The following is a 56,966-nucleotide window of genomic DNA, read 5'->3' on the forward strand; positions in this document are numbered from 1 at the left end:
ATTTCCTGTCGTGGCTGCAGACAATCTCCATAGTGTTCGGAAGGTTGCTACTTATTTCCCTCACGGTTTGCAGCAGGCGCTGGGACGGTTCGTCGCTTGGCGCAAGTTCTCGCACAAGAGCCGGCGAACCGGGTACGACGAGCAAGCTGGCACTGGCTTTATTCACCCCGCCAACCATAGTGAGGTTTTCTCGAAGTTGAAACCTTGGCTCATGGCGCATGATTGCGGACGACGCGCTAAAGTTATGGGGACGAGATGCCGTCGATTATGTATCTAGGCGCCGTGACGCGCGGCATAGTTTTTGCGAAAGGACTGCTTCATGACTTCCTCGACTCCAAAGCCACAGCCTGCATCTGGACGCCCGAACCCCGCGGCGATGCCAAAGCAAACACCAAAGCCTGGTCCACGTCCGGGTGTAGCGCAGTCTATTGCTTCGCAACGGGTTGTGCCGTTGACACATGCACAGGGATCATCCACGAATACAGACCCATCGAAGTTCGGTCGCGTTGATGCTGAGGGCAACGTCTTTGTTACTCGCGACGGCGTCGAGCGTCAGATCACGTCCTGGCAGGCGGGCACCCCCGAGGAAGGGCTCCGCCACTACGGGCAGCGTTTCGACGACCTCATTGTTGAGACCGAGGTATTGGAAGCACGCCTCACCGCGCACCCGGAAGACGCGCACGCTCTGCAACGCAGCGTGCTCGAACTGAAAGACTCCCTGAACGATGTCGCTGCAATTGGAGACTTCGCGGCACTCGAAGCACGCCTGGCAGAGCTGCTGCGCAAGACTGAGGTCGCTGAGCACGAAGCCAAGGAGCTCAAGGAAGCTCGACGTGCGGACGCCATCGCCAAGAAAGAGACCCTGGCTGCCGAGGCTGAGCAGATTGCGGAATCCTCGACTGACTGGAAAGCTGCTGGCGATCGGATTCGAGCGATCCTTGAGGAGTGGAAGACGATTCGCGGTATTGACCGCAAAACCGACGACGAGCTCTGGAAGCGCTACTCCCGCGCACGCGACGCATTCAACCGGCGCCGCGGTGCTCACTTCGCAGAGCTCGACAGGAACCGGGCGACAGCACGCAAGGTGAAGGAAGATATCGTCACCCGAGCACAGGCGATCCAGGATTCGACGGATTGGAACGAAACCGCCCGTGCCTACCGCTCTCTGATGGATGAGTGGAAGGCAGCCGGACGCGCCCCCCGCGGTATCGACGACGAGCTCTGGACACAGTTTAGGGCAGCCCAGGATCACTTTTTCGCTGCGCGTAACGCTGTCAACGCTGAGCGAGACCGCGAATTTGAAGCGAATGCTGCGGCCAAGGACGCACTCATCGAAGAGTTCGATGCACTTATTACCCCAGAAAAGGGTCTGGGTGCTGCGCGTGCAAAGTTGCGTGAGCTGCAGGAAAAGTGGGACGAAATCGGTTTTGTCCCACGCAACCAAGTACGCACGTATGAGGAGAAGATTGCTCGGCTCGAGCAGCGCGTCGCTGACGCAGAAGAGTCGCGGTGGCGTAAGGCCGACCCTGAGGCTCAAGCGAGGGTCAATCAGTTCCGGGAAAAGGCCAATCACTTCCTGCAGCAGGCCCAGGAGGCTAAAACTGCGGGGCATGCGTCCAAGGCTGCAAAGCTTCGCGAGCAAGCCGAGCAATGGCAAGAATTTGCCGCTGTAGCTGCGAAAGCCGTCGACGGGCAGTAGTGCTGTACCCATTGATTGTAGGGACTGCGGACCCATCACACCCCGCAGTCGCTGCCTACGCATTCTCAGTGACGCTTGCGATCCAAGACATTACTGGGGAGCCAAACTCTGGGGTGAGCGCGGCTCATCTTGCAAAGCGTTTGGAGGACTCAGAGGAGTCATTGGCGTTACTGTTCGCCCTGTGTAGTAAGACGGCGCCACGCTCTTTAGGCGCGTTCGGCTACCCGGTACTTACCGAAGACGACGTGTACGACGTCGAGGGCTGGGTACTGGTCTCGCTACCTTTACTTGAAGACGTTGATGTTCTGGAGGCGAACGTCACCGTCGATGCGTCTATTGCCCCACTTCCCGGGGAAGAGCCGCCCGCGCATGTGTGGCAAAGCGCCCTCGAACTCATCGATGCTCTCTCCGCAATGTTGTCCCGCCCTATCCGGCAGATCTGGGTTACGGAGGCCCCAGGCGCACCAGAACATCCGTTTCTTCGCGCCGCCGACTACTCTCCAGCACACTGCGAGTTCCAAGCAACAATCGATGCGGAGTCCATCCCCGGCCCGGAAGAGGAGACTGCGTGCGAGATCGTCAAAGACATGAACTTTGACCAAGCGGATTTACCGCACTTCTTAGCTACTCTCCGAGAGTCAGCAGCGAAGTACCCCCGTGGCTCTCTGCTGCTCGAGCCTGTTCAGTGGTCTCCTACTCGGTTGCGGGACGCGGCTGCACGGCTCAAGGATCGTGGCGGTTCTCAGATAACAGCAGTCCCGCGGGATGCCTCCGGAACGCCAGTTGGGCTCGCGGAAGTGGCGAAGTTCGACAACGATGCCGATTCGGTTGCGGAAGTCGGGCTGGTCTACGTCCGCGAAGACAATCGCGGAATCGGGCTCGGAGAACACGCGTTGGCCTCTGTGCTCTCGGCAGGGTGCTGCGTTTGGCCAGAAATAAAACAATTCTACGTTTCCTACCCCGTGCCGGAGCCGGGAAAGCACCATCTGCTTGCTCGCTATTCCCCAACTGTTATTAGCCAGGCGACGGCGTGGCAAAAAGGCGCACCCCACCGCGACCGCTAATTGCTTTGGTTATGCCGCTTGACGGCATTTGCTCGTCGGTCGTCGATGAGCAATGGATTGGTTTCCTGCATATGGTGCGTTCGAGTCGCAGTTAATTGTGCATTCGCGATATCGTTGTCGATTTCGCTAGGTTGATTCTTGAGGTGTTCAGGATCCACCGTAGTTTTGCGCACGAACAACGGAATGTAGGCCAACACGACCACGAGGACCGCCGCTACTTCGAGGTAAAACGCAGGGCCATGGGAGAAATGCTCCGCAACGCCAGTACTTGATTTGCGCAGCCATACCGCCAGGAGGGAGCTTACAAGGCCCACAGTTGAAATCATCCAAGCAACTGTCGCCATACCGAACCGGCGTGTAGCAACAACAAGTGATGTGCAGACGCCGACGCCTAGCAACCCTAGCCAAACAAAGACGTATTCCGTGACTTTTGTGTCCGCATTACGCGCGCCTTCACCGATGGTGAGCACCTGCCACGCTGCTACATCACCAACGAACGGTAAGAACAACGCGATGAGCCACACAGCACTGGCAATCCCAAGTATCCAGCGGGCGGGCCCAAGTTCCATTTTCATTGATGTGTCCCTTCCAGTCGTTGCGTACTTCATGCCTCAGGAGTTGAACAGCAGCCGGTACTGCTTACGTGAGTCACTGGGACGACATCTGGGCGGGCAAAGGTCGGAATGCCGAGCCCAACTCCAACTGGCGCGGTCGTCGGTACTTCTCCCGCTGCAGCGTGGTCGCCAGCAATTGTCCGCCTGTGCGAGAGCACACCAGAGTCCGCGATGAGGAAATACGACTTCGCTTCTGTCACTCGTACCGTAACAATGTCACCTGGCCGAATCTGTGAGCGTCCTTGCTCGTTTACTGCAAAGTGCACAAGCCGTCCGTCACGCGCACGCCCAGACATTCTGTGTGTCGTTTCGTGCTTTCGCCCTTCATCCTGCTGCACAAGGAGCTCCTGCTCCGTCCCGATGAGCTTTTCGTTCTCCTCGAGACTGATGCGCTCTTGCAGTGCGAGTAGACGCTCGAAGCGTTCCTGCACCACTGCCTTTGGGATTTGGTTCTCCATCTCAGCAGCCGGAGTTCCAGGGCGCGGCGAGTACTGGAAAGTGTAGGCGGAGGTGAATCGAGCTTTCTCTACGACATCAAGTGTCGCCTGGAAGTCCTCCTCGGTTTCCCCGGGGAATCCGACGATGATGTCCGTAGTGATCGACGCCTCGGGGAGCTTTTCACGCACCTCGTCCAAGATGCTCAAAAACTTCTTAGAGCGGTAAGAGCGCCGCATATCCTTGAGCACCTTGTCGGAACCTGACTGCAGAGGCATGTGCAGCTGCGGGCAGACGTTTGGGGTTTCGGCCATCGCATCAATAACATCGGAGGTGAATTCCGCTGGGTGCGGAGAGGTGAAACGAACCCGCTCAAGGCCGTCGATGTCGCCACACGCGCGAAGCAGTTTCGAAAACGCGGACCGGTCGCGTTCCATCTCCTCGTCCACAAAATGGACCCCGTAGCTGTTCACATTTTGTCCAAGCAGTGTTACTTCAAGCACTCCTTGATCTACGAGCGCCTGTACCTCTGCGAGAATGTCGCCGGGTCGGCGATCGACTTCTTTGCCGCGCAAGCTCGGAACGATGCAAAAAGTACAGGTGTTGTTGCAGCCCACCGATACTGAGACCCATCCGGCGTAGCTACTTTCACGCTTCGCAGGCAAAACGGAAGGAAACACTTCGAGTGCTTCCGCGATTTCTACCTGCGCTTCACCTTGCACTCGAGCTCGTTCTAGGAGCACCGGCAGTGACCCCATGTTGTGCGTCCCAAACACTGCGTCTACCCACGGCGCTTTCTCGATGACGTGGTCTTTGTCTTTCTGCGCGAGACACCCGCCGACAGCGATTTGAAGGTCAGGCTGACTTTCTTTCACTTTCTTCAGGTGCCCAAGCGTCCCGTATAAACGCTTGTCTGCGTTTTCCCGCACAGCGCAGGTGTTGAAAACGATAAGGTCAGGGTCTTGTCCGTCCTCTACTGCTACATACCCCGAGTCTTCCAGCAGACCAGACAACCGTTCCGAATCATGGACGTTCATTTGGCATCCAAAGGTTCGCACTTCATATGTCCTTGGTACAGCCATCTGGTTCACCTTTCTTGGTTGGTTACTCGAGCCTATGCAGGCACGGCTGAACATTCTAGCCATTGCGAACTACCCTGCCCAAACGCTTCAGATCGGGTTCTACGCCCCATCTTCAAGCGAATCTATCCTCGTATCTAGAGCCTTCCTAGCGATCTGCATGCACATGCCTTGTGGAAAACCGCGACGCGCCAGCACACCAACAACCCTGCGCAACGCACGGGTGTACTCCGTGTGCCCCACTGGTGGTGTCTTCACTTCCCGGGCCTTCTTTTCGGCCAGCGCTTCCGCAACCGCAAATTGGTCGTCGTCACTTATTTGCGCGAGTGCGCTGCAACGATCGGCTTCAGAGACGCCTTTTTCCTTGAGCTCACGGTCAAGGAAACTCCTTGACTTCCCCCTGCGGCGAGCACGTTGACGAACCCACTCGTGGGCAAAGCTCCGGTCGTCAATAAGCGCGGATGCCCGCAAGGACGCAACGACCTCATCAACGAGCGGTGCTGGAAACTCCGCTTGAAGCAGACGCTGTCGGAGTTCATGTTCAGACCGCGCCCTCTGGTCGAGCAGCTTCAACGCACGCCGACGAACTGGGGCGAGAGCTTCTTCTCTGTCATAGTCAAAGAGCTCACTATGACCCCCGTTGGATTCCCATTCGGCGAGCGCATGTTGCAGGCATCGAATCTTGTCTGGGTCTGGCGCTACCACGTATTACTTCGCCTTCGCAGCCTCGTCCGCATCATCGAAGTCGATGTTTGGCACCATATCCACAGGTTCATCAGTCAAGGCATCATCCTCGGCAGCAAACTCGCCAACCCCCAAGGCACGGAAAATTTTCTGCTCGATTTCGTCTGCAAGATCAGGGTTTTCCTTCAGAAAGTTTCGCGCCTTTTCCTTCCCCTGCCCCAGCTGGTCGCCTTCGTACGTGAACCAAGACCCGGACTTCTTCACAAAACCGTTTTCAACGCCCATGTCGATGATGGAAGACTCCCGCGAAATGCCTTCGCCGTACATGATGTCGAACTCAGCGATCTTGAACGGCGGCGACACTTTGTTCTTTACGACCTTGAGGCGGGTCCGGTTGCCGATGGAGTCCTGGCCATCCTTGAGTGTTTGGATGCGTCGGACGTCGCAACGCACTGAAGAGTAAAATTTCAGCGCCTTACCACCTGTGGTGGTCTCAGGCGAGCCAAACATGACGCCGATTTTCTCACGCAGCTGGTTAATGAAAATTGCCGTCGTACCAGAGTTGTACAGTGCTCCAGTCATCTTGCGAAGTGCTTGTGACATCAAACGTGCTTGGAGGCCAACGTGGGAGTCTCCCATCTCACCCTCGATCTCAGCCTTCGGAGTAAGCGCCGCGACGGAGTCGATAACAATAATGTCAATAGCACCAGAGCGAACCAGCATGTCCGCGATCTCAAGCGCCTGCTCCCCTGTGTCCGGCTGAGAGACTAAAAGGTTGTCGGTATCTACGCCCAGCTTCCGCGCATAATCAGGGTCAAGGGCGTGCTCGGCATCGATAAAGGCGGCAATGCCGCCGGAGCGCTGCGCGGAAGCGATCGCATGCAGCGCAACTGTTGTCTTGCCCGAAGACTCTGGGCCATAAATTTCGACGACGCGCCCACGAGGCCAACCGCCAATCCCTAGAGCGACGTCGATGGCAGTATTACCGGATGAGATAGATTGAATTGGCGGCCTATTTTCGTCACCAAGCCGCATTACGGCGCCTTTGCCGTAATCCTTCTCGATCATCGCGAGTGCGGCATCCAACGCGTTTTGGCGATCTTTCGCAGCTGATGCGGCCTTCTTCTTTGCAGCCATCTACATGTTCTCCTTAATGCTCATTCTTCTTGGGTCTGGCAACGAACCAGTTACCTGGTCCGCCGCCTCCACACATGTTTAGACTCGCCTTCGAGGGGTACGGTTCCCGATGACTTCTAAAACTGAGACTGACTATAGGGCAGTGTTTGGACACCACCAGAGTGTACACGCATACATGTTCGAATTGAAAGCGACAAACGCTTCTAACAACTAGAAGCCCGGACGGTCCACTCCAAGCCGTCGCCCTTCCGGAACGTCGAAGGCGTCGCATAGCTCCTCCCAGGCCTGGCGTAAATCGCCACCGTTTTCGATCACCTCGGCCGCAGTACATCCTTGACGCGGCAAAAGCTGCGTCTCTATGATCCACGACGCCCGCTCGGCTCCAAATTCGTCTTTCACGAGCTGGTGAAACTCCGTTAATCGCATGGCCTTTAATATACGCGCGAAAAATCACTACGATTCCATAGCGAACTGAACACCGTTCAAGTACTATTCTCGCTATGTTAACAAGCCGTTCTCAATCAAAGGTTGAAGCCCAGGACCTCGCATACATTGCGGTATTCACAGCAGTAATCATCGTCCTTGGGTTTGTCTCTATTCCAGTCGGCGCTGCGGGCGTACCTATCGTAATGCAGAACGCCGCATGCATCCTCGCCGCACTTGTGCTTGGGCCAAAACGCGGTACATACACGGTACTGCTCTTTCTCCTTATCGGCCTAGCACTCCCTGTACTCGCGGGTGGACGCACTGTTGTCTATGCCCTCGGTAGCCCTACAGTTGGCTACCTGTTCGGCTACATCGCAAGCGCCCTTGTCGCAGGTCTCATCGCATACCGCGTATCGAGCAAGAACTCCTTTCTAGCCTACGCCCTCCTTGTCTTGGCTGGATTTGTTGGACTCTTCCTCCAGTATTTCTTTGGCGTGTTCGGCTTGATGGCCCGCGCAAACATGACCTTCGGCGCAGCCTGGGCTGCACAGTTGCCCTTTGTTATCCCGGACGCTGCAAAGATCCTCGTGATTGTGTTCATTGCCTTCGCGGTCCGCGCCGCTCTCCCCTCACTTCGTCGTTCATAGACGGGACAGTTTCCATGCCGCAGATCAGTTTCAACGGCGTGAGCGTCGTTCGAAATGACAACACGCTGCTCCAGCCTTTTTCTTTATCGTTGCAGGAGCAGCGTATTGGCATCATTGGAGCGAACGGCTCGGGAAAGTCAACGCTCGTTCGCCTCATCAATGGACTCGAAGACCCGAGTACTGGCGAAGTATTTTATGACGGTATTCCCTTAGCCACGCGTAGCTCTGAGGTTCGGCGCCGCGTCGGGTTCGTGTTCTCCGATGCGGAAAGCCAAATTGTGATGCCACAAGTCCATGACGATGTCGCGTTCTCTTTGAAGAAGTTCAAGCTCTCGAAGGCCGAGAAAGAACAACGCGTCAACGACGTTTTGAAGCGATTCAAGCTACTGCGCAAGGCAGAACAATCTCCTCACACGCTTTCGGGCGGCGAGAAGCAGCTGCTGGCGTTAGCTGCTGTCCTCGTTACCGAGCCGACAACCATCATTGCCGACGAACCGACAACGCTACTCGACCTACGAAATCGCCGGCGCATTATCGCAGAGCTTAATTCGCTTGAGCAGCAAACGATCGTGGTCACACACGACCTAGATCTTCTCGCCGGCTTCGATCGGGTGATCTGCGTCAACAATGGTGTCATCGCGCACGACAGCACCCCAGAGGACACCATTGCGTTCTACACAAAGTTGATGGAGCAGACTAGTGAAGATTGATTCACTCCCCCTGGGCGTGTATGTACCTGGGGACAGCCTAATTCACCGGGTAAGCCCAAAGATCAAGTTCGTACTACTCTTCCTCTATATCGTTTTGGCAACCAACCGGGGGCGTACGTTTCCAATCGCGCTTACGCTCTTGAGCGTCGTGCTTGTGCTCTACTTCGTCGCGAGAATCCCCGCTGGGATCGTTGCACGCCAACTAGTACCAATCTTCCCCCTACTCGCAATGCTCGGTGCGTTCCTCATTTGGCAAAATGGCTTGCAGCTCGCTGGCATCACACTTGTCACATTGTTCGCCACGATTCTCGGGGCAAATCTTCTCACACTCACAACCACCGTTGAGGCGTTGCTCGTCTCGCTCGAGGAGAGCTTCAAACCGCTCGCACGATTCGGTGTTCCGGCTGAGAAAGTCAGTCTTGCTATCGCCCTGACGCTTCGTCTGATCCCCCTAATTTTGCAAACTGCGCAAGAGGTTCTCGACGCCCGCAAGGCCCGCGGCTTAGGGTTTTCCCCGCTCGCATTCGGCGTGCCTTTGGTCGTGCGTTGCATCCGAAGGGCTGAAAACATCGGCGATGCGCTTGTTGCTCGTGGAGCCCTCGACTAGGTCTCAACTCAGCTCCCCCCTGCGAAGGCTCAGACGCCAAAAAGGAAAACTCCAGGTTCTCCGTAAAGGAACCTGGAGTACACGTATGGAGGATCTAGGCTTCGCCGCGCAGCTCGCGCATACGGCGCGCTACTGCGTCTTCACTCGCCTGTGGTGCACCAGTCTTGCTCTGCTCAATCGACTGCTGTTCCTTGCCGGAGGTCAATTCTCCAGACATCTCAGCGCGAATCTGCTCAAGGCGACTGTGGCCTGCCATCTGGATGCCGGCCTGTTCTACCTCTGCCATGCGGCCCTGAATCGAGTTCTCGGCAAGCTCAGCGGCGCCCAAAGCGTTCGCATAGCGGCGCTCGATCTTGTCACGAACCTGGTCCAGATTCGGAGCGGAACTCGTCATCGAGTTCATGGAGCGCATGGTCTCAGAGACCTTCTCTTGCATCTTGGCCTGCTCAAGCTGCGAAAGCAGCTTTGAGCGTTCGGCAACCTGTTGCTGAAGATGTGCGGCATTACGCTCGACGGCTTGTTTTGCCTGTGCTGCCTGCTGGAGCGCCTGATCGTGCAGCGCCTTTGTGTCTTCAACGCCCTGCTCTGCGGTGACAAGCTGTGCTGCAAACGCCTCAGCAGCGTTCTCATACTCGGTTGCCTTTTGCGTGTCACCGTTTGAACGGGACTTGTCTGCTAATTGGAGTGCCTGGCGGGCGTTCGCTTGAAGTTTTTCAACGTCTTCCAGTCGACGGTTCAGCTGCATTTCGAGCTGACGCTGATTGCCGATAACCGCAGCCGCCTGCTGCGAAAGCGCTTGGTGTTGGCGCTGGGCCTCAGAAATCGCTTGCTCAATCTGGATCTTTGGATCAGCATTCTCCTCAATCTTGTTGTCGAAGAGTGCCATCAGGTAATTCCAGAATTTTGAAAATGGGTTTGCCATAATGTTGCGTTTTACCTTTCGCTGAGCATTGAAATTGGCCGTATTCACGGCCAAACTGGTTCGTATTCTAGCTGTTGCAACGTCGCTACGCTACGGGTGAACTACCTCAGCCGCGGCAAATTCGTCGTTGATCGACTGCAGCGAAAGGTTCGCAACAGCTTCAAGCACAACTTCCGAAACCGTAGTGTCGAGCGCCTCACATATTGATGCGAGCAGCTCGGAGGAGACTTCCTTTCGCCCGCGTTCCAGCTCAGAAAGATACCCGGAAGAGACACGAGCCTGAGCAGCAAGAGATCGCAACGTCACGCCCTTGTCCGCGCGGAACGCACGGAGCGACATTCCAAGGGCTTCACGCAACAGTGGTTCTTTCTGGCGCGTTCGGGGCTCCTGGAATGGAAAACCGACCTCATCCTGTGCATCGAACGAGGACTCAAGCGGCGTATCGATTAGAAGTGTCGTAGTCATCACTAGCTATAACTCCCATCTACATCGTTTTGTTCCCGCAGTGCCCTGAGTAGGGCTCGAAGCGCGGCTTCAACAGCCCATACCCGCACTTCGTTGCGTTCACCGTGCAGCAGGTTTCGGGGTTGGGTCGAGCCTGGGACGGAGCCGCGCACAAGTGGGGCGTCAGTAAGTATGTCTCCAGCGAGTGTCGCTGAACACCCGTTCTTGCAGGCGAGGCCTATCCATACTTCACCAACTGGGTGTCCGTCCTGTTCACTGGGTCCTGCCACCCCGGTAAGCGAAATACCCCAATCAGCGTTGAGCTTACGCCTGGCGGCCTTCGCCATCTCCTGTGCTGTAATCGGTGACACAGGGCCATAGTCGTCGATTACCGCCTGGGGAACGCCCGCCAACGCCACTTTGCAATCGGTTGCGTATGTCACCATCGCACCGCGCAACGTGGCGGAAGCGCCGGGGACCCCTGCAAGCGTGGCACTGGCCAAACCCGCGGTCAAAGATTCGCAGAGTCCGACGGTTTCGCCTCTTGCAGTAAGTTCAGCTATCGCTTCAGCTGCGGTGTCGCCCATTAGCTGTTCACCTTGCGCGCATCGAGCAGGTACTGAACACCGGTTACTACTGTCACGACGACCGCCAACACCATGACGACGTATGAGGGCACATCCATCCAAGACGGCAGCGGGCAAAGATACAGCGCCACGCCGACGGTCTGCAGGACCGTCTTCACCTTGCCGCCCTTAGATGCTGGCACCACCTGGTCATTGCGGAGCATCCACATACGCCACACTGTGATTCCCAGTTCGCGCACCACGATGACAACGGTCATCCACACGGGGAGATTCGACGCCACGTTGAGCACGACGAGCGCGGTGATCATCAGGGCTTTATCCGCGATTGGGTCTGCGATCTTGCCGAAGTCCGTGATCAAGTTGTACGTGCGGGCGATGGTCCCATCTAACTTATCTGTGACCATTAGGGCGACGAACACACCGAACGCTGCACCCCACCGCTGGTCGAGCGCCAGCCACGCGAAGACAGGGATAAAGATAATGCGCAACGACGTTAAGACGTTGGGTACGTTCCAGTTCGATGGTTTTTCAGTCACGCCTTCTACCCTACCTATCCCGAGCTTTCCTTTAGACTGCGTGTTATGAAATATTTTGCTTTTCATTACACATATTCAGATGATACGGAACTCGTGGACACCACCCGGCCCGCGCACCGCGAGTTCATCTCAAAGCAGCTAGAGCTCGGTGGGATCGTCGGCTCTGGCCCGCTTCTCGACGCCGGCAAGGCCCTCATCATCGTCCAACTACCGGATACTGCGGACGTCGCAGAAGCCGTGTCTGTGATGAACCAGGACCCCTACTGGCAAGAAAACGCGCTGCTTAGCCGAGAGGTCCACGAGTGGAACCCGGTTTCCCGGGTCTTCCCCTAGATTCAAATAGGTCTACTTCTTCCCGCGCTGGACGCGAAGGTGGTCCGTTTCGCGGGAGCCGGTAGCCGTATGGTCGCCCTTGCCGGATGTCGCAGGGTCATCGATCCACTCGATGTGGTGGCCCTGGTTGTCGACCTTGCGACGGTTCCCGTGGTCGTCGTAGTCGATGTGCCAGCTTGGCCCATTCGGGTCGCGGCGACCGGCCTTGATATCTGCCCGGTCCTTCACCATGGAGCACAGTACGGTAATGACTAGTACCGCAACGATGAAGCCCAGGGAAGCAACGGTGCCTACCTCTGGGACGTTTACGTTGTCGCCCCCGTTGATAAACGGCAGGTTGTTTTCATGAAGAGCGTGGAGCAACAGCTTGACACCGATGAAGCCGAGGATGATGCCAAGGCCGTAAGGCAGGTACACGACGCGATCAAGCAAGCCGGAGAGCAAGAAGAACATCTGGCGCAGACCCATGAGCGCAAACGCGTTCGCGGTAAACACAATGTATGCCTCAAAGGTGATGCCGTAGATTGCTGGAATCGAGTCGAAGGCGAACATCACGTCAATGAAGCCGATAGAAAGCAGCGCGACGAACAGCGGTGTAGCCGCGGATTTGCCTTCCTTCGTCTTCGACCACAGTTTGTCACCGTGGTAGGAGCTCGTGACCGGAACGACCTTGCGCAGCGCCTTAACAACCGCCATGTCGTTCGGGTCGTCCTCAGGTGCGTCCGTTGCTTCGTCGTACACGAGTTTCACAGCGGTGTAGATCAAGAACGCCGCGAAGAGATAGAAGACATCGCTCCAAGCTTCAATGATCGCCGCGCCAAGCAGAATGAACACCAAGCGACATACCAGCGCGATGACGATGCCCAGGAGCAACACCTTTTGCTGGTATCGCCTCGGAATCTTAAACGCGCCCATAATCAGCGCGAACACAAACAAATTGTCCACAGATAGCGCCAGCTCAGTGATGTAGCCGGTGAAGAACTGGACGCCGTGTTCGCCGTCCCACTCCCACCAAATCACTCCGCCGCAGATCGCGGCCATCGTCATGTAGAACAGCGTCCAAAAACCCGATTCTTTGATGGTTGGCTCATGGGCTTGGCGGACGTGGGTGAGAAAGTCAAAGGCAAAAAAGCCCAGAATGATTGCTGCTGTCAGCAGCCAAATCCATAAGGGAACACTCAACGTGGTTACCTCCGGTCGTTGCATAGGACAAAGAAAGACCGGAGGTCTCCCCCACCGCGAGGTCGCTACAGCGCGGCTGCCTCAACCGGGATACGCATGTTCCGTGTTGACGATTCGAGGCACTTGCGGGGTACTCCCCTCCAATGCGAATGCCAGGCTACACCATCAGGAGGACCTCTACCAGTTACACGGCACCGCCGGTTGGGTTATAAGTTGCGTTCACGGTTTTCACGTCCCCCTCGTCGGAAGGGGTGTCGTCGTCAAGCTGTGCGTCGGCGTCTTTCGGGGCTTCGGCGGGGTCGGCCCCCTTGAGCATCCAGAGGATCGTTTCAAGTTCCTCCGGTTTCACAAGCACTTCTCTGGCCTTTGATCCTTCCGACGGTCCGACGATGCCACGCGACTCCATCAGGTCCATGAGACGACCAGCCTTAGCAAACCCGATGCGCAGCTTACGCTGCAGCATCGACGTCGAACCAAGCTGTGCCGTGACAACGAGTTCGACAGCCTCGAGCAAGTCGTCAAGGTCCTTGCCGATGTCGTCGTCGATGACCTTTTTCTCGGATTCTTTTTCTTCCGTGACGCCTTCGACGTACTGGGGTTCGTCCTGGCTCTTGGCTGCGTCGACAACAGCTTGGATCTCGGCGTCGGAGACGAACGCTCCCTGCATTCGCTGCGGCTTGCCCGCTCCCTGTGGGATGAAGAGCCCGTCGCCCATGCCGATGAGCTTCTCCGCGCCACCTTGATCGAGGATGACCCGCGAGTCGGTAAGCGAGGACGTCGCAAACGCGAGCCTGGACGGCACGTTCGTCTTGATCAGGCCCGTGACGACGTCCACAGAAGGCCGCTGCGTCGCCAGGACAAGATGGATGCCGGCAGCGCGGGCCTTCTGCGTGATGCGCACGATCGAGTCTTCGATTTCTTTCGGCGCGGTCATCATCAGGTCCGCGAGCTCATCAACCACGCAGACGATAAACGGATACGGGCGCATCTCACGCTGCGAGCCCGCGGGGGCGGTGATCTCACCACTCTTGACCTTCTTGTTGAAGTCCTTGATGTGGCGCACGCGAGCGGTTTTCATGTCCATGTACCGCTGCTCCATCTCCTCCACGAGCCACTGCAGCGCCGCCGACGCCTTCTTCGGCTGTGTAATGATCGGCGTGATGAGGTGCGGGATGCCCTCGTACGGAGTGAGCTCGACCATCTTCGGGTCGATGAGGATGAGGCGGACCTCCTCAGGCGTTGCGCGCGTCAACAAGGAGACAAGCATCGAGTTCACGAACGCCGACTTACCGGAACCCGTCGAACCTGCAACCAAAAGGTGTGGCATCTTCTGCACTGACGAGGCAATGAAGTCGCCCTCGATGTCCTTGCCAAGTCCGATGAGCATCGGATCGTCGTCCGCAGCTACATTCGGTGCCTCGAGCACGTCGCGCAGGCGAACCATTTCTCTATCCTGGTTCGGCACCTCGATGCCCACGGCGGACTTGCCGGGAATGGGCGTCAACAAGCGAACATTGTCTGTAGCGACCGCATAGGCAAGGTTGGACTGCAAGTTCGTAATCTTGGACACCTTGACGCCAGGCCCAAGCTCGACTTCGTAGCGGGTCACGGTCGGACCACGAGAGAAACCTGTCACCATGGCGTTGACGTTGAATTCCTCAAAGACCTCCGTGATCGCTTCGATCATGCGGTCGTTCGCTTCGGTACGTGTCTTGGGCGCTTGCCCAGCGAGCAGTAAGTCCGTGGTTGGAACAACGTAGGTGGAGTTCCGGTCTATCCGCTTAGCGTGCCCTTCCCGCGGAGCCTGACGCGAAGCAACGCTCGGATCCTTCCCCGAGCGTGCCACTACTGCTTGACGAACGGCCTCACGCGACTGATCAACTGCATCCCGCTCAGGTTGGCTCTCCTCGTGCGTCGGCCGTGGCAGAATCTTTGTTTCCTCACCCTGCGGGGATGTACGTTTCGACGCCTGCTTCGGCTCTGGGCGCTCAATCACCGTAGTGGCGGAATCGTCATCCTGCGTGGTGAAATCGGAGCCGAAGTCAAAGACCTCTGTCTCTGGCTCCGTCTCGGACGATGCAAAGGTGGATTTTGCCTCTGCCGGGTAATTGGCCAGCGGTGTGGAGGCTTTCCGGAGTTTGTCAGAAAATGAAGAGAACCCAGAGGCCTTTGGCTTCTTGGCTCGAGGTTGAGGCGTTACGCCAGCACGCGATGCTCGCGCGCCCGGTTCGATTCGCGGGCGCCTCGATGCCGCACTGCGCCGCCCATCCGCAATCGCGTCGATGTCTCTACCAGCATCACTGTAAGGGTCTGCGTCGTCGTCAGGTTCGGGACGGTGAAAAACGGAACCGAGCCACGCAGTAAAGAAGTCATACGCTTCGCGCACGGTGATACCGGTGGTTCGAAGCGCACCGTACACGATGACAAGCCCCAACAGCGGTACTGCAACATAGGAGGAAAACCCCGCTGCCAGCAGGCCACCCGTGAAAGTGCCTACCATTCCCCCAGCAATTTTTCGTGATTCCCAATCGGACGGGTTGCCCGCGAAGACATGAATCATGCCCAACATTGCTACGCCGATTATTAACAGGCCCGATGCCACTCTGGCACGCACATCAGGTTCTGCTTTCACGTTCAGCATCAGCGCGATTGCAACGCAGACGAGAATGACTGGCAGCAGAAGCGCCCCGGCACCAATTGCCCAGTGTACCCCTTGCGCAATGACGTTTCCTACCGGACCGGCAATGTCCATCCATACCGAGGCGCCCAGGATGGCAGCCAATCCAATCAAGACCAGACCGTAGGCATCAACATTGCCAGCGGAAAACGCTAGCGCACGACGGGACTTCGGGTGACGCTCTTCGCGTTGTGGGGCCCCGTCGGAGGGGCCGTCGTCAAAGAACTCGAAATTATCGTCTTCGTCCTCGTAATCGCTTGATGCAGGCACGCTGTCCAATCTCTCCTTACGGCGTGGTCGAAGTTTAGTAAGCAACGAACCAGCACTGCGAAAAGCACTGCCGATCGAACTTCCGACGACCCGTGTCGCGGAGCCTACCCGTTCATCGGCGGTCTCTGCCGCGACCATTGACGAAGTTGGCGGATGCGTAATCGATGCAGGGGCACCGTATCGGCTCGTCGTTGAACGTGCACGGTCCCGCGGGCCTGTCGACGCTCGCGTACTTCGTGGCGCTGGTTTTCTGGCAGACATGTGCTACACACTAGTACCTCACGCACCATTATTACCATCCGCCACTCTGAAACCAGAGAGACTGTCGCGGGTCGCAAAATCAAGCGCTACAACTTGATATCCATCCCTGAAAGCGCCTCGACCGCACCGGTGACTTTTACCTTCACTGCCCTACGACCAGCTGCCCACAGCAAGAGTTCACCTGGCTCGCCGTACACACGCACGACGTTATCGCCCTGCTCCGAGACACCAACGCGTTCGCCAATAACGACCGGAGGGAGATCAGGTGGGGTCAGAATCACAGGCACCGAAACCTTCTTCAACGTGGCTGAACCGAACCGCTTCGCAAGCCTCAACAGTTCCCGGTTGATAACTTTGCTGAACTGTCGAGGCTCTATCACACCGTCACCGCGCCGAACGTCTTCATGATGGATGAAGTGCTCCGCGGTATTGAGCGTTTGATCGCTCGGCATAAACAGAGTCGGCGGGCCGACAGCCCACATGCGAACAAGATCTTCATACGACCACGAAGCTAGGCGCGCCTCCTCCGCCTCTAAGAATCGTTTCGCTCGGCGCACAAATATCCCGATGGCAGCCAGTGGCTTTCGTTCACGGATAAAGAGGTGCGTCGCCAAGTCACGGGTGGTCCAGCCTTCACACAATGTTGGCGCATCAGGACCTACTTCTAGAAGCAGCTCAGCTAATCGATTTCGTTCAGTCTGCGCAAATGACATGGGCCCCAGCATAGTGCTAGGGCCCATCGTTGCGCTTAGAAATGCGTCAAGCGTTAGAGAGATTCTCGTGTTGCTTGAACGTCCGCATCATCTGCCGGTCCGATATCCGCTGCGGTTGGTACCACAGTCGGCAGGATAACTGGCTCACGCTTGTACTTTTGCTCAATCGTGCGCGAGAGCTGGCGGCGAAGCTGCTGCACCATACGATACGGGTCGTTCTCCCCTTCTGCGGCCAAGTCGCCCATGATCTCCTGCACGCGCTCAACAACCTTCTTGTTGAAGTCGCGGTCGTCTTCGGAGAAGCCAGTCGTGGATACACGCGGCACCTCGATGAGGCTACTCGTACGATCGTCAATGACGCAGGTAACAGAGACGACGCCACCAGAGGCAAGCGAGCTGCGGTCCGCAAGCACGTCTGGATCCACGTCGCCCATGGTTTCACCATCGACGTACAGCTGGCCGACCTGGTACTGGCCGACAACCTTGATCTTGCCCTTCGTCATGTCCACCACGACGCCGTTTTGTGCCAACGCGGTGTTCTCCGGCTTGACGCCAGTTGCGATTGCAAGTTCCTTGTTGGCGCGCATGTGGCGCCACTCACCGTGCACCGGCATCGCGCACGTCGGACGAGCAGCGTTGTACAGGAACAGCAACTCGCCGGCGTACCCGTGTCCTGATGCGTGGACGTGCGCCTCAGCATTCGTAACTACCGTAACGCCAATTTGCGCGAGGTTGTTGATGGTCGCGAACACTGCTTCCTCATTGCCTGGAATGAGGGAGGAGGACAGAATGATCATGTCACCGTCGCGGATCGTAATCTGGCGGTGTTCACGGCGAGACATACGCGAAAGAGCTGCCATCGGCTCGCCCTGGGTTCCCGTTGTGATCAGCAGGACCTTGTGCGGCGCCATCTTGGCGGCGTCTTCGATCGGAATGATCGTGTTCTTCGGAGCCTTGAGCAGACTCATCTTTTCTGCGATCTCCATGTTCCTCAACATGGAGCGACCGTTGAATGCGACCTTACGGCCATTCGCCACAGCCGCATTGACTGCCATCTGAACACGAGCAACGTTCGAGGCGAACGAAGCAATCACGACGCGCTGCTTTGCCTGGCTCACCAGGCGGGTCAGCGTCTCCTCGATGCCGGCCTCGGATGCGGAAATCCCCGGCACCGTCGCGTTCGTGGAGTCACACATGAACAAGTCGACGCCCTCGTCGCCGTAGCGCGACAGAGCCGGCAGGTCTGTCGGCATACCGTCGTACGGGGTTTGGTCGACCTTCACATCGCCGGTCATCACAACGTGACCGGCGCCCGTCTTAATGGACAAGCCGAGGCACTGCGGGATGGAGTGGTTCACATGCCAGAAGCGCACGTGGAACGGCCCCAAATTCACCGAGGAGTCTTTGTTTACCTCATGCAACTTCGGGCGCTGGCGGTGTTCCTTTGTCTTCGCCGCGATGAGTGCGTTGGTGAAACGGGAGGAATAGATCGGAATATCCGGACGCAGTTTCAGTAACCACGGGATAGCACCGATGTGGTCCTCGTGACCGTGGGTGACCACCAAGGCCTCAATCTTGTCGAGCTTCTTCTCAATCGGACCGAAATCTGGAAGCACAAGGTCAACGCCCGGTTCGCCAGAGTTCGGGAACAGCACTCCACAGTCAACGATCAGCAACCGGCCGTTGTACTCGAAGACCGTCATGTTGCGGCCGATTTCGGAAATACCACCCAAGGCGTAAATCCGCAGCGTACCGTTCGGGGCTTTCGGCGGTGCCGGGAGGCGCTTCGTCAAGTCAGCGCCCTGCATCGACTTCACAGGGTTACGACGGCCACCGCCGTTGTTACCGCGCCCACGGCCGCGACGACGGCTCCGGCCGTTACCATTCCCGTTCGAGTTGCGTGACTTGTTGTCACGCTGTGACTTCTCAGAGCCCTTCTCTTCTTCGTTACGTGCGGTACCTGCAGCCTGCTTCGGTGCCTGAAACACCGGCTTTTGTTCAGTGGCCTCAGGTGGCCCTGCTTTACGCGTCACTTTGCGTGAGCGTGTACGGGGTTCGTTCATACTTAAAGGACTCCAGCCTTCTTCAAATCTTCTCTAAGAACCTCGACCTGCTCGGGGGTCGCTCCGACCACCGGCAGGCGGGGTTCGCCTACTTCAATGCCCTGCAGACGCAGAGCTGCCTTTGCAAATGTCGTGCCACCGAGTATCGCTTGCTGACGCGCGAGCACGTCGATGACGTTGGCGTTAATTTTCCGTGCACGGACGAGGTCGCCTTCCTCAAAGCTTGTGACGAGTTCACGCAGTGCTTGCGGTGCCGCGTGGCCCACGACCGAGATCACTCCCGTCGCGCCCATAGCCAGCCACGGCAGGTTCAACGGATCGTCGCCCGAATACCATGCCAGACCTGTTGAATGGATCAACGGTGCTGCTGCAAAGAAGTCGCCTTTCGCGTCCTTCATCGCGACAACGGTTGGCAATTCCGCCAACTTGGCAATCGTGTCCGAAGCCATCGGAATCGCAGACCTGCCTGGAATATCGTAGAGGCAGATCGGCAGCGGAGTTGCAGACGCAATCTCTTGGAAGTGCGCATACACGCCGTCTTGTGACGGCTTCGAGTAATACGGGGTAACGACCAAGAGGCCGTCTGCTCCTGCCTCTGCGGCGTCCTTCGCCAACGAGACAGACTTACGGGTGTCGTTCGTGCCCACTCCGGCGATCAGCTTGGCTCTATCGCCAACCTCTTCTCGCACAGCCTGCAGCAACGCGACCTTCTCTTCACTGGTTGTCGTTGGCGATTCACCCGTCGTGCCAGCAAGCACGAGGGCGTCAATACCATTGTCGACAAGGTGGGCAGCTAATGCTCGTCCTGCCTTAACATCTAGTTCGCCGTGCTTATCGAACGGCGTGACCATTGCGACGCAGACTGTGCCGAAAATGTCAGCACCGATACTAGCTTTCATAGAAGTGCCCATGCCAAAAGAGCGTACCCGTTTTGCTGGCTAATTGTAACTCCCGCGCTACTTTTCGTAGGGGGTTGTTGCCTTCTTCGTTCCGTCGGGCAGCTCCGAGATGACAAAGTCTTCGAAGAGAATGGGGGCCCGTTCACTCAATAGCTCTAAACATCTCACGGCCACCGCACGCAATTCTGACCCGCTATGCTCCCCCGCTCTACTAACGATGAAGCTCCTCCAGGCTCTGAGATTGCCGCTAACGACTAGTCGTGTTTCTCGAGCTGCCGGTGCGAGTGCTAGCGCAGCTTCCCACACTCTCTGTTTTCGGAGTAAAGCGTTCTTCTCACCCGCCAAGCTTAATTCGACTGCATTACGAAGTTCGTCGTATACAAACGCTGTGTCTTCAATGGCGTGTTCGAAAAATCGCTGAAGCTGCTCGTCGCGTTGAATGACGTCCGGTACGACGACGCCCTTTTGCTCGTCGGGCATGGCGTACCGCGAAAGCTCGCTGATTGAAAAGTCGCGGTGCCGCAATATCTCGTGTCCTGTAGCCACCGAGATGCCCTGTATATAAAGGGTTACGCTGGCGTGCTCAAGCAACGCAAGGTTGCCGGTATCGATGACATGGTGGAGAAACGCATCAGTTGTTGCTGTGCTCGAGTCATTGTCAGCAAACGAGTCGTAACACGCTCTGCCTGCGAATTCGACGACGGCATCAGCTGACGTAGCTTCCGCTGATGGCCGCCATCCCAGCTCGGCTGGCGGCTCAAATGACGATGCTGCGACGAGCTGGATGTTGAGTTGCCGCTGCGGCTGCATTGGCTACAGCCCGAGGAACTTGTCGAGGCCAATCGTCAGACCAGGGTGGTCCTTGACGTTTCGTACGCCAAGCAGCACACCAGGCACGAACGACTCACGCCCGTAAGAGTCTTGGCGAATGGTCAACGACTGGTCAACGGTACCGAAGATAACCTCCTCGTGGGCAACCATTCCTGTCATGCGTACGGCATGCACCCGCACTCCGTCGATATCCGTGCCTCGTGCCCCGTCGAGCTCCTGTGTGGTCGCATCCGGGCATTGCTCCATCCCCGCAGCTTTTCGGGCCTCTGCAATTCCCTGTGCCGTTTTGACGGCAGTGCCCGAGGGCGCATCCAACTTGTTCGGGTGGTGGTATTCAACGACCTCCGCGGACTCGAAGAACTTCGCGGCCTGACGGGCGAAGGACATCGTCAACACGGCCGAGATGGCGAAGTTAGGTGCGATGAGAACGCCAGTGCCCTGCGCTGCGGCGCACCAAGTGCGGACCTGGTCGTAGCGGTCGTCGTCAAACCCTGTTGTGCCGACGACGCAGTGAATGCCATGCTTAATGCAGAACTCGAGATTGTTCATCACAGAATCTGGCGTGGTGAAGTCGACGATGACCTCAGCGCCGGCATCCAGCAGCGTATCTAAGCTGTCATCCTTATCGATTTCAGCTACGAGCTCAAGGTCATCCGCCGCGCGAACACCTGCAACAACCGCAGTGCCGACACGACCATGTGCTCCCAAGACCCCGACTTTGATGGACATACTTATTCCTCACTTCTGTATATATGCGATGTGTCCGTGCTACTGGTGCCACTGTAGCGCGCCGCCGGGGTGTGGTGGTTCGGTACACTCGAAAAGCATGAAGAGAAGCTTGTTCGTCCCTGGTGTCCTCACCGTCGCTGCCCTGCTCACTGCGTGTGGTACAGGTGCTGAAGTGGCGGAACCGTCCATCGCCACTGCCTCGCCTGAAAGGGTTGCCGCGACCAAAACACAGGCCGCGTCTCCTTCAGCATCAGCATTGTCAGCTGCTGCAGCACCATCGAACCCTGCCGCGCCAAGCACCTTCGCACCGCCTGAAGGCGCCCCTGAACTCACACTCGAGGATGTCCGGGTTGGTAGCCACGAGGCCTACGACCGCGTCGTCTTCGAATTCTCGGGCAACGGGTTGCCTGGCTACCGGATTCAGTACAGCGAACAGGCACTGCAGCAAGCCTCTGGGCACGAGCTCGCAGTTGCAGGCAACGCTATCTTGGAGGTACTCGTCGAAGGGACCCCGATGGACCGGCTTCCGAGCAACCCCGAGCTCGTCCCCGCCGGTCCGTATCAGCTCGCGACGGGCAACATCGCCGGGATCACGAACGGTGGAACCTTCGAGAATCAATCGCAGTTCTTTATCGGGCTGGACCAGCAGCGCCCGTTCGAAGTCACAGTGATGGACAGCCCCACCCGTCTAGTTATCGACGTCCACCGCTAGCTCGATAAGCGAATGGCCAGGGCAAAAGCCCTGGCCATTACTCTTTGTGAACTAACTCCTAGTCCTGCTCAACTGGAACAAGGGAAATCTTGCCGCGGTTATCGATGTCGCGGATTTCGACCTCGATCTTGTCGCCAACGTTAACAACGTCCTCGACCTTTTCGATGCGCTTGTTGCCACCCAGGTTGGAGATGTGGATCAGGCCGTCGGTGCCCGGAACAATCGAAACAAACGCTCCGAACGCGACAGTCTTGACCACGGTGCCCAAGTAGTGCTCGCCTACCTTCGGCAGCTGTGGGTTAGCGATTGCGTTAATCTTCTCGATTGCCGCATCCGCCGCCGCACCACTGGTCGCCGAAACGTAGATGGTGCCGTCCTCCTCGATCGAGATGTCCGCACCGGTCTCCTCGGTAATCGAGTTGATCATCTTGCCCTTCGGACCAATGACCTCACCAATCTTAGAGACTGGCACCTTGACCGTGGTGATCTTCGGCGCCAACGAGCTCATGTCATCCGGGGTATCGATGACCTCTGCCATCGTGTCCAGGATGGTCTCGCGTGCATCGCGCGCCTGCTTCAGCGCGGAAGCCAGAACGTCGGATGGGATGCCGTCCAGCTTGGTGTCAAGCTGCAGCGCGGTGATGAACTCGCGGGTACCAGCGACCTTGAAGTCCATGTCGCCGAACGCATCCTCAGCGCCGAGGATGTCCGTCAGAGCGACGTACTTCGTCTCGCCGTCGACCTCGCCCGAAACGAGGCCCATCGCGATGCCCGCGACCGGGGCGGCCAGGGGAACACCAGCGTTGTACAGCGACAGCGTGGACGCACACACAGAACCCATCGACGTCGAGCCATTGGAGCTCAGCGCTTCAGAGACCTGGCGAATCGTGTACGGGAAATCCTCACGGGAAGGGATCACCGGCAACAGCGCGCGCTCCGCCAGCGCACCGTGACCGATCTCACGGCGCTTCGGGGATCCGACGCGGCCCGTCTCACCGGTCGAGTACGGCGGGAAGTTGTAGTGGTGAATGTAGCGCTTGGAGGTCTCAGGGCTCAGCGAATCAATCGGCTGCTCCATCTTGAGCATGTCAAGCGTCGTAACGCCCAGGATCTGGGTCTCGCCGCGCTCAAACAGCGCCGAGCCGTGTGCACGTGGAATAAGCTCCACCTCCACGCCGAGGTCACGGATCGCGGTGACGCTGCGGCCGTCGATACGGTAGCCGTCCTTCAGAATCTTCTTCCGGACGATCTCCTTCTGCAACGCGTTGTACGCGGCCCGGATCTCTTTCACTACGGCTGGGGCGTCATCGTCGTCCTCGTCGACGTCGAGACGATCAAGTACATCTTCTTCGATGTCCTCAATGTAGGCGTTGATCTTCTCTTCGCGCTCCTGCTTACCCGCGATGGTCAGGAAAGAGGACAACTTCTTCGACGCCTTCTTCTCCACTGCCTCGAACACCTCATCGGTGTACGGCGGGAACAGTGGGAATTCCTTGCGCTCCTTGTCCAATTGCGCAGCAAGGTCACGCTGCGCCTCGCACAACGTCTTGATGTACGGCTTGGCAGCTTCAAGGCCTTCAGCGACGGTTGCTTCAGTAGGCGCTGGTGCGCCGTCAGCAATCAGCTTGACGACGTTCGCTCCAGCACCCGCCTCAACCATCATGATGGCGACGTCCGACTCAGTCTTGCGGCCACGCTTGCGCTCGACAATGCGGCCAGCAACAACCATCTCGAAGATGGCACGCTGGTGCTGCTCGTGATTCGGGAACGCGACCCACTGCCCCTCTGGGTGCTTATCATCGGCGATCAGCGCCATGCGTACACCGCCGACCGGGCCGGACACCGGCAGGCCAGAGAGCTGCGTAGCAGCAGAAGCACCGTTGATTGCAACAACGTCGTAGTATTCCTCCGGGGCAATCGACAGGACCGTAATCACGACCTGCACTTCATTGCGCAGCCCCTTCACGAACGTCGGGCGCAGCGGGCGGTCGATAAGGCGGCACGCAAGGATCGCCTCAGTAGATGGGCGCCCCTCACGACGGAAGAACGAGCCGGGGATACGTCCCGCGGCATACATCCGCTCCTCGACATCTACTGTCAGGGGGAAGAAGTCAAAGCCTTCGCGGGGATTATTCGACGCTGTCGTCGTCGCAAGCATCATGGTGTCGTCGTCCAGGTAGGTCGTCACCGACCCATCTGCCTGGCGTGCCAGCTGACCCGTCTCAAAACGAATAGTGCGAGAACCGAAATCACCGTTGTCCAGCGAGGCTACTGCTTCAGTGACCCCGAATTCTTCATCAACATGGATTTCGTACGAGTTTCTCGGCTTAAAACTGCTCAATTGATCCCTCTCCTTGGATCTCCGGGCGATCATCGATGTCGCCGTTTTTCGTGTCGTTTAGAACGAAGCACACCTTACCATCCTGCCAGGGATTGCACCATGCTGGAGACACAACAAAACCCCCGCTCCGGAAAACCAAAGCGGGGGTTCGAAGTCTGTATGACGTGATCGTCTTAGCGGCGCAGGCCGAGGCGAGCAATCAGGTCACGGTAGCGCTCGACGTTGTTCTCGCGCAGGTACTTCAACAGGCCACGGCGGCGACCAACGAGCAGCAGCAGGCCACGACGGGAGTGGTGGTCGTGCTGGTGGAACTTCAGGTGCTCGGTCAGGTTGTTGATGCGCTCGGTGAGCAGCGCAACCTGTGCCTCTGGGGAACCGGTGTCAGTCTCGTGCACACCGTAGGTCTTCAGAATCTCTGCTTTTTTCTCAGCGTTCAGCGCCATGAAAAACTCCTCAATTGTTTCAGTCCGCATATCTTTTGACTACTTCATGCTACGACTGCTGCGAACCACAGTCTCAATGCGCACAAAGCCTGGACTACTTTAGCTGCTGCGGGCCAGGTTGGTCAAACGCTTCATGAACTCGCTGAGGAAGCGATCCACGTCCACCCCCACCGCAACCTTACTGGTCTTCCACGCATCATTGAGACGCTCTGGGTCACCGATGGTGCGGCCACGCGTCGGCCCGTCAAGGTCCGTGCGCAGGTTCACTCCAATGCAGTCAACCAGCGTCGGGTCTAACGCGACCGCTACCGCGAGCGGATCATGCAACCCACACCCGCCAAGGTGCGGCGAGGTCGTTTCGTATGCCTTGATGTAGTAATCAGTCGCCGCTGCGAGGAAGTCACCCTGTGGGGTGTCGAGCCCTTTCCACACCGCTGTTTCCTTAGACGTCAAGAGCGTCTGCAGCGTGACATCCAGACCGATCATCGTGAGGTTTTGCGCGGTGCGCATCACGAAGTCTGCTGCTTCCGGGTCCTGGCTAATGTTCGCCTCCGCGCAGGAATTGACGTTCCCCGGCACCGTCAACGCTCCGCCCATCATGACGATCCTGACGCGGGCCGCGAAGTCCTTATCGGCTTCCATCGCGGCAGCGACCGTCGTTAAGGGACCCACAGGAACAATGACAAGGTCATCGCCATAGCGGTGGAACGCATCCACCATGAAGTCCTCAGCAGAAGTGCTCTCGACTTGGCGCTGCGCATCTGGCAACTGGGCTTCCCCAATGCCGTTAACACCGTGAATGAACTGCGAAATCTCCAGCACCTCAAAGCTGTCCTGCGCGCGTGCATGCGTTGGTCCCGCGAACACTGGGATATCAGTGCGGCCAAACAGCTCCAGAATTGCAAGGCTATTTCGCACTGCGTCTGGAACCGTCACGTTGCCGTACGTCGACGTGACACCGATGAGTTCTACGTCCGGTGAAGCCATCGCGTACGCCAATGCCAGCGCGTCGTCGATTCCTGTATCTACGTCGAGGATCATCTTGATGGTCACAGCAAACACCTCTCCTTAGCTCAAAAGTTCGCGGGTGCGGGCGACGTCGCGCGCCATGTGTTCAAGAAGCTCGTCCACTGAGTCGAACTTCGCCATGTCGCGAACCTTCGCCACAAATTCGACGCGGGCCATGCGATCGTACAGGTCCGCTTCCTTATCAAGCACATACGATTCGACGCTGCGTCGCTTATCCCCAAACGTCGGATTGGTGCCAACAGAAATCGCAGCCGGGTAGCGCTTCCCTGCAACCATGTCTCCGCCGATGGGGGCGTCGTCGATAATCGTGAGCCAGCCGGCGTACACCCCGTCCTTGGGCAGTGCAGAAACATCCGCAACGTACTGGTTCGCCGTGGGGTACCCGAGCTCACGGCCACCTCGCCCAGCGCCTCGCTCAATTGGCGCAACGACGGAGAATGGCCGCCCCATGTAGTCCTTCGCCACGCTGATGTTGCCCTGAGCGAGCTCATCCCGAATCGCCGTCGAGCAAATCCGAGTCGCTCCCTCTTTCAAGAGGCGCACCACTGTCACGTCAACACCGTTTTGCTCGCCGAGCTGCACCATCGTTTGCGATGTACCGGAGGCATCACGCCCGAACGTAAAATTCTCGCCGACAAACACATGCCGAGCACGCAGCGTGCCCACCACTACCTTGTCGAAATAATCCTGCGCGCTCTGCCCTGCGAGTTCTTTACGGAAATCGATAACGATGAGCGCATCCACACCCAACTCAGCGATCAGCCTGGCACGCTCTTCGAGCGGCATCAGCGCAGTGGGAGCAGCTTCCGGTTGAAACACTGCGACCGGGTGAGGCTCAAACGTCATCACCACGCAAGGCACCTGGAGGCGCTTCGCCTCCTCAACAGCTGACTTGATCAGCATCTGATGACCACGGTGCACCCCGTCGAAGACTCCGATCGTCAGCACAGTGCCGTCGGGGACACCAAACGTTTCGGGTACAGCATTCAGACCGTGCAAAATATCCACGAGCAATAGCGTACGGCATACTAAAGAGCTATGAGTGATCCCCTCGCTACATCTGGAATTGTTGTCGTCGATAAGCCACAAGGTCTCACAAGCCACGACGTAGTCGCACGCCTTCGGCGCGCCTTCGGCACCCGAAAAGTTGGTCACGCCGGCACCCTCGACCCGATGGCGACGGGCGTGCTCGTCGTTGGAATCGAACGCGGCACAAAACTACTCGCCCGCCTCGTCGCTGAAACAAAAACCTACGAGGCAACCATTCGGCTCGGCGCCGCCACAACAACAGACGATGCAGAAGGCGACATCGTCAGCACCGCACCTACCAGCGCTGTTACCGATGCAAACATTAGCGATGCCGTCGACGCCTTCCAAGGCGAAATCATGCAGCGTCCGTCGAGTGTCTCCGCAATTAAGATCGACGGCAAGCGCGCACACCAGCTGGTACGCGAAGGGCACGATGTTGAGCTCCCAGCCAGACCAGTGACGATTCACGAGTACGACATTCTGGGGATCACTCGGGTCGATGAATGGATCGACATTGACGTGCGTGTGCACTGCTCGTCGGGCACCTACATTCGCGCCCTCGCCCGCGACCTTGGCGAAGCCCTACAGACCGGCGGGCACCTCACCGCGCTGCGGCGCACCACCGTTGGACCGTTCAACCTCGACCATGCGATGGAGCTTGAGGACATCCAGAGCAACCCGCGCCTCAGCCTCACCCTCGATGAGGCCTGCGCTACCTGCTGGCCAGTCCTCCCCGTAACCGACGAGGAATATGACGCCCTCGCCATGGGCAAATGGCTCGAGCCTCGCGGACTCAAGGGAGTACACGCAGCACAGCGTGCTGACGGCCATGTCGTCGCCTTAGTGAAAGAGTCCAAGAAGCGACTCGCGACGGTGTTTGTCGCGCGCCCCTCAACCCTGTAACAGGCTCCTACACCAAGAACGCCGAGGTAATGACGTAGCCAGCCCGGTGCACCCAACGCCCTTCAAAAAACGGAGCGGGCGTCGGTCGCTCAAGAATGTAGGAGACAAAGGTGCCGTCGGGCCGAATGTAAATCTCAGCCTGGTCGAACTCCAGCATCTTCCGCGCTAAGGGGAACCAGCACTTATACGTCGCCTCCTTCGCGCAGAAGAGCAGCCGGTCGGCCCAGAAGCAGCCTTCCGCCCGCAGCGCGTCGAGCATCTGCAACTCCGTCGGGCAAGCGATTTGGGCCAACACGCCTTCAGGCAGGGGCTCCGCCAACTCCGCATCAATACCAATAGAGCGGACCTGGCTCAGCGGAGCGACAACTGCTGCCCTGAAACCATCCGTATGCGTCAGCGAACCGCACACGCCGGCGGGCCACAAGGGCATGCCCGCTTCTCCCCGCATGATGCGATGGGGCCCCTCGACCCCTAATTCGTCGAGTGCCCGGTGCGCGCACCAACGGGCGTCGCCAAACTCCCCTTTTCGCACATCAACGGCACCGCTAACGACGCCCTTTTCCTGTTCATCGAGGTTATCGTAGTTCCGAAGGTTGTGGCCGTCGTCAGTACGGAGAGACACAAAACGTGCGGAAGGGGGAAACAGCGAAAGATCACGCACTAGCCGTTCACCTCCCACACTGGGTACGGCCAGCAATGATCCTGCGGCCATCGCTGCCACTCCCTGGGGTACCCCAAGGACACCTCAATGTGCGGAATGCCGTCAACATGTGTGGTCCCGGGAATGTGCAGATGCCCATAGACGACCGCCTGTGCCTGGAAACGCTTCGGCCAACTCCGCGTATGCCTGGTCCCACACCACAGTGCGATGTCACCGTGCATCAGCCGGTGCGTCGGTTCTCTCACCAGCGGCCAATGATTGATCAAGATTGTTTTGCCTTGCACACGGGAAAGTCGTTTCGTTGTGTAGGCCAGTCGTTCCCAGCACCACGCGCGAATATCTGCAAAGGGACGGATGGCAAACTCGTCCGTCATGAGAATGTTGTTATCGCGCGCCTTCCGAAGGGCGTCATCCACGCTGACGCTACTCGGCCGAAATGAGTAGTCATACAGGGTAAACAGCGGTGCCACCGTGATCCCGTGGAATACCGGGTAGGGGTCCTCGGGGGTCACAACGCCCAAATCACGCATTGCCTGAACAAGCGCAACGTACTTGTCACGCCCCTGGTAGCGCGAACGCTCACTTGAAAAGAGCTCATGGTTTCCGGGAACCCAAATCACCTTTGCGAACCGCTTCGCGAGTGTTTCCATCACGCTGACGATGAGTTCAAACTTTTCCGCGACATCACCCGCAACGATCAACCAGTCTCCCTGATGCCGAGGATGTATGCGGTCAATCTTTGACTGGTTCGCTTTGACAGCAGCATGAAGGTCACTCACTGCCCAGAGTGTTGGCCCTACCATGATGCGTTCACTCCTTGACCCCAGTGCGTGCCCACTTCATCGAGCGGAATCTCCACAGCACCCCGACTAAACGCATAACCACCGACAAGAAATATCCTGCCCACACACCAGGCAGGCCCCATCCCAGCCACATAGACAGCAACGTCAGCGGCAAAAATCCACCGAGCATTGCTCCGATGGAAAGGTTACGCAAGAACACCGCATCACTTGCTCCGAGCAGTACGCCGTCGAGCGCGAACACCGCGCCCCCTACAACAATCATTGCAACCAGCCAGCGCCACGGGACAGTCAATGCGTCCGCCATGCCTGGATCATGAGTAAAGATCGATTGGATTGGCCCGGCAAACACGAGGAAAACCCCTGCGAGGATCACGCCGAAGACGGTGGCATAGCGGGTAACAGCAGCGCCTGTCCCACGGGCCCGTTTAACATTTCCCTGCCCCAGGGCAGCTCCCGTAAGCGTCTGCGCTGCGATCGCGAGTGAGTCCAGCACTAGGCAAAGGAAGTTCCACAGCTGCAGCAGTACTTGGTGCGCAGCCAGCGCGAATACGCCGAAGCGTCCAGCGACGGCGGTTGCAGCAAGCAGCGAGATCTGGAATGAGGCGGAACGCAGAATCAAGTCACGCCCAAGCAACAACTGCTGTCCGATGATCCTCCACTGCGGGCGCCATCCAGCGTCGGCTCCGCAGTGTTCTCTCGCCAGGGCGCCAACAAACAATGTGGCCGTAATACCCATGCCGATCACGTTGGCTACCGCGGAGCCAACGAGCCCGAAGTGATGAACGAGCAGCGGCAGGAGCAGCGCTCCGGGAACCAGACCGCAGAGCGTCAGCACCAGCGGCAGCCTGGTATTTTGTACCCCTCGCATCCAACCGTTGCCCGCCATGATGAGCAGTGTCAGCGGGATGGCAAACGCCGCAACGTGCATCCACGTCGCTGCATCAGCACTCGTTTCTTCGTTTTGTGTCAGTGCGTATGCAATGGGTTCTGCGAATAACCAAATTATCGACGCCAGCCCAAGGCCTACGAGTACCGCCACCCACGAAGCTTGAACGCCTTCTGCTACTGCCTCGCTGCGCCGCCCCGCACCATAAAGACGCGAACTTCGCGCAGTGGTGCCGTACGAAAGAAAAGTCAGCTGGGTCGTCACCGTTGACTGCACCGCCGTGCCAGCTGCTAGGGCTGCAAGCTCAGCCGTGCCCAGTCTGCCGACCACTGCTGTGTCCAGCAGCAAGTACAACGGGTTCGCTGCAAGCACCCCAAGAGCAGGCAGCGCCAGGGTGAAAATGTCGCGGGCTCTTACGCCGTGTGTATTCGTCATACAGAAGAAGCCCTATTCTCCGACGTAGGCGTCGTGCAAGGCTCCAAGCAACTGCTGTTGCACCTGCCGCTTTGAGCCCCGCGCTGAGTAGCCCGCTGCTGGGCGATGTCCGCCTCCGCCAAGAGCGCTTGCTGCAACAGAGACGTCAACTCGTGTCGAGCGCAACGAGACTCCCCACCTGTCCTCGTGGAACTGCTTCAGCACTACGCCGACGTCGCTGCCGACAAGGACCCTGGCGTAATCAATAACCGCCTCAACAGCTGTTTGGCTCATGGTTCTCAGCGCAGCTTCATCAATGTGCATAAAAGAAACGGTGAGGTCATCGACCGCAAGGCTCTCAAGGCTTGCTAGGGCGGTCCCCATCAGCCGCAGGTCGTCGGCCGTCATTTCGTCCGAAAGCTCCAGGGAGATGTGACGCGGGTCCAGGCCGAACTCCAGCAGCTCGCCAGCAAGAGTATGCATTCTTGGGGAGCCCCAACGGAAGTTCCCGGTATCAGTGACCAACCCTGCATACAGGCAATAGGCAATCTCAGCGTCCAGTTCGGCGCCGAGGTGCGTAAACAGCTCGCGGATAATGGTCGTCGTAGATTCGGAGTCAATAATGAGGTTCTGCGTGCCAAAACCGTGGTTCGAACGGTGATGATCGAGCACAATGACGCGCTCTCGTTGGGCTGCAAGCTCAGATTGGTAGCACCCCGTACGGTCAATCGAAGCGCAGTCGACCGTCACGATCAGTCCCTCAGTAGGCAGTGCTTCTCCGTAGCGAACTTCATCCACGCCAGGTATTGAACGCAAATTATCTGGATGTGGGAATGGTTGGCCAATGTAGGCGCACGCATCGATCCCGATTTGCCGCAAACCACGAACGAGCGCACACGCAGACCCGATCGCGTCGGCATCCGGCTTGATGTGTGCAAGCACCGCAACTTTCGGTGCGTTCTTCATCGCACGGGCGATCTCAGTAAACTCGGCCTGTGCCTGGGGGAATAACAACGCCATAGTGCCTACTCTTCGATCGACTTATATGGGTTTTCCTCACCAGCTGGGCGGGCGTTTTCCCGAAGCTTTGCCAGTTCCTCATCACGGCGTCGTGCCTTCTCAAGCAGCTCTTCCATACGCGCCGAAGACTCCGGAACCGTATCAAGCTCGAACGCGATAGTGGGCGTAAAACGAACGCTCAACTGATCGCCGACGATCTTACGAATCTGACCACGGTGACGGTGCAGCGCCTCTGCCGCCTGGTCGTAATCTGGCTCGTCGTCAATGTTTTTGCCACGGACCGTGTAGTAGACGGTCGCATCGTGCAAGTCGCCAGTCACGCGGACATCCGTGATAGTCACCAATTCGAGGCGACAGTCTTTCACTTCACGCTCTATCGCCGACGCGACGATCACCTGGATCTGTTTCGCCAACCGCTGTGCGCGAGGATTCTCGGACATTTCGTCTCCTTTACTTCATTGGCACTCAATCTTTGAACAGTCTACCCTGCCACGACACGCCCTACTACTTCAAGAAGAGAAACGGCCCTGCTCATCTCCCTTTTAGGGAGGAGCAGGGCCGTTCTCGAATTATCGGCTAGTCGCGGGGGACTTCCACCATCTCGTATGCCTCGATGATGTCGTCGACTTGGATGTCCGGGTAAGACAGCACCATGCCGCACTCGTAACCCTTAGCAACTTCGGTCGCGTCGTCCTTTTCGCGTCGCAGCGAATCGATGGTCGCATCCGAGGTAACGACGTTGCCGTCGCGCACGAGGCGAATCTTCGCGCCACGCTTGACCTTGCCTTCTGTAACCATGCAGCCTGCGATGAGGCCGACGGAAGACGCCTTGAAGATCTGACGGATCTCGGCCTTGCCCAGGTCCTTCTCTTCGTAGATCGGCTTGAGCATGCCCTTCAGAGCCGCCTCGACTTCCTCGATGGCCTTGTAGATCACCGAGTAGTAACGGATCTCGACGCCCTCGTTGTTGGCCTCTTCCGTTGCTTTGCCCTCGGCGCGAACATTGAATGCCACGATGACGGCGTCAGATGCAGCTGCGAGTACGACGTTGGTCTGGGTAACAGCACCGACACCACGGTCGATGATGTTTACCTCGACTTCGTCGTCGACCTCGATCTTGAGCAGCGCGTCTTCCAGGGCCTCCACCGAGCCGGCGTTGTCGCCCTTGAGGATGAGGTTGAGCTGACTCGTCTCCTTGAGTGCCTGGTCCAGGTTCTCGAGGGAGACGCGCTTCTTGCTTCGAGCTTGCATTGCAGCACGGTGACGTGCATCACGCTGCGCAGCAATCTGACGAGCAACACGGTCGTCCTCAACTACCAGGAGGTTGTCACCTGGGCCTGGAACGCCGTTGAGACCCTGCACCTGAACAGGACGGGACGGGCCGGCTTCTTCGACATCGTTGCCCCACTCGTCGACCATGCGGCGGACGCGGCCGAAGTTGCCACCCACCACGATTGAGTCACCGACGCGCAGGGTACCGCGCTGCACGATAACAGTGGACACTGGGCCACGGCCACGGTCAAGGTGCGACTCAATGGCAACACCTTGCGCATCCATGTCCGGGTTCGCCTGCAGTTCGAGGGCAGCGTCAGCGGTGAGCAAGACGGCCTCGAGCAGTTCATCGATACCGGTTCCCTGCTTCGCAGAGATATCAATGAACATCGTGTCGCCACCGTACTCCTCCGGGACCAGACCGTATTCGGTGAGCTGTCCACGGATCTTATCTGGAGAAGCTTCAGGCTTATCCACCTTGTTTACTGCAACCACGATTGGCAGGTCTGCAGCCTTGGCGTGGTTGATAGCCTCAACCGTCTGCGGCATCACGCCGTCGTCAGCTGCGACCACCAGGATTGCGAGGTCTGTCGACTTCGCACCACGGGCACGCATAGCCGTGAATGCCTCGTGGCCCGGGGTATCGAGGAACGTGATCTTCCGTTCGACACCTTCGAGTTCAACGGTGGTCTGGTACGCACCGATGCCCTGCGTGATGCCACCGGCCTCACCGCGACCAACGTTGGCACGACGAATCGTGTCCAGCAGGCGGGTCTTACCGTGGTCAACGTGGCCCATGACAGACACCACTGGTGGGCGCTGTTCAAGGTCCTCATCGGTGCCTTCGTCCTCGCCGAACTGCAGGTCGAAGGACTCGAGCAACTCGCGGTCCTCGTCCTCGGGCGAGACGATCTTGACCTCGTAGTTAATTTCAGCGCCTAGCAGCTGCAGGGTCTCTTCGGGAACCGACTGCGTTGCTGTCACCATTTCGCCAAGGTTGAACAACGCCTGTACCAGGTTCGAAGCTTCGGTACCGATCTTCTCAGCGAAGTCAGCCAGGGTTGCGCCCTGACGCAAACGCACGGTCTTGCCACCGCCATCGGGAAGGCGTACGCCACCGATGACGTTTGGTGCATGCATCTCCTCGTACTCAGCCCTCTTCTGGCCCTTCGACTTACGACGACGCCCTGGCGCACCACCTGGACGGCCGAATGCACCCGCGGTACCACCACGACGACCACCGCGACCGCGGAAACCGCCGCCCTGTGGACCTCCCGGACCATGTCCGCCACGACCCCTGCCGTGTCCGCCACGACCGCCCCGGTTATCCGGCGCAGCGGCCTTGCGCGGCATTTGGGTTGGTGAAGGAGCCGCTGCCATATCCGCTGGGGACGGACGGCGGCCGCCTGGGCGCGGTGCGCCCGTTCCACGACCCTGTCCTTGACCCTGGCCTGGGCGCGGTCCGCCTTGACCGCCACGGCCTGGCTGGCCTCCGCGGCCACCCTGCGCACCGCGTCCGCCCGGGCGCGGAGCGGGCCGTGCGCCACCGGTATTCGAAGAAAATGGGTTGTTAGCTACCCGCGGGCGACCACCGGGTTTCGGCATTGGTCGCGGCATACCAGAGGGCTTCGGTGCAGCGGGCTTGGCTGCAGCTGGTTTTGGTGCAGCAGGCTTAGCAGCACCTGGCTTAGGTGCAGCAGGCTTGGCTGCAGCTGGTTTTGGTGCAGCAGGCTTAGCAGCACCTGGCTTCGCGGCGCCTGGCTTAGGTGCAGCAGGCTTCGCCGCTGCTGGCTTGGGCGCTGCTGGTTTGGCAGCACCCGGCTTCGGCGCTGCCGGTTTGGCAGCGGGCTTCGCTGCCTTCGCAGCAGGCTGCGCGGCATCCTTGGATGCCTCTTCCCCGCCACCGTTCTTCTCCTCGTACAACGCCATCATCTTCTTGACGACGGGAGGTTCAATGGTGGAGGAAGCTGTTTTTACGAACTCGCCTTCCTCTTTCAGTGTGGCGAGCAGTTCCTTGCTTGTTACGCCGAGCCGTTTTGCGAGCTCGTGTACGCGTAGCTTTCCGGGCACGTGTCTCCTCTTAGTTGGGCTAGAGGGCGGCACCGGAAACGGCGACCGGCCTCTAGACGTTGATTATGACTTTCATCGCTGATGCTGCTTCATTGTTGCGTTCTCATCAGTGTTCGGTCTTCCTTACTTCTGTTGGGTCTTTCGCCTTATCAGCGAGGTACTTGTGTACATGACCTACATCCGCCGGAGCGGACAGACGGAGAGCGCGAGAGAAAGCTCTACGCTCTTCCGCCAGCTTTAAAGCATCCCATGTGGGAGTTATCCATGCTCCCCGCCCTGGTAACGATCGGGTGGGGTCCGCAAGTACAACACCTGGAACAGTACCGTCAGCAACAACCCGGAGCAATTCCCTATCTGGAAGTTTCCGGCCTGTGGCTATACAGGTGCGACGACGGATTGAGCGTTTGCTCGTTGAAGTCATCCACACCCTTCTTCCACTTCTTGACATTGCTGACGGCTATTACGTGGCTAACACCACGTTGGGAAATTAGCCACGGACCAGCCTACGCCACTTTGCCAAGTTTTTATAAGCGTCGCGTGAATTTTCGCGGCGACGGTCGGGATTCGGCGTCGTTAATTCGCTGCTGCGTCGGAGTGGATGTCGATCTTCCAGCCGGTAAGGCGCGCTGCCAGGCGTGCGTTTTGGCCCTCTTTACCAATCGCCAAGGACAACTGGTAGTCCGGCACCGTCACTCGCGCTACCTGCGCAACTGGGTCAACGACTTCCACTTTGACAACCTTCGACGGAGCCAGCGAGTTACCGACGTAGGTCGCCGGGTCTTCGGCCCAGTCGATGATGTCGATCTTCTCTCCACCAAGTTCCTTCATCACGTTCGAGACGCGGGAACCGCGCGGACCGATGCATGCGCCCTTCGCGTTGACGCCCTTCACCGTCGCACGCACCGCAATCTTGGAACGGTGTCCCGCCTCGCGGGCAATGCCTACGATTTCAACGGTGCCGTCTGCGATTTCTGGAACCTCGAGCGCAAACAGTCCCCGCACCAACTCAGGGTGGGTACGCGAAAGGCTTACCTGCACTCGGCGGTCGGTCTTATTGACGCCCACTACGTATGCCTTGATGCGGTCTCCGTGCTTGAGCGTTTCGGAGGGAATCTTCTCCGCAGGGATGAGCAGGCCGTCCTGCGGGTCAGCCTCTGTGCCGAGCTGTACGACGGAGATCCCGCGGGCCTCCGCCTGGGCGTCTCGCTGCACGATGCCGGAGACCACAGTTCCCTCGGCACCGGAGTACTCCTCGTAGACACGCCCGGCTTCAACAGCCAGGAGCTTGCCCTTGATGGCGTCGCGTACCGCGCGGGCGCCGATTCGGGAGAAATTCACTGGGGTGACGTCGTACTCCGAGATGACTTCGCCATCAGCGTCCAGTTCGGAGACCATGACGGTGACATCGCCTGTTTCAGAGTCGATGTCGACGCGCGCCTTGTGGTTCTCGTCCTGGGGGGTTTCCAGGTTATCCGTGTACGCGAAGAGCAGCGCCGAGGCGATAGTTTGGAGCAGTTCGTCGAATCCGATCCCCTGCTGAGTTTCAATATTCTTTAAGACTTGAACGTCAATATTCACTTGTCTTCCTCCGGTTCCCTTACAGGGTTGCTGCTACTTCTGCTTCTTCAAACGTCGCTTCGCTGAGTTCTCGCTCAGCTGCGGGCGGCGCATTGAACTCAATTTCTACCACTGATTTGGGCATTTCGGAAACTTCCAAGATCTGTACCGACGGGGTTTTCTTCCCAGTTTCAATGAGCACGACTTTTGTTTCCTCAGGGTTCATTGCCCCAATCCGCCAGGTAGAGCTCTGGCCGTTGGTGTCGTTCACCTTGACCAATCGCCCGCGGTTGCGGCGCCAGTGACGCGCTGCTGTGAGTGGAAGGTCGACGCCAGGCGTGGTGACCTCCAGTGTGTAGCCGGCCCCGAACGAGAACGCACCGCTTTCTTCCTCCGCGTCGAGTAGCTCCCCGATCTCGTTGGACACGACCTCGAGTTCGTCAAGCGTTGGTCGGGAGTCTGCATCAAGCGCGATGACGATCTGCGACTTTTTACCGGCCTTGACCGCCTTGATGTGTTCGATGTCCATCTTGTGGCGCTGAGTCAGCGGCTCGATGAGTGTCTCTAATTCTCGGGAAGTTGGAAAAGCCATGTGCCCACCATAGCGCGACGCAAACGTGCTAGCGTTTTCCCCGTGAAAAAATTGCTGGTTGCTGTTCTCGCGGTGCCGTTGGGGCTTTCGCTCGCCTCGTGCGATCTTCTCGACGTGGTCGGACCTCGCCCCGACAAGTCCGTGCTTGGCCTTGCGAATCAGGCTACTGCTGATGCGCAGAGCCTTTCTGAACCTGCGCTTGCGGAGCTTCGCAGCAAGCAAGCGCAGGAGCTGTACGGCGAGGTTACACGGCTGTGCGGCAGCATCGACGCGGAAGTACCACGCAGCTGCGAGTTCTCCGCCGATCCGCGGGAACTTGCAGGCGCCAGCGACGCCGTGCAGCTCCGGGAGTCCGCGGTGCAGTCGTTGAGCACGTCGCTGGACAAGGTTCCAGCTGAGTCGCGCGACTTAGTGGCTGCGCAGGCCGTCGATATCGTGGCGGCGACCGGGCCAGCGCTTGATAGCGAGAGCACCGTCGCGCTCCAGCACAAGGATGACATCGCGCAAGCCAGCCGGGCGCTGCAGACCGAGTACGAGTTCCTCTACGGCATCGGCCTTGCAAAGGCATTCGCTGATGCGCCACTGCATGCACGGATCGCCACGTTGGAAGAAGCAGCTAATGAGCGTGTCGCGTTCCTGCGCTCTTCGCTGCGCGACGCCAATTCGATCCCCGTCGCGGCCGCGGGATACCAACTCGCCCACGGCGAAGCACTGGCGGATGCAGCGGATGCTGAATCACTTGTCGACGCCCTCTCCGCCCAGTTGATTCACTCCTGGAGGAGCACCGTGGCCCAGGCACACTCCGCGGAGTGGAAAGAGCAAAGCCTTATGCTTGCCGCTCAGGCGCAGCACGCATAAGGCCTGATCTCACTCCGCCGAGCTGATTAGTTTTCGGCGATGAGCTGCTGCAGCTTCGCCACGACCTCACCTGCTGGGACCTCGAGGGTTTCGCCGCCGCGGATGCGCAGCTCGACAATGCCGTCGGCGAACGAGCGTCCAAGGATCACGAGGAATGGCATGCCGAGCAGCTCGGCATCCTTGAACTTTACGCCCGGGGAAACCTTTGGGCGGTCGTCGTACAGCACTTCAATGCCTTTGTCGCTGAGTTCCTGCACGAGGGCGTCGCCAGCTTCCATGGCTGCCTTGTCCTTGTTCGCAACTGCGACGTGGACCTGGTACGGCGCGATCGCGACTGGCCACACAAGGCCCTTCTCGTCGTGCTTCTGCTCCGCGACGACGGCCATCATGCGCGAGATGCCGATGCCGTAGGAGCCCATCGTCGGCACGGCGCGCTTGCCGTTTTCGTCAAGGATCTGCACGTCCATCGCTTCGGTGTACTTGCGTCCGAGTTGGAAGATGTGCCCCAGTTCAATGCCGCGGGCGAGTTCAACGGTGCCGTTGCCGGATGGCGAGGGGTCGCCTTCCTTGATTTCTGCGGCCTCGATGAACCCGTCGACGGTGAAGTCGCGGCCAGCAACGAGTCCGACGACGTGCTTCTGAGGAGCGTCGGCACCAGTGATCCACGCGGATCCTTCCACTACGCGCGGGTCCGCGAGGACACGCACGCCATTGGCTTGCAGCGCGCGCGGGCCGACATAGCCCTTGACCAGGAAGTCGCTCTTTGCGAAGTCCTCGTCGCTGGCCAGCTCAAACGTCGCGGGTTCCAGCGACGCTTCCAGGCGCTTCTCGTCCAGCTCGCGATCGCCCGGGATCACAATGCCGACCAGTTGCGGGCCGACCGGCTTACCGTTCTCGTCGAGCACGCGGGGGTCGTCGACCTTAATCATCATGCACTTCAGGGTATCGGAGGCATCGGCAGGGCGGCCGTCGATAAGCACTCCTGCCTCCTGTGCCCACTCCACGAGTGCCGCGATGGTCTCGGAAGCTGGTGTGTCGTGCTCGACGGCCTCCGGCAACCCCTCAATCGGGCGTGGTTCCGGCGCAACCGTGGTCACGGCCTCAACGTTGGCTGCGTAGTCCCCCGCGGTGGACACAGCGAAGGTGTCCTCGCCGTTCTCGGAGTACGCAAGGAACTCCTCGGATGCGGAGCCGCCCATCGCACCAGACGTGGCCTTGCAGATCTCGTAGCGGATGCCAACGCGGTTGAAGATGCGCTGGTAGGTCTCGCGGTGCTTGGCGTACGCGTTATCCAGGCCCTCGTCCGACATGTCGAAGGAGTAGGAGTCCTTCATCACGAACTCGCGGCCGCGCAAGATGCCGGCACGGGGGCGTGCTTCGTCGCGGTACTTGGTCTGGATTTGGTAGAGGGTGACCGGGAAGTCCTTGTAGGAGGAATACATGTCCTTGACTGCCGCGGTGAACATCTCTTCGTGGGTTGGGCCGAGCAGCATGTCGGCGCCCTTGCGGTCCTGCAGACGAAAGAGGTCGTCGCCGTATTCGGTCCAGCGGTTGGTCAGCTCGTATGGTTCGCGTGGCAGAAGTGCCGGGAACAACAGCTCTTGTGCGCCCATAGCATCCATTTCTTCACGGACGATGCCTTCAATCTTGCGCAGGGTACGAAGCCCGAGTGGGAGCCAGTTGTAGACGCCCGGCGCGGCGCGGCGGACGTAGCCTGCTCGGACGAGCAGTTTGTGGCTTGGAACTTCGGCATCGGCTGGGTCTTCGCGCAGCGTGCGCAGGAAGAGCTCTGACAGGCGTGTAATCATGGGGCATATCTTAGCGCTAGGGTGAGTTGCATGTTGATCTTGCTCCCTCCTTCCGAGACGAAGGCGCCCGGCGGCGAGCGCGACGCCATGTCTGTCTCCTTCCCTGCCCTTGATTCGGTGCGCGTTTCGCTTTTCGACGACCTCTCCGCAATGGACGTGGACGAGATGATGGCGCTGTTGAAGATTCCGAAGACGAAGCGGGAGGAGGCGGTGGAGAATCAGTCGTTGCGTTCGGGCCCGGTGATGCCTGCGATTTATCGCTATACGGGGGTGTTGTATGACGCGCTGGATCCTGAGACGTTGCCGGATGAGGCGATTCGCCGTTTGGCGGTCGGCTCGGCGCTGTTTGGCGTTGTGCGTGCTGATGACATGATTCCGCGGTATCGCGTCTCTGCCTCGTCGAAGGTGCCTGCTGCGGATGGGTCCCTGCCGACGATGCGGGCACGTTGGGGATCGGCGGTATCCGAGGTGCTTGCGGGGGAGCCGTTCGTGGTGGATATGCGCTCTGGCGCGTACGAGAAGCTGGGGCCTGTCGATGGTGCGGTGACGGTGAGGGTGGAGTCCGTTGCCCCGGATGGGTCGCGCAAGGTGGTCAGTCACTTTAATAAGCACTACAAGGGGTTGCTGGCCAGGGCGCTGGCGCGGGGGCCGGAGGTCGCGTCGATAGACGAGGTCGCCGAAGTTGCCCGGGCCGCGGGCTATGTTGTCGAGGTGAATGGTTTGGTGCTGACGCTTGTGGTGGAGGGGACGTAGATGGGTGCGCAGGTGAACTGGAAACCGTGGGGCGTTGCTGCCATTGTGCTGCTAGCGCACGTGGCGCTGTTACTGCTGTACTGGGACAGTATTCCCGACCCTATTGCGGTGCATTTTGACGCGGTGGGGCAGGCGGATGGCTGGGAGCCGAAGACGCTGCTGCACGTGCTGATGATGCCGCTGTATTCAGCAGGAACTGCCCTGCTAATGTTTGCGTGCCTTCCTCCACGTGGGCTTGCACAGCCACAGCCGGTCCCTGGGAGTCCCTCCGTACCGTACTCGGTGAGTGTTGCGCAGCGGGTAGAACAGGTTGTGCACCTGACGTGGCGCTTCTTGGGATGGTTCGCGGTAGCGGTTGCTGTCGCGTTTCTCGTCAGCGACGTGACAACGCGCCTGCCAGCATTTGCGCACATGCAGTGGTTGGCCCCCGCTGTTTGGGTGGCGTTCACCATCCTGGTTGTCGTCGGCAGTCTCGTGCTGATGGTGCGGCTGACGTCCTCGAAGAAGGTCGAGCCCGATGCGGAGGAGATTGCCCGCGCTGATGACGAATTCTTCTTAGGCGTCTACAACGCCCCGAGCGATCCGATGGCCGCAATTTCAGTTCCGTCCCGGCCGACTCGCCTCATCATCAACCGTGGGCAGCAGTTGGGCAAACGGTACTTGGTACGGGTGCTGGCCGCTGTCGTGGTGTACACGCTCTTCACGGTGCTGGTGGCCATGCTATGAAAAAGGTGTTTGGGCTCCTCGCCGCCATTGTGCTGCTCGCTGCCGGTAGCTGGGTCTGGCAGCAGGTCGACGCCCCGGAGGCTGAGTTTCGCGTCGCACAGGTTGTTGACGGCGACACGATCGTTGTCGACGGCCCCGATGGGCAAGAGCGCGTTCGCCTGCTCGGGATTGATACTCCGGAGCGCGGCGAGTGCTTAGCTGACGACGCAACCCGGCGACTTGAGGAGCTCCTCCCCGAAGGCGCGGGTGTACGCCTCGAATACGACCAGGAGCGCACCGACCGCTACGGTCGCACGCTTGCCGGTGTGTTTCGCGACGGCCAATTCGTCAACGCCGTGATGGTGTCCGAGGGGCTTGCCCGCGTCGTCGAGTACGCGCCGAACACGAAGTTCACGCAGCGTCTCGAGGCAGAGGCCGCACCCGCGGTGCGCGATTCCCTCGGCATCTACGGGCTGGGGTCCGAGTGCTGGTTTACCGAACCAACGCAACAGGTGACGTTGGAGATGCTCACCTCCGGCATCGAGGAACTCGAGCGCTCTCCCGGTGACCGCGGCCTTGCCGGCCGCTGCCAGCACTACGTCGACGCGCTGCGCGACAGCGTGAAGCGCACCCGAAACTTCACGTTCCGCGAGCCCGCCATGGAGTACCTCGACGAGCAGCAGCGTCTTATCGACGAGCTGTCAGCACCGTAAACTTCGAGTTCCTCGCCACCTGCTCCACCTGTGCAAAACGTTTCGCGACCTGGGCACGGTACGGCAGGTGCGAGTTGAACACCACGAAGAGCTGACCGTCCGGCTTGAGTAGGCGACGCGATGCGTCCAGCAGGTGTTCCACCAGCGTCGTGTCCACGGTCGTGCCCGCGTGAAAGGGCGGGTTGAGCGCCACGGTGTCGAAGGAGGCGTCGGCAAACTTGCTTCCGGCATCATCCCAGGTCGCGTCAATACCGATCGCGCGGGCCGAAAGCACCGCGTCCGCGTCAGCATCCGTGGCACACACCTCCCCCTCAAGCCCCTTCGAAACAGCCCCATTGCCGCAACCGAGGTCCAATAGCGCGCCGGGTGTGTCCGGAAGGCACGAGCGCAGCAATTGCCCGCCGTAATCTGCCCGCGCACCCGCGAAGACGCCTCCGATAGCGACGAACCCGTTTTCTTCGATCGGCGCGAAGGACACAGGCTTTGGGCCACGCGCCGCGAGGCAGCGGAATTTACCTCTACCCCGCGTGGCGTGCACCTCGACGAAGGACTGCTCCAACACGCCGTTCATGGTGCGACTCAGGTGTTTGTTGTTCGCCCCCAACACGACGTCCGCCTGCGTGAACCCTGCACCCGCGATACTTCGCGCAACGTAGTCGAGCCTCGCAAGGGACTTCGGCATCTCCCCCAACGCAACGCACGAACCGGACAACCCCGCCAGGTACTCGTCGAGGCGCTGATCGCCGACGACCTCTGCGCCCAACGCTGCTGCTTGCTGGCAGCGGGAGTAGTCCGTGTCCGCGACGACCACGCGCTTCCCGCTTTCCACACCGGCACGCACAAGCGCCCCGGTCGGGTCGTTGCACACGATGAGCATGTCGGCTGACCCGAACCCCTCGAATTCACTCGCCTGCTCCCAGATCAGCCGGTCAAGCGCGCGCACGGCCACTTACCTCCCACTGCGTCAACACCAGATACTGCTGCATGTTCTCTCCTTTTGCTCCTTGCTCAGACAGTTTAGGCTGTTGGCATGCATTACCCTGAGCTCCACCACCACTTTGCGGAGGCACTCCCGGACATGGTCGCCCCCGTGGCGCCCACGCACTTCCCCAACGCCAAGGTGAGCTACCTCAACGAGTCAGTCGCGTCCGAGCTCGACCTCGACACGGAGTGGCTTCGCAGTGATGAGGGTATCGCCTGGATGTGCGGTGCCACGGGCGGGGTGGCAACGGCCTACGCCGGCCACCAATTCGGCTCGTTCGTGCCCCTGCTTGGCGACGGCCGCGCCACCCTCCTCGGCAACCGCAACGGCTACGAGATCCAGCTCAAGGGAAACGCGCGCACCCCTTTCTCTCGCCCAGGCTCCGACGGGAAAGGCCCCCTGACCGCGATGCTGCGCGAGTACCTGGTCTCGGAACATATGCACGCGATCGGTGTTCCAACCACACGCGCGCTGGCCGTCATCAGCACAGGGGAGACGATCATGCGCAGCAGCGGTCCCGTCCCAGCGGGCATCGTGGTCCGTGTGGCGCGCTCCCACCTGCGCGTTGGCTCGGTGCAATACGCAGCAACCCAGTCCCATGAGCTCTTGGAGGCCGTCGTGCACGCCGCGGGTTTCGATGCTGCGGAAAGGCTGCTGGAGGTGGTCGTCGACAAGCAGCTTGACCTGGTTGCGCGGTGGATGCGCTACGGGTTCGTACACGGCGTCATGAACACGGACAATACCGCGCTCAGTGGCGAAACCATCGACTACGGACCCTGCGCCTTCACCCAGGCGTTTGAACCGCATGCGTGTTTCTCATCCATCGATCGGAATAGGCGCTACTGCTTCGGAGCCCAGCCCAACGTGATCGCATGGAACCTAGTCCGCCTCGCGGAAGCACTGCTCCCTCTGATGCCGGAGTCAGGCGCCAACGAGATCCTTGCCACCATCCCTGAGCGCTGGGAGAGCGCCACCAAGCGTTGGTTCGGGCCGAACGGCCTCGATGCAGTAGTAGGTGTCGACGACCTCGCCGCTTACAACCGCGAACACGGCATCAACGGGCGCCCGGGTCCGCTGTACATGCCGAGGAACTTCGCGCTCCAAGAGGCACTCGACGCGGTCGAGCACGATGGCGACTACAGACTGTTGACCGCTTTGCTCCAGGCAGTCACCCACCCATACGACGCGGATGCCGGGGAGCCGTGGATGCTCGAGAAGGAACCTGACGGCGCATTCACGACGTTCTGCGGAACATAAAAAGCCACACGGCTCCGGTACAACCCGAAACCGTGTGGCCAAAACTTTCAAGCGGCTACTACGCCTGCAGGCCGAGCGTCCTTTGCGTCCACTCCCACTGCTTCTCGTACGCCGCCTTGTCATCGCGCAGCGATACACCATAGGTCGGGAACATTTCGTGCAGCTTGTCGCCCCAAGAGACCATACGCTCGCCGAAGCAGCGCTCCAGCAGCTCAATCATCGCAGCCGGGGTAATCGATGCACCCGGCGACGCACCCAGGATGCCCGCGATCGTGCCGTCCTGGTCGTTGACCAGCGCGGTACCGAACTCAAGGGAACCGAACTTCGGCGCGCGTGCTGGCTTAATCACCTGGACACGCTGGCCAGCAACTGCAACATCCCAGTCAGCCGGGTTGACCTCCGGGTAGTACTGGCGCAGCACGTCGATCTTGCCGTCGAAGTCGCGGAAGACTTCCTCCACCAGGTACTTCACCAGGCCGATGTTTGAGGCCGCAACACCGAGGTAAGAAGGAATGTTGTCAGGGCGAATCGACTTGAACAGGTCCAGGTAGGAACCCTTCTTCAAGAACTTCGGGCTCCAACCGCCGTAGGGGCCGAACAGCAGGGACTGTTCGCCGTCAATGACACGAAGGTCAAGGTGCGGCACAGACATTGGAGGTGCGCCAACCTTTGCCTTGCCGTATACCTTGGCCTGGTGCTGCGCGACGAGCTCCTGGTTGTTGGTTCGCAGCCACATGCCGGAAATCGGGAACCCCGCGTAGCCGTGCACTTCCGGCACGCCTGCCTTACGCAGCAGGTCGAGGGCGTAGCCGCCTGCACCTACGAACACGAAGCGTGCACGTGCAACATGCTTATCGCCAGTGCGAACGTTGCGGACGGTGACGTTCCACAGCTTGCCCTCACGCTTTAGGTTGAGCACCTCGTGCCCGTAGTGGATCTGGGTGCCAGCCTTTTCCGAGGCGTCGAAGAACTGACGGGTTAGCGCCCCATAGTTAATGTCAGTGCCAGCATCCATCCATGAAATCGCGACTGGCTCAGCACCAAAATCACGGCCCCTCGCCATCAGTGGCAGCTTCTCGGCAAACGTGGACTCCTCCGCTGAAAACTCCATGCCCGGGAACATGTGGTTCGCCGACAGCGCCTCGTAGCGGCGACGCAGATAATCAATCTGGTCCTGCCCTTGTGCGAACGAAACATGTGGCACTGGGTGAATGAACTCGCTCGGATCCCCCAGCTTGCCGTTCTCAATCTGATGAGACCAGAACTGGCGCGCAGTCTGGAACTTCTCATTAATCGCGAGCGCCTTCGTGATCTGAATCTGCCCATTCTTTTCAGGCGTGTAGTTCAACTCACACAGCGCAGAGTGCCCGGTACCCGCATTGTTCAGTGGGTAGGAAGATTCCTGCGCTGGCCCCTCGAGTCGTTCATACACCGCTTGGGTCCACTCCGGCTCAAGCTCCCGAATCATTGCTCCCAGCGTGGCACTCATAATTCCGGCGCCGATATGCAGTACGTCAACCTCATCAACGTACTGGATGTTGCCCGTGTCAGACATTCGTATTATTCCCTCTTCGATCCATATCGTTGTACGAGTGCAACGCACACCTCAAGCAGGTGCGTGACCTCTCAAACCATACGCTTGGTAGCTGAACGGTTTCCACCTTACGTTACCCCTTGAGCCCACATTTTGTTTCTGGTTTATTTGTGCAGTCTCAACACCCCTACACCCGCCCCCACCCCCTGGGCCAAATGTCGAATGCGGCGGTAGGGATCGAGCCAAGCAAGTTTTCGGCCAGTCCGTTACCATTCCTACATGGCCAAAACTAGCAACAACCACTGGCAACCGGATGTCTTGGGGGAAGGATTTGAGCAGCTGACGCTCCCCCTTGGAGAAGACCCAGATACCCACCAGCCGGTCGTCGCAACCCTTGTACGAATGAGCCCACCGCCACCACCGAAACCTGAACAACCAGCTTTGCTGTGGATTCACGGCATGTCCGATTACTTTTTCCAGGATCATGTGGCCGAACACTTCCACGAACAGGGTTATCCATTTTATGCACTCGACCTTCGCCGCTGCGGGCGCTCACGGCAGCGAGGTGAGCGCTGGCATTACACCCGGGACATGTCCCACTACTTCCCTGAGATTACGAAGGCGGTGCAGTACGTAGCCCAGGAACACGACCAGGTGGTACTCCTCGCGCACTCAACGGGCGGGCTCATCGCACCGCTGTGGGCGGATGAGATGCGCCGCAACAACCTGGAAGTCCACAGGCTTGTCGCTGGCATCATCCTGAACAGCCCGTGGCTGGACCTTCAATTCCCGAAAGCGCTGACGACAGTGCTTAAACCGGTCGTTAATACTCTTGGCCGAGTGGTCCCACTGCTCCCCCTTCCAGGAGGAAGTCTTACTGCCTACGGTAAATCTCTCCACTACGAGGATCATGGTTCATGGTCCTTCAACAAACAGTGGAAACCGATCTCTGGGCATCGGAAGTATTTCGGCTGGATGCGCGCTGTAATCCAGGCGCAGGCAAAAATTCACTCGGGGACGATAAACGCAGGTGTTCCAACGCTGGTCCTGCATTCCTCGCATTCTTTTTTGAAAGACGAGTACACCCCGGCCGCCGATACTGCGGACACGATCCTGGACGTCGACCAGATCAGTTACTGGGCGCCCCACGTTGCCGACGACACCACCACCGTCGCCATCGATGGCGCCCGCCACGACGTCTTTCTTTCCGAGCCTTATTCGCGCACTGCCGCCTACCGCGCTTCCATCCAGTGGCTGCAGACCCTCACAACACCTAAGGAGTAACCAATGAGCATTCACGTAGACGAACACTATGACCTCATTATTATTGGCACCGGATCCGGCAACTCGATCCTTACGCCGGAGTTCGACGACAAGAAGGTTGCCATCGTCGAGAAAGGCACCTTCGGTGGCACGTGCCTCAACGTCGGCTGTATCCCTACAAAGATGTATGTTCTCGCCGCCGACGCCGCTTACCAGGCCCGCACGTCCAAGAAGCTCGGCGTCGATTTGGAATACCGCGGCGTCGATTGGTCCTCAATCATCGACCGCGTCTTCACCGAGCGGATCGACAAGATCGCTGAGGGTGGCGAAGCCTACCGACGCAGCAACGAGTGCCCCAACGTCACCGTCTTCGACCAGCACGCGAAATTCGTCGGCCCAAAGACAATTTCCACCGGCATCGGCGACGACGCACGCACGATCTCCGCGGATCAGATTGTGATCGCCGCAGGATCGCGCCCCTTCATTCCTGAGTGGGCAAAGGCGGTTCCGTTCCACACAAACGAGGACATCATGCGCCTGCCGGAGCTACCCAAGTCCCTGACGATCGTTGGCGGCGGGTTCATCGCGATGGAGTTCGCCCACGTCTTCGATGCTCTCGGCACGAAGGTCACGGTGGTCAACCGCTCACCGTTCCTGCGCACGCTCGATGAGGACATCACCCAACGCTTCAATGAGCTCGCCCAAGAGCGTTTCGACGTCCACTTCGGCACCGTCCGCGACGCCCAGCACAACGAAGACGGGGTGACAATCACCCTCGACGACGGCACCACCATCACCAGCGAGCACCTTCTGATCGGCATGGGCCGTATCCCGAACGGCGACCAGATGTCGCTCGAGGCATCCGGCATCGATATGGAAGATGACGGTCGCGTGGCCGTCGATAGTTACGGACGCACCTCCTGCCCCGGCGTGTGGGCACTCGGTGACGTGTCCTCTCCGTACCAACTCAAGCATGTAGCTAACGCGGAGATGCGCGCCGTGCGCCACAACCTACTGGCGGCGATGAATGGCGCGCCAGAATCCGAGTACCGCGTCATGCCGCACGAACATGTCCCATTCGCCGTCTTCACCGAGCCACAGATCGCCACAGTTGGCCTCACGGAGGAGGAAGCAAAGAAGGCGGACTACGACATCACCGTGAAACAACAGAACTACGGCGACGTTGCCTACGGCTGGGCACTCGAGGACACCTCGGGCATTGTAAAGCTTGTCGCCGACAAGAAAACTGGGAGACTCCTGGGAGCCCATCTTATTGGCCCACAGGCATCCACCCTGATCCAACAACTAATCACCATCATGGCGTTCGACATGGACCTTCGAGAGGTTGTGCGCAAGCAATACTGGATCCACCCCGCTCTGCCAGAGGTCATCGAGAACGCAATTCTTGGTCTTGACCTTGTATTTATCGGCGATTAAAACTTCCAACCACCCCAAAAAGGGGTGACGTGAAGCATAGGCAAGGTAACCCTATCGCCTTCGTCCGTTTTCCCAGGTGGCACAATCTCATGTAACGCGTGTGCCACACGCGACGATTCACTTGTCGGCATAAAGGCCCACACACAAGCTCGCTGCAAGTTCTCTCATGGCTTTTTGGGGATAACTTGTGCAATCTAGCCCCGGTTGGTCTAAAGTAGGTCACCGACACCGGGCAGAGTCCACATGGGGCTTGCTATCGGTCCTAGAACCATCACCGGTTCTGGATTTCTCCGAACTTTCACCCGGACGTCTTGTAAGTAACTATCAGAGAAGGATTTCGTTTCATGCGTAATTTCCGTAAGGCAGCCCTCGCAGGCGCTACCGCAGTCGCTGTAGCATTCGGCTCCGCAACCGTCGCTATTGCTGAAGAAGGCACGACCCCTGAGGTCACCACGACCAACGTCGCTCCGGACAAGCAGATTGACAAGAACAAGGGTCTTGGTGGCTCTTCCACCAAGATCGGCCACTCGCTCGGTGCTTGGGAGAAGGACAAGGACGGCAAGGTTCAGGCTAAGGGCGCTAACGCTAAGGCTCTCTTCGGCATCAAGAAGGAAGGCTTTGATAAGCAGCCAGTTTGGGCACAGGTCGGCTACTTCATCACCGTCTTCACCTCCGTCGCTGCAGCAGTTGGCCTGTTCGTTGGACCTGCGTACAACTTCGTTGTTCACGGTCTGCCAGCGCTGAACAAGTAATCGCGGATTTCCGCACCTGAAAACATCAATTTCGAAAGAAGGAAACTCAATGCGTAACTTCCGCACCGCAGCTGTTGCTTCCGCAACCGCACTGACCGTTGCTCTCGGTGGCGTGGCTACCGCTTCCGCAGCAGAACCCAACCCTACTGAGACCCAGAAGGCTGACCAGCAGGTCATCTTCGTTGGCAAGCAGGAAGGCGACAAGGACGCAGGCAAGGTCATCGCCGACGGCACCAAGGGCCTGTTCTCCGGCCTCGGTTCTTCCCAGTACTTCGACAAGGAAGACCGCGATAAGCCGTTCTACATCACCGATGCTTTCGGTAAGGAGACCGACGTCAAGGCTGTTCCACAGTGGGCACGTACCTGGATCGATGGCACCGTCATCGCTGGCATCGGCGCACTGGTTGGCCTGATCATCGCTGGCTTCAACTTCGCTTCCTACAACGGCCTGATCAAGTTCTAAGATCAGCTCTCTAGGAAACGTCACTGCCCCGTCGCATCGCGCGACGGGGCAGTTTTCTTTTTCTGGCAAATGAACCGCTGCTAGCGACTTAGTAAAAGCACCAGCAGCGGTTCAGCGCCTTTCGAAACTGTTTACGCCCCCAACATCAGCTGCCCTTCCGCAACGTCCTTATCCGGAATGGTGAGGATCTCGTTGCCATCGTCAGTAATGACCAGGGTGTGCTCGAACTGGGCCGTGAACTTACCGTCGCGGTTTTGTACTGTCCAGCCGTTATCCCAAATGTCGTACGGCAGCGCGCCGAGATTGATCATCGGTTCGATAGTCAGCGTCATCCCAGGCTCCAGGATGTCCCGGTATGCATCCGAGTCGTAGTGGAGCACCACGAGTCCGTTGTGGAACGTGGGACCAACCCCGTGGCCAGTAAAGTCGGTCACCACGTTGTAGCCGAAGCGCTTCGCATAGGACTCGATGACCCTGCCGATCACGTTGATCTCACGGCCAGGCTTCGCCACCTTGATACCGCGCATCATCGCCTCGTACGTGCGCTGGACCAGATCCTTATGCTCCTGAGTGACATCGCCGGCGAGGAACGTCGCATTTGTATCACCGTGGACGCCGTTCTTATACGCGGTGACGTCGATGTTGACGATGTCGCCGTCCTCAATCACCGTAGTATCCGGGATGCCATGGCACACGATCTCATTCAGTGACACGCAGCAGGACTTCGGGAAGCCGCGGTAGCCGAGCGTGGACGGGTACGCGCCGTGGTCGAGCATGTACTCGTGGGCCACGCGGTCGATCTCGTCGGTTGTCACGCCAGGCTTTACTGCTGCACCCGCAACCGCCAGTGCATTCGCGGCGATCTTGGAGCTCTCACGCATCTTCTCGATCGTCTCGGCGTCTTGTACGTATGGCTCGCCGATGTTCTCCTGTACGTCGTCCTTCCAGGCATACTCAGGGCGCTCAATGTCCTTTGGTACTTTCCGAATCGGAGTGGACGCTTGTTGTTGTAGCTTTCCTCGTTTACTCATGCGCCCCATAGTAGTACCCGACTACTGAGGATAAACTAAGCCCCTCGCGACTGGTCCAGATTCACCAGCATCGAGTTCGTCAACGCGACTGCAGCCTCCGAGCCGCCGCCGAGCACAACAAGAGATGCGAAAGCGATATCATCATCAACGCGATAGCCGGTGAACCACGAGTGAGAACCTCGGTTGATTTCGGCCTCACCAGTCTTGCCACGGATATCACCACCGGCGGTCATTCCCGCCGCGGTACCACCCGGGGCGGTCACCGCCGCCATCATTTCCTGGAGCTGGTGCCACGCCTCGTCAGGCATACGGGGCGCAGACTCGCTCAGCTCAGTCTCCGCCCCCTTGATCAGGTATGGCGTCGGCATCGACCCGTTTGCTGCAGACGCCGCCACAAGCGCCATGCCAAATGGGCTCACAAGGTCGTGACCCTGCCCGTATCCGGCCTCTGTCCTATCAAGTGGCTCCTCACCCACCGGGATGGAACCGGTGATGGTCTCCAGTCCGGGAATCTTCATATCGAGGCCCAACCCGAACTGCTTGCCGATATCTCGGAGCTCACCTGGAGCGAGCTTCGTCGAAATGTCGGCGAACGTCGTGTTGCACGAGTGCGCAAAAGCAGACTGCAGCGAAACGTTACCGAGGGAGAACCCGGCATAGTTTGTCACGGTCCTGCCGTACAGGTTCATGGTCCCCGGGCAAGGCACGGTACTACCCGGAGTAAGAGCCTGTCGCTCAAGACCGGCGGCTGCCGTGATGATCTTGAACGTTGAACCCGGCGGGTACTGGCCCATCGTTGCAAGGTTGCCCTCACGGTCGGCTTCGCGCGTCTGCGCAACAGCAAGCACCGCACCATTGGATGGGCGGATAGCAACAATCATCGCCTGTCGTCCGGCATACGGCTCGAGTGCTCGCTCTGCAGCCAGCTGCACGCTGTGGTCCAGGCTCACCTCAATCGCGGGTGCAGGAGCCGGGGCGTGGCGTTCAACGTCCTCCAGCACTGCGCCGTGCTCATTGACTACGCTGACGCTCCAGCCGGCATCACCGATCAAGTCATCGCGCACAAGCTCACCGACGCGAGCGAGCATATCCGGCGCGAAATCCGGCTCGATATTCACCATCGCCGCTTCCTCGTTGATGCGCACTCCAGGCACGGAGTTAAACGCTGCCTTGGCGGCATCTCCGAATTCAGCAGGCACGATCGCAACAGAGTAGGTCCCTTTGGCTTCCGCAAGGTTGCGTTCGAGCTCATCCACAGGAACCTCGGGAACTACAGATGACTTACCGTGGGCATCTTGGAGGAAAGAGGAAATCCTGCGAGCGGTGTCCGGGATATCGCGCACTGCATGCTTTTCCACCAGAATGCGAAACGCTGTCCCAGGCCGCAGCAGCTCCACTCCATCGGAAGAAACGACACTAGCCTTCGATGCCGCTACCGAGCGCAGCTCCAGGTGTTGCTGCGCACCCAGGCGCGGATGCAAGATGCTCGGCTGCCAACGCACGGTCCACTTCTCACCGATCTGGGTCAGCGTCATGTGAGAGTCGTACTCGAGCGTGCGTTCTTTCGGCAGACCCCACTTCAAGTGGTACGAGACAGTTGCCAGGTTGTCACTCTGGCTCACGTCGTTAATCGTCGCCTCGAGCGCCTCTGCCTGGAGTCCTTCAACCGTTTCTTGGAACGAGGCGTTGGCTTCGGAGGGGACGTCAACAAGCTCCTGAAAATGAGTCCCGTCGAGGCTGACAAGCGCGTCGAGAAACTCGCGTGCGACGGGCTCAACATCATTCGGGCGCGGCGTACAGGCTGTGGCCAGCGCGCCCGTGAAAACTACGCTCAGGAGCAAAGCGAGGAGACGTTGCATGGACCCAAAGTACCAAGACCACAGCGAAACGTCGCCTGCGCCACTCCAACCGACGGATTATCTAGCGCGTAACCTTGACTTCCGCGCGTGCCCCCTCGACCTCCTCGAGGCCCTCTTCCTCAGCGATACGCTGAGCGTGGGCGATAAGGGTCTCAACGATCTTCGACTCTGGGACCGTCTCAACGACCTCGCCCTTCACAAAGATCTGCCCCTTGCCGTTGCCAGAAGCCACGCCTAAATCAGCGTCGCGAGCCTCACCAGGACCGTTTACAACGCAGCCCATGACGGCGACGCGCAGCGGGTACTCCATCCCCTCAAGACCAGCAGTAACTTCCTCAGCGAGCTTGTACACATCTACCTGCGCGCGACCACAGGACGGGCAGGAGACGATCTCAAGCTTGCGCGGGCGAAGATTCAGCGACTGCAGGATCTGGTCACCGACCTTGATTTCCTCCACAGGGTCAGCAGAAAGCGAAACGCGAATCGTATCGCCGATGCCCTGCGAGAGCAGCGCGCCAAACGCGACGGAGGACTTAATTGTGCCCATGAACTTCGGGCCGGCCTCAGTCACGCCGAGATGCAGCGGGTAGTCAGTCTTCTCAGCGAGCTGGCGGTACGCCTCAACCATGAGCACCGGGTCCGAGTGCTTCACGGAGATCGCGATATCGCCGTAGCCGTACTCCTCGAACAAACCAGCCTCGTAGATCGCGGACTCGACGAGGGCCTCGGGGGTGGCACGACCGTACTTCTCCAGCAGGCGCTTATCCAGCGAGCCACCGTTGACACCGATACGAATCGGGATACCAGCATCCCCCGCAGCCTTCGCGACTTCCTTCACGCGACCGTCAAACTCTTTAATGTTGCCAGGGTTCACGCGTACAGCAGCGCACCCAGCATCAATCGCCGCGAAGATGTACTTCGGCTGGAAGTGGATATCCGCAATCACCGGGATAGGCGACTTCGCTGCAATTGCTGGCAGCGCATCGGCGTCAACCGTCTTCGGGCAGGCAATACGCACAATGTCGCAACCGGCCGTCGCCAGCTGGGCGATCTGCTGCAGCGTCGCATTAATATCATGCGTCTTCGTGGTGGTCATCGACTGGACCGTGATCGGGTGATCCGACCCCACCCCCACTCCGCCAACCATCAACTGACGGGTCTTGCGACGAGGCGCCAGCGTTGGCGCTGGGCCTTCAGGAATACCTAAACCGATGGGAAGATTCATAGTTGCCTACTCTAGCACTGCTACCCAAACAGCTTGATTGGGTTCACCACATCCGCAAGCATGACAAACACACCGATTGTCAGCAGTGCCGCAGCCATCGCATACGTCAACGGCATCAGTTTGCGGTAGTCCGCAGGGCCACCGGGCTCAAGCCCACGCAGCCTGCGTAGCGCATCACGGATTTTCTCGTACAGCACCACTGCGATGTGCCCGCCATCCAAGGGAGGCAACGGGATCAGGTTGAACAGCGCGAGGAAGAAGTTGAGACTGGCCAACATCATCCAAAACATCGACCACATGCTTTGCTGTGCTAGCTCACCGCCTGCACGGGAGGCACCAATGACACTCACTGGGCCGTCGAGTTCACGCTCAGCACCAAAAATTGAGGCGACAACTCCAGGAATCTTCGACGGGAACGCGATAAGCCCCTGCACCGTCGCACTGAGCATCTGCCTCGTAAATGCAGCCGTAGCCGGTACGGCCTCAAGCGGCCCGAACTGGCGCATCGCATCTTCCACGGGAGCGCTCGTCACACCAATTGCGCCAGCGTCAAAAGAAGCACCGGTTGCTGGGTCAATCCTGGTCACCGTGGCGAGTGGAACGTCGATGTCGAGCTGCGCATCGTCGCGCATCACGGTCAGCGTCACAATCTCACCTGGGCGGCGAATCACATAATCTCGCAGCTCCGGGAATGTCTTGAGCGCTTCCCCATCAACTGCGAGCAGCTTATCGCCTTCGCGCAGCCCTGCGTCATAGCCGGGGCCATTGCCAGTGCATTCTCCCAGCTCACTCTCGCTAATTTGGTCGGGTGCGCACTGCAGTTCCCCAACGGTTGGGGTCCGATCTGCGTACGGGTTCGGAATCGCTGCGAACACCGCGACAAAGTACAACACCACAACGCCAATCAGCAGGTTCATCGCGATGCCACCGCTGAGCACCGCCACACGCTGCCACCACGGCTTACGGTACATCGCAACAGGCGCTTCGTCAGCGGTGACAGGATCCTGTGCGGTCATCCCCGCGATATCGCAAAATCCGCCCAGGGGAAGAGCCGCAATGCCGTACTCCGTCTCCCCTTTCTTCACGGACCACACCTTCGGCCCAAACCCCACGAAGTACCGGCGCACTCGCATCCCAAACGCGCGCGCGGTGAACATATGCCCCGCTTCATGGAGCGCGATGGAAACCGTAATGCCGAGGGCAAACAGTATGATTCCTACAATGCCCACTCGCTGCTCCTTGCCATTTCGGGCCATTCAGGCTGGCTTACAGCTGGGCGATAACTTCCTTCGCCGCCCGGCGTGCACCAGCATCCACGTGAAGAATATCTTCGATAGATGTCGGCGCAAATGCAAACGCTCCAGCCGCGTCAAGGACATAACTAACGACGTCCACGATGTGCGGGAACCGAATCTTGCCTGCGAGGAACGCCTCGACAGCTACCTCGTTCGCAGCGTTGTACACCGCTGGGTAGGGGTCTCCCATCGCAGCGGCTTCCCGAGCGAGACGGACAGCGGGAAACGCGTCGTCCAGCGGCTCAAACGTCCAATCGCTCGCCTGCGAGAAGTCGAGTGCAGGTTGCGCACCAGGGATACGCTCCGGCCACGCGAGCGCGTGCGCGATAGGCAGCATCATCGACGGCGGCGATGCCTGCGCGATCGTTGCGCCGTCTGCGAACGTAATCGCGGAGTGCACAATCGACTGCGGGTGCACAACGACATCGATCACATCAGGCGAGATATCGAACAGCAGCGTCGCTTCGATGAGCTCAAGACCTTTGTTGACCATGGTCGCGGAGTTGAGCGTGTTCATGGTGCCCATCGACCACGTCGGGTGCTGGCCAGCCTGCTCCGGTGTCGCTTCCATCATCTGTTGCCTCGACCAGCCCCGGAACGGTCCGCCGGATGCGGTGAGCACAAATCGCGACACGTCGCCCCGACTTCCGGCGCGCAAACACTGAGCCATCGCCGAATGCTCGGAATCCACCGGCACAAGCTGACCAGGCTTCACTTTCTCCATCACGAAGCGGCCGCCAGCAACCAACGATTCTTTGTTCGCAAGCGCCAATACACCGTCTTTGCGAAGCGTTGCGAGCGTCGACTCAAGCCCCGCAGCGCCGACAAGCGCATTGAGCACGATGTCGGCGTCTTGCATCTCCACGAGAACCGCAGCTGCATCGTCACCCGTAATGATGAAGTCACCTACTGCGCGGGAAACATCCTTCGCAGGGTCGAGCTGCTGAACCGCGATTTGTTCTGGGCGCAGGTTGAACTCTTGCGCCTGTTGGATAACAAGCTCAGGGTTGTGCCCTGCTGCCGCGATGCCGACAACCTCAAAGTCTTCGGGGTGCTTGCGAATAATATCGAGCGCCTGTGTGCCAATAGAGCCTGTCGATCCAAGAATCAGAACCTTTTTCACAATCTCCATTGTGGCACGTCACAGTAAAAATAGACACTTAGTTTTTATTTCAATTGTTTCTAGCCAGTCGTTTACCTCGACAATGAGCGCGAGACGAGCATACTGCAACGGGAGTAATCTGCCATTCCGTCCGCGCAGCACCGAGTTGGCGGCCAGCCCACTCGGCCACCAAGCACAGCAACATGGTGCGAAAGTTTGAACTCATTGGGGGCTACGCGGTGCCATCAAGCCCCGCAATGTGAAAAGATAATGCACAGTACACACAGATTTAGCATGTCCATTGCTGGTCGCGCCCTTAGCTGCTTCCAGCAAGCGGACAACTACAGCTCAAGGAGAATGGCAGTGGCTCACCCTCAGGACAAGGCTCCACAGGTATATAACGGCGTTTCTGAAGCTGACGTCCCTTCCGCCCGCTTCGGGTGGAGCGCGTTCAAGCCGCGCACGATTCAACTCGCAGGGTGGATCTCGGTGATCTTCTTGCTCGCGTACAATTTCGGCAACCACCGCGGCCACGTCGAGACCATTTGGCTGGTTGCCCTCGCAGTACTGATCGCAGTGGCCCTCATCTTCCACGGCCTCCAGCCGAAGCTGAGCCAGGTCCGCACGGTCACCGCACACAACAAGCCT

Annotated in this window: 55 protein-coding genes (1 of these 55 only partly in view); 18 read left to right on the forward strand and 37 right to left on the reverse strand. The window is 58.9% G+C overall.

The features are described from left to right. The first annotated feature begins 319 nt into the window (after nt 1-319). The gene (locus BJP08_RS04130) at nt 320-1,699 is read left to right on the forward strand and encodes a DUF349 domain-containing protein (protein ID WP_071568393.1); all 1,380 of its coding nucleotides are present in this window, start codon (nt 320-322) and stop codon (nt 1,697-1,699) included. Nucleotides 1,700-1,767: 68 nt separating this feature from the next. Next, nucleotides 1,768-2,763, forward strand: a complete 996-nt coding sequence (locus BJP08_RS04135) for a GNAT family N-acetyltransferase (protein ID WP_143110006.1) — start codon at nt 1,768-1,770, stop codon at nt 2,761-2,763. Here the strand turns inward: BJP08_RS04135 and BJP08_RS04140 are convergent. The 5 genes from BJP08_RS04140 to BJP08_RS04160 form a co-directional block, all read right to left on the reverse strand. Next, nucleotides 2,760-3,338 carry a hypothetical protein gene (locus BJP08_RS04140; protein ID WP_143110007.1) on the reverse strand — a complete coding sequence of 193 codons (579 nt, stop codon included), beginning with the start codon at nt 3,336-3,338 and terminating at the stop codon, nt 2,760-2,762. The two genes, BJP08_RS04135 and BJP08_RS04140, sit on opposite strands and share 4 nt — an antisense overlap. A 29-nt stretch (nt 3,339-3,367) precedes the next feature. After that, nucleotides 3,368-4,894, reverse strand: a complete 1,527-nt coding sequence (miaB, locus tag BJP08_RS04145; RefSeq protein ID WP_218160225.1) for a tRNA (N6-isopentenyl adenosine(37)-C2)-methylthiotransferase MiaB — start codon at nt 4,892-4,894, stop codon at nt 3,368-3,370. A 99-nt stretch (nt 4,895-4,993) separates the two neighbouring features. Beyond that, entirely contained in the window at nt 4,994-5,596 is a 603-nt protein-coding gene (gene recX / locus BJP08_RS04150) for a recombination regulator RecX (protein WP_071568396.1), read from the reverse strand. A gap of 3 nt (nt 5,597-5,599) precedes the next feature. Next, complete coding sequence (gene recA, locus BJP08_RS04155; RefSeq protein WP_071568397.1) at nt 5,600-6,712, reverse strand: recombinase RecA; 1,113 nt, start codon at nt 6,710-6,712, stop codon at nt 5,600-5,602. Nucleotides 6,713-6,922: 210 nt separating this feature from the next. Then, on the reverse strand, nt 6,923-7,138 hold the full coding sequence (locus tag BJP08_RS04160) for a DUF3046 domain-containing protein (RefSeq protein WP_071568398.1): 216 nt from the start codon (nt 7,136-7,138) through the stop codon (nt 6,923-6,925). A 74-nt stretch (nt 7,139-7,212) separates the two neighbouring features. Between BJP08_RS04160 and BJP08_RS04165 the strand changes: the two genes are divergently transcribed. The 3 genes from BJP08_RS04165 to BJP08_RS04175 are packed head-to-tail and all read left to right on the forward strand — an operon-like array spanning nt 7,213 to nt 9,102. Then, on the forward strand, nt 7,213-7,785 hold the full coding sequence (locus tag BJP08_RS04165; RefSeq protein WP_071568399.1) for a biotin transporter BioY: 573 nt from the start codon (nt 7,213-7,215) through the stop codon (nt 7,783-7,785). Nucleotides 7,786-7,799: 14 nt separating this feature from the next. Then, on the forward strand, nt 7,800-8,495 hold the full coding sequence (locus tag BJP08_RS04170) for an energy-coupling factor ABC transporter ATP-binding protein (RefSeq protein WP_071568400.1): 696 nt from the start codon (nt 7,800-7,802) through the stop codon (nt 8,493-8,495). Nucleotides 8,496-8,511: 16 nt separating this feature from the next. Then, entirely contained in the window at nt 8,512-9,102 is a 591-nt protein-coding gene (locus tag BJP08_RS04175; RefSeq protein ID WP_369816396.1) for an energy-coupling factor transporter transmembrane protein EcfT, read from the forward strand. Between the two features lie 94 nt (nt 9,103-9,196). On the opposite strand, the gene BJP08_RS04180 is transcribed toward BJP08_RS04175, so the two are convergent. The 4 genes from BJP08_RS04180 to pgsA form a co-directional block, all read right to left on the reverse strand. After that, a complete protein-coding gene (locus BJP08_RS04180; RefSeq protein ID WP_071568401.1) occupies nt 9,197-10,024 on the reverse strand; it encodes a PspA/IM30 family protein in 828 nt (275 codons plus the stop codon). A gap of 90 nt (nt 10,025-10,114) precedes the next feature. Beyond that, nucleotides 10,115-10,492: a helix-turn-helix domain-containing protein gene (locus BJP08_RS04185; RefSeq protein WP_071568402.1), complete on the reverse strand. Its 378-nt coding sequence runs from the start codon at nt 10,490-10,492 to the stop codon at nt 10,115-10,117. Further along, entirely contained in the window at nt 10,492-11,055 is a 564-nt protein-coding gene (locus BJP08_RS04190; protein ID WP_071568403.1) for a CinA family protein, read from the reverse strand. Before BJP08_RS04190 ends, BJP08_RS04185 begins: the two co-directional genes overlap by 1 nt. Then, the gene (gene pgsA / locus BJP08_RS04195) at nt 11,055-11,591 is read right to left on the reverse strand and encodes a CDP-diacylglycerol--glycerol-3-phosphate 3-phosphatidyltransferase (RefSeq protein WP_255364753.1); all 537 of its coding nucleotides are present in this window, start codon (nt 11,589-11,591) and stop codon (nt 11,055-11,057) included. The genes BJP08_RS04190 and pgsA overlap by 1 nt, the downstream gene beginning before the upstream one ends. Nucleotides 11,592-11,636: 45 nt before the next feature. On the opposite strand from pgsA, the gene BJP08_RS04200 reads away from it, so the two are divergent. Continuing rightward, complete coding sequence (locus BJP08_RS04200; protein ID WP_071568404.1) at nt 11,637-11,924, forward strand: YciI family protein; 288 nt, start codon at nt 11,637-11,639, stop codon at nt 11,922-11,924. Between the two features lie 12 nt (nt 11,925-11,936). On the opposite strand, the gene BJP08_RS04205 is transcribed toward BJP08_RS04200, so the two are convergent. From BJP08_RS04205 to dapB, 7 genes are all read right to left on the reverse strand, one after another. After that, nucleotides 11,937-13,106, reverse strand: a complete 1,170-nt coding sequence (locus tag BJP08_RS04205) for a TerC family protein (protein ID WP_071568405.1) — start codon at nt 13,104-13,106, stop codon at nt 11,937-11,939. 184 nt (nt 13,107-13,290) lie between these two features. Next, nucleotides 13,291-16,314 (reverse strand): DNA translocase FtsK, encoded by a 3,024-nt coding sequence (locus BJP08_RS04210; protein WP_083428401.1) that lies wholly within the window; start codon nt 16,312-16,314, stop codon nt 13,291-13,293. 86 nt (nt 16,315-16,400) lie between these two features. Continuing rightward, the gene (locus BJP08_RS04215; RefSeq protein WP_083428417.1) at nt 16,401-17,027 is read right to left on the reverse strand and encodes a TIGR03085 family metal-binding protein; all 627 of its coding nucleotides are present in this window, start codon (nt 17,025-17,027) and stop codon (nt 16,401-16,403) included. Between the two features lie 53 nt (nt 17,028-17,080). Further along, nucleotides 17,081-19,090, reverse strand: a complete 2,010-nt coding sequence (locus tag BJP08_RS04220) for a ribonuclease J (RefSeq protein WP_071568407.1) — start codon at nt 19,088-19,090, stop codon at nt 17,081-17,083. Nucleotides 19,091-19,092: 2 nt separating this feature from the next. After that, on the reverse strand, nt 19,093-20,001 hold the full coding sequence (gene dapA / locus BJP08_RS04225) for a 4-hydroxy-tetrahydrodipicolinate synthase (RefSeq protein WP_071568408.1): 909 nt from the start codon (nt 19,999-20,001) through the stop codon (nt 19,093-19,095). 45 nt (nt 20,002-20,046) lie between these two features. Beyond that, complete coding sequence (thyX, locus tag BJP08_RS04230) at nt 20,047-20,799, reverse strand: FAD-dependent thymidylate synthase (protein ID WP_071568409.1); 753 nt, start codon at nt 20,797-20,799, stop codon at nt 20,047-20,049. A gap of 3 nt (nt 20,800-20,802) precedes the next feature. Then, a complete protein-coding gene (gene dapB / locus BJP08_RS04235; RefSeq protein ID WP_071568410.1) occupies nt 20,803-21,549 on the reverse strand; it encodes a 4-hydroxy-tetrahydrodipicolinate reductase in 747 nt (248 codons plus the stop codon). Between the two features lie 97 nt (nt 21,550-21,646). Between dapB and BJP08_RS04240 the strand changes: the two genes are divergently transcribed. Next, the gene (locus BJP08_RS04240; RefSeq protein ID WP_143110009.1) at nt 21,647-22,261 is read left to right on the forward strand and encodes a hypothetical protein; all 615 of its coding nucleotides are present in this window, start codon (nt 21,647-21,649) and stop codon (nt 22,259-22,261) included. A gap of 58 nt (nt 22,262-22,319) precedes the next feature. On the opposite strand, the gene BJP08_RS04245 is transcribed toward BJP08_RS04240, so the two are convergent. The 4 genes from BJP08_RS04245 to BJP08_RS04260 all read right to left on the reverse strand — a co-directional run bounded on the left by BJP08_RS04245 (nt 22,320) and on the right by BJP08_RS04260 (nt 27,082). Further along, nucleotides 22,320-24,635, reverse strand: coding sequence for a polyribonucleotide nucleotidyltransferase (locus tag BJP08_RS04245; RefSeq protein ID WP_071568412.1), 2,316 nt, complete (start codon nt 24,633-24,635; stop codon nt 22,320-22,322). Between the two features lie 140 nt (nt 24,636-24,775). Further along, nucleotides 24,776-25,045: a 30S ribosomal protein S15 gene (gene rpsO, locus BJP08_RS04250; protein WP_070362312.1), complete on the reverse strand. Its 270-nt coding sequence runs from the start codon at nt 25,043-25,045 to the stop codon at nt 24,776-24,778. A 99-nt stretch (nt 25,046-25,144) separates the two neighbouring features. Beyond that, on the reverse strand, nt 25,145-26,098 hold the full coding sequence (locus BJP08_RS04255) for a nucleoside hydrolase (RefSeq protein ID WP_218160226.1): 954 nt from the start codon (nt 26,096-26,098) through the stop codon (nt 25,145-25,147). 15 nt (nt 26,099-26,113) lie between these two features. Further along, nucleotides 26,114-27,082 carry a bifunctional riboflavin kinase/FAD synthetase gene (locus BJP08_RS04260; protein ID WP_071568595.1) on the reverse strand — a complete coding sequence of 323 codons (969 nt, stop codon included), beginning with the start codon at nt 27,080-27,082 and terminating at the stop codon, nt 26,114-26,116. Between the two features lie 30 nt (nt 27,083-27,112). Between BJP08_RS04260 and truB the strand changes: the two genes are divergently transcribed. Then, the gene (gene truB, locus BJP08_RS04265; RefSeq protein ID WP_071568413.1) at nt 27,113-28,006 is read left to right on the forward strand and encodes a tRNA pseudouridine(55) synthase TruB; all 894 of its coding nucleotides are present in this window, start codon (nt 27,113-27,115) and stop codon (nt 28,004-28,006) included. Between the two features lie 7 nt (nt 28,007-28,013). Here the strand turns inward: truB and BJP08_RS04270 are convergent, their stop codons facing one another. The 9 genes from BJP08_RS04270 to rimP all read right to left on the reverse strand — a co-directional run bounded on the left by BJP08_RS04270 (nt 28,014) and on the right by rimP (nt 37,281). Then, nucleotides 28,014-28,667 carry a 4'-phosphopantetheinyl transferase gene (locus BJP08_RS04270; protein ID WP_255364755.1) on the reverse strand — a complete coding sequence of 218 codons (654 nt, stop codon included), beginning with the start codon at nt 28,665-28,667 and terminating at the stop codon, nt 28,014-28,016. Further along, nucleotides 28,667-29,470 (reverse strand): metallophosphoesterase, encoded by an 804-nt coding sequence (locus BJP08_RS04275; protein ID WP_071568415.1) that lies wholly within the window; start codon nt 29,468-29,470, stop codon nt 28,667-28,669. The genes BJP08_RS04270 and BJP08_RS04275 overlap by 1 nt, the downstream gene beginning before the upstream one ends. A gap of 7 nt (nt 29,471-29,477) precedes the next feature. Next, the gene (locus BJP08_RS04280; RefSeq protein ID WP_071568416.1) at nt 29,478-30,791 is read right to left on the reverse strand and encodes an MATE family efflux transporter; all 1,314 of its coding nucleotides are present in this window, start codon (nt 30,789-30,791) and stop codon (nt 29,478-29,480) included. A 12-nt stretch (nt 30,792-30,803) separates the two neighbouring features. Further along, complete coding sequence (locus BJP08_RS04285; RefSeq protein ID WP_071568417.1) at nt 30,804-31,790, reverse strand: bifunctional oligoribonuclease/PAP phosphatase NrnA; 987 nt, start codon at nt 31,788-31,790, stop codon at nt 30,804-30,806. A 5-nt stretch (nt 31,791-31,795) separates the two neighbouring features. Continuing rightward, nucleotides 31,796-32,230, reverse strand: coding sequence for a 30S ribosome-binding factor RbfA (rbfA, locus tag BJP08_RS04290; protein WP_071568418.1), 435 nt, complete (start codon nt 32,228-32,230; stop codon nt 31,796-31,798). A gap of 136 nt (nt 32,231-32,366) precedes the next feature. Further along, nucleotides 32,367-35,132 (reverse strand): translation initiation factor IF-2, encoded by a 2,766-nt coding sequence (infB, locus tag BJP08_RS04295; RefSeq protein WP_071568419.1) that lies wholly within the window; start codon nt 35,130-35,132, stop codon nt 32,367-32,369. A 106-nt stretch (nt 35,133-35,238) separates the two neighbouring features. Continuing rightward, nucleotides 35,239-35,580: a YlxR family protein gene (locus BJP08_RS04300; protein WP_143110010.1), complete on the reverse strand. Its 342-nt coding sequence runs from the start codon at nt 35,578-35,580 to the stop codon at nt 35,239-35,241. 125 nt (nt 35,581-35,705) lie between these two features. Beyond that, on the reverse strand, nt 35,706-36,710 hold the full coding sequence (gene nusA / locus BJP08_RS04305) for a transcription termination factor NusA (RefSeq protein WP_071568421.1): 1,005 nt from the start codon (nt 36,708-36,710) through the stop codon (nt 35,706-35,708). Nucleotides 36,711-36,729: 19 nt separating this feature from the next. Beyond that, entirely contained in the window at nt 36,730-37,281 is a 552-nt protein-coding gene (rimP, locus tag BJP08_RS04310; protein ID WP_071568422.1) for a ribosome maturation factor RimP, read from the reverse strand. A 42-nt stretch (nt 37,282-37,323) separates the two neighbouring features. On the opposite strand from rimP, the gene BJP08_RS04315 reads away from it, so the two are divergent. Further along, nucleotides 37,324-38,139, forward strand: coding sequence for a DUF4439 domain-containing protein (locus BJP08_RS04315; RefSeq protein WP_071568423.1), 816 nt, complete (start codon nt 37,324-37,326; stop codon nt 38,137-38,139). A 26-nt stretch (nt 38,140-38,165) separates the two neighbouring features. On the opposite strand, the gene BJP08_RS04320 is transcribed toward BJP08_RS04315, so the two are convergent. After that, entirely contained in the window at nt 38,166-39,947 is a 1,782-nt protein-coding gene (locus BJP08_RS04320) for a proline--tRNA ligase (RefSeq protein ID WP_071568424.1), read from the reverse strand. Nucleotides 39,948-39,977: 30 nt separating this feature from the next. Between BJP08_RS04320 and yaaA the strand changes: the two genes are divergently transcribed. Genes yaaA through BJP08_RS04335 form a run of 3 tightly spaced genes read left to right on the forward strand, consistent with a single transcriptional unit; the run spans nt 39,978 to nt 42,118 of the window. Continuing rightward, nucleotides 39,978-40,700 carry a peroxide stress protein YaaA gene (gene yaaA / locus BJP08_RS04325; RefSeq protein WP_071568425.1) on the forward strand — a complete coding sequence of 241 codons (723 nt, stop codon included), beginning with the start codon at nt 39,978-39,980 and terminating at the stop codon, nt 40,698-40,700. After that, complete coding sequence (locus BJP08_RS04330; protein WP_071568426.1) at nt 40,701-41,426, forward strand: DUF1648 domain-containing protein; 726 nt, start codon at nt 40,701-40,703, stop codon at nt 41,424-41,426. After that, nucleotides 41,423-42,118 carry a thermonuclease family protein gene (locus tag BJP08_RS04335; RefSeq protein ID WP_071568427.1) on the forward strand — a complete coding sequence of 232 codons (696 nt, stop codon included), beginning with the start codon at nt 41,423-41,425 and terminating at the stop codon, nt 42,116-42,118. The genes BJP08_RS04330 and BJP08_RS04335 overlap by 4 nt, the downstream gene beginning before the upstream one ends. Here the strand turns inward: BJP08_RS04335 and BJP08_RS04340 are convergent. Beyond that, nucleotides 42,093-43,061, reverse strand: coding sequence for a class I SAM-dependent methyltransferase (locus BJP08_RS04340; RefSeq protein ID WP_071568597.1), 969 nt, complete (start codon nt 43,059-43,061; stop codon nt 42,093-42,095). The genes BJP08_RS04335 and BJP08_RS04340 overlap by 26 nt on opposite strands. 87 nt (nt 43,062-43,148) lie before the next feature. Here BJP08_RS04340 and BJP08_RS04345 point away from each other — a divergent pair, with 87 nt between their 5' ends. Beyond that, a complete protein-coding gene (locus tag BJP08_RS04345; RefSeq protein WP_071568428.1) occupies nt 43,149-44,357 on the forward strand; it encodes a protein adenylyltransferase SelO family protein in 1,209 nt (402 codons plus the stop codon). A gap of 58 nt (nt 44,358-44,415) precedes the next feature. Here the strand turns inward: BJP08_RS04345 and mqo are convergent, their stop codons facing one another. After that, entirely contained in the window at nt 44,416-45,912 is a 1,497-nt protein-coding gene (gene mqo / locus BJP08_RS04350) for a malate dehydrogenase (quinone) (RefSeq protein ID WP_071568429.1), read from the reverse strand. 258 nt (nt 45,913-46,170) lie between these two features. Here mqo and BJP08_RS04355 point away from each other — a divergent pair, with 258 nt between their 5' ends. The 4 genes from BJP08_RS04355 to BJP08_RS04370 all read left to right on the forward strand — a co-directional run bounded on the left by BJP08_RS04355 (nt 46,171) and on the right by BJP08_RS04370 (nt 49,806). Further along, nucleotides 46,171-47,175, forward strand: a complete 1,005-nt coding sequence (locus BJP08_RS04355; protein ID WP_071568430.1) for an alpha/beta hydrolase — start codon at nt 46,171-46,173, stop codon at nt 47,173-47,175. A 3-nt stretch (nt 47,176-47,178) separates the two neighbouring features. Then, the gene (gene mtr / locus BJP08_RS04360; protein ID WP_071568431.1) at nt 47,179-48,591 is read left to right on the forward strand and encodes a mycothione reductase; all 1,413 of its coding nucleotides are present in this window, start codon (nt 47,179-47,181) and stop codon (nt 48,589-48,591) included. 344 nt (nt 48,592-48,935) lie between these two features. Then, nucleotides 48,936-49,343 (forward strand): hypothetical protein, encoded by a 408-nt coding sequence (locus tag BJP08_RS04365; RefSeq protein ID WP_071568432.1) that lies wholly within the window; start codon nt 48,936-48,938, stop codon nt 49,341-49,343. 49 nt (nt 49,344-49,392) lie between these two features. After that, nucleotides 49,393-49,806 carry a hypothetical protein gene (locus BJP08_RS04370; RefSeq protein WP_071568433.1) on the forward strand — a complete coding sequence of 138 codons (414 nt, stop codon included), beginning with the start codon at nt 49,393-49,395 and terminating at the stop codon, nt 49,804-49,806. A gap of 131 nt (nt 49,807-49,937) precedes the next feature. Here the strand turns inward: BJP08_RS04370 and map are convergent, their stop codons facing one another. From map to dxr, 5 genes are all read right to left on the reverse strand, one after another. Next, nucleotides 49,938-50,837 carry a type I methionyl aminopeptidase gene (map, locus tag BJP08_RS04375; protein WP_071568598.1) on the reverse strand — a complete coding sequence of 300 codons (900 nt, stop codon included), beginning with the start codon at nt 50,835-50,837 and terminating at the stop codon, nt 49,938-49,940. A 35-nt stretch (nt 50,838-50,872) separates the two neighbouring features. Next, nucleotides 50,873-52,696 carry a penicillin-binding transpeptidase domain-containing protein gene (locus BJP08_RS04380; RefSeq protein WP_071568434.1) on the reverse strand — a complete coding sequence of 608 codons (1,824 nt, stop codon included), beginning with the start codon at nt 52,694-52,696 and terminating at the stop codon, nt 50,873-50,875. 61 nt (nt 52,697-52,757) lie between these two features. Next, complete coding sequence (gene ispG / locus BJP08_RS04385) at nt 52,758-53,921, reverse strand: flavodoxin-dependent (E)-4-hydroxy-3-methylbut-2-enyl-diphosphate synthase (RefSeq protein ID WP_070362289.1); 1,164 nt, start codon at nt 53,919-53,921, stop codon at nt 52,758-52,760. Nucleotides 53,922-53,941: 20 nt separating this feature from the next. After that, on the reverse strand, nt 53,942-55,150 hold the full coding sequence (locus BJP08_RS04390; RefSeq protein ID WP_255364756.1) for an RIP metalloprotease: 1,209 nt from the start codon (nt 55,148-55,150) through the stop codon (nt 53,942-53,944). 37 nt (nt 55,151-55,187) lie between these two features. Further along, complete coding sequence (gene dxr / locus BJP08_RS04395; protein WP_071568436.1) at nt 55,188-56,348, reverse strand: 1-deoxy-D-xylulose-5-phosphate reductoisomerase; 1,161 nt, start codon at nt 56,346-56,348, stop codon at nt 55,188-55,190. Between the two features lie 327 nt (nt 56,349-56,675). Between dxr and BJP08_RS04400 the strand changes: the two genes are divergently transcribed. Further along, nucleotides 56,676-56,966 carry the 5' portion of a DUF2631 domain-containing protein gene (locus BJP08_RS04400; protein WP_071568437.1) on the forward strand. The gene runs 150 nt beyond the window's last position, so 291 of the gene's 441 nt are visible here — the first part of the coding sequence; it begins with the start codon at nt 56,676-56,678; its stop codon lies off the right edge, out of view.

Source organism: Corynebacterium sp. NML140438 (genome assembly GCF_001875725.1).
Taxonomy (GTDB): Bacteria; Actinomycetota; Actinomycetes; order Mycobacteriales; family Mycobacteriaceae; genus Corynebacterium.

Bases quoted from the DNA above. Each gene is read 5' to 3' on its own strand.
- BJP08_RS04130 (WP_071568393.1), top strand. From the start codon at position 320: ATGACTTCCTCGACTCCAAAGCCACAGCCTGCATCTGGACGCCCGAAC.
- BJP08_RS04140 (WP_143110007.1), bottom strand. From the start codon at position 3,338: ATGAAAATGGAACTTGGGCCCGCCCGCTGGATACTTGGGATTGCCAGT.
- miaB (WP_218160225.1), bottom strand. From the start codon at position 4,894: ATGGCTGTACCAAGGACATATGAAGTGCGAACCTTTGGATGCCAAATG.
- recA (WP_071568397.1), bottom strand. From the start codon at position 6,712: ATGGCTGCAAAGAAGAAGGCCGCATCAGCTGCGAAAGATCGCCAAAAC.
- BJP08_RS04160 (WP_071568398.1), bottom strand. From the start codon at position 7,138: ATGCGATTAACGGAGTTTCACCAGCTCGTGAAAGACGAATTTGGAGCC.
- BJP08_RS04165 (WP_071568399.1), top strand. From the start codon at position 7,213: ATGTTAACAAGCCGTTCTCAATCAAAGGTTGAAGCCCAGGACCTCGCA.
- BJP08_RS04170 (WP_071568400.1), top strand. From the start codon at position 7,800: ATGCCGCAGATCAGTTTCAACGGCGTGAGCGTCGTTCGAAATGACAAC.
- BJP08_RS04180 (WP_071568401.1), bottom strand. From the start codon at position 10,024: ATGGCAAACCCATTTTCAAAATTCTGGAATTACCTGATGGCACTCTTC.
- BJP08_RS04190 (WP_071568403.1), bottom strand. From the start codon at position 11,055: ATGGGCGACACCGCAGCTGAAGCGATAGCTGAACTTACTGCAAGAGGC.
- BJP08_RS04200 (WP_071568404.1), top strand. From the start codon at position 11,637: ATGAAATATTTTGCTTTTCATTACACATATTCAGATGATACGGAACTC.
- BJP08_RS04210 (WP_083428401.1), bottom strand. From the start codon at position 16,314: ATGTCTGCCAGAAAACCAGCGCCACGAAGTACGCGAGCGTCGACAGGC.
- BJP08_RS04215 (WP_083428417.1), bottom strand. From the start codon at position 17,027: ATGTCATTTGCGCAGACTGAACGAAATCGATTAGCTGAGCTGCTTCTA.
- BJP08_RS04220 (WP_071568407.1), bottom strand. From the start codon at position 19,090: ATGAACGAACCCCGTACACGCTCACGCAAAGTGACGCGTAAAGCAGGG.
- dapA (WP_071568408.1), bottom strand. From the start codon at position 20,001: ATGGGCACTTCTATGAAAGCTAGTATCGGTGCTGACATTTTCGGCACA.
- thyX (WP_071568409.1), bottom strand. From the start codon at position 20,799: ATGCAGCCGCAGCGGCAACTCAACATCCAGCTCGTCGCAGCATCGTCA.
- dapB (WP_071568410.1), bottom strand. From the start codon at position 21,549: ATGTCCATCAAAGTCGGGGTCTTGGGAGCACATGGTCGTGTCGGCACT.
- BJP08_RS04240 (WP_143110009.1), top strand. From the start codon at position 21,647: ATGAAGAGAAGCTTGTTCGTCCCTGGTGTCCTCACCGTCGCTGCCCTG.
- BJP08_RS04245 (WP_071568412.1), bottom strand. From the start codon at position 24,635: ATGATCGCCCGGAGATCCAAGGAGAGGGATCAATTGAGCAGTTTTAAG.
- rpsO (WP_070362312.1), bottom strand. From the start codon at position 25,045: ATGGCGCTGAACGCTGAGAAAAAAGCAGAGATTCTGAAGACCTACGGT.
- truB (WP_071568413.1), top strand. From the start codon at position 27,113: ATGAGTGATCCCCTCGCTACATCTGGAATTGTTGTCGTCGATAAGCCA.
- BJP08_RS04275 (WP_071568415.1), bottom strand. From the start codon at position 29,470: ATGGTAGGGCCAACACTCTGGGCAGTGAGTGACCTTCATGCTGCTGTC.
- BJP08_RS04280 (WP_071568416.1), bottom strand. From the start codon at position 30,791: ATGACGAATACACACGGCGTAAGAGCCCGCGACATTTTCACCCTGGCG.
- BJP08_RS04285 (WP_071568417.1), bottom strand. From the start codon at position 31,790: ATGGCGTTGTTATTCCCCCAGGCACAGGCCGAGTTTACTGAGATCGCC.
- rbfA (WP_071568418.1), bottom strand. From the start codon at position 32,230: ATGTCCGAGAATCCTCGCGCACAGCGGTTGGCGAAACAGATCCAGGTG.
- BJP08_RS04300 (WP_143110010.1), bottom strand. From the start codon at position 35,580: ATGTCAAGAAGTGGAAGAAGGGTGTGGATGACTTCAACGAGCAAACGC.
- rimP (WP_071568422.1), bottom strand. From the start codon at position 37,281: ATGGCTTTTCCAACTTCCCGAGAATTAGAGACACTCATCGAGCCGCTG.
- BJP08_RS04320 (WP_071568424.1), bottom strand. From the start codon at position 39,947: ATGATTACACGCCTGTCAGAGCTCTTCCTGCGCACGCTGCGCGAAGAC.
- yaaA (WP_071568425.1), top strand. From the start codon at position 39,978: ATGTTGATCTTGCTCCCTCCTTCCGAGACGAAGGCGCCCGGCGGCGAG.
- BJP08_RS04330 (WP_071568426.1), top strand. From the start codon at position 40,701: ATGGGTGCGCAGGTGAACTGGAAACCGTGGGGCGTTGCTGCCATTGTG.
- BJP08_RS04335 (WP_071568427.1), top strand. From the start codon at position 41,423: ATGAAAAAGGTGTTTGGGCTCCTCGCCGCCATTGTGCTGCTCGCTGCC.
- BJP08_RS04345 (WP_071568428.1), top strand. From the start codon at position 43,149: ATGCATTACCCTGAGCTCCACCACCACTTTGCGGAGGCACTCCCGGAC.
- mqo (WP_071568429.1), bottom strand. From the start codon at position 45,912: ATGTCTGACACGGGCAACATCCAGTACGTTGATGAGGTTGACGTACTG.
- BJP08_RS04355 (WP_071568430.1), top strand. From the start codon at position 46,171: ATGGCCAAAACTAGCAACAACCACTGGCAACCGGATGTCTTGGGGGAA.
- mtr (WP_071568431.1), top strand. From the start codon at position 47,179: ATGAGCATTCACGTAGACGAACACTATGACCTCATTATTATTGGCACC.
- BJP08_RS04365 (WP_071568432.1), top strand. From the start codon at position 48,936: ATGCGTAATTTCCGTAAGGCAGCCCTCGCAGGCGCTACCGCAGTCGCT.
- BJP08_RS04370 (WP_071568433.1), top strand. From the start codon at position 49,393: ATGCGTAACTTCCGCACCGCAGCTGTTGCTTCCGCAACCGCACTGACC.
- map (WP_071568598.1), bottom strand. From the start codon at position 50,837: ATGAGTAAACGAGGAAAGCTACAACAACAAGCGTCCACTCCGATTCGG.
- BJP08_RS04380 (WP_071568434.1), bottom strand. From the start codon at position 52,696: ATGCAACGTCTCCTCGCTTTGCTCCTGAGCGTAGTTTTCACGGGCGCG.
- ispG (WP_070362289.1), bottom strand. From the start codon at position 53,921: ATGAATCTTCCCATCGGTTTAGGTATTCCTGAAGGCCCAGCGCCAACG.
- dxr (WP_071568436.1), bottom strand. From the start codon at position 56,348: ATGGAGATTGTGAAAAAGGTTCTGATTCTTGGATCGACAGGCTCTATT.